Below are 56,286 nucleotides of genomic sequence, written 5' to 3'. Positions count from 1 at the left end.
GCGCATGTGGTCGAACAGCCCGGTGCGGTGCCCGATCGACAGGGTCAGGCACAGCGCGCCGTGGTTGAGCACGCTGACCAGATGCTCGCCGAAGTCCTCGGCGGCAGATGGGGGTGACAGGCATTCCGGGGCTGACGACATGCAGTGGACCTCCGCCAGGACAAGCCGGGCCGGGTGTCGGCGTTACTTCGAGCCTAGGCGGGGAAGCCCTTGCGGGCGGTCACGATCTTGCGGGGGTGGGGCGAATCTTGCGGTGGAGTTCAGGGGCGCATGGATCCGCTTTTAATGCAGGCGCCGGTACGCCGCGGGGGCGACACCCAGGGCCTGGCGGAAATGGCGGACCAGCTGTTGCGGGGAGTACCCGGTCGCGGCAGCGATCTCGGTGATGCTCAGTGATGTTCGGGTCAGCAGGTCGCGGGCGTGCTCCACGCGCAGGCGGGTGAGATAGCGATGCGGTGGCAGGCCGTGCGTATCGCGAAAGGCGCGCGCGAAGTGCCAGGGCGAGAGTCCGGTCAGGGCCGCCAGATCGCGCAGCGTGATGCGCTGATCCAGGTGGCATTGCATGTAGTCAATCACCCGTGCCGACTGGTGCGGTGCCAGGCCGCCACGGCGCCTGTCCAGGTCCCGGTCGTGTTCGGCCATGCGGGCCAGGCGCACAACCAGAACGGCGAGCATGCTCTCGACGAACAGTTGCGCGGCCGGGTCGTCGCGGTCCATCTCCTGCCACAGGGCATCCAGGGCCTGGGTGATCAGGGGGTCCCGGTGGTGGCGGGTATGCAGGTGGCCAAAGTCCAGCGGATCGCCGGGGGCGCGCTCCAGGCAGTCCCGGGCCAGCTCGGGCGGGATGCCGAAAAACCGCATGCGTGCCGGGTCCCGCATATGGCAGCGTCCCGCGACCTGCGGGGCGATCACCACGAATTCGCGCGGGCCGGCGCAACCGGAGAACGGACCGGCCCCGATGTCACAGTGGTAGCGAAAGGGGGTGCCCACGGACTGGCTCAGCATCAGTTCGCAGACTGGCGGGGTGCTCAGGTGGCCGGCCGGGTGCGCGTTCTCGATCATCGGCACCGGGAGATCGGGTCGCGCACGGGCCTCCTCCAGGAACGGCGCGTCACGTCCCCGGGCGAAGAAGTCGAGCATGCTGGATGAACGTTGCAGCATTCCGTGTACCCCGCAACTTTGTTATAGGCCATTTGGGAACCGCTTGCGGTGCAGGCGTCGCACGAACCTCGCGGACCGCGCCGGGTCGTATGTGACCGTGGCGTTGCATTCGGGTATGTTCGCCGGGTTTCGATGACCGCAGGGTTACCATCACGTGAGTACGGACGAGCGCAAGCTGCAGGATCTGACGCACCAGCTGGCCGAGGCGCTGGCGGGTGTCGGGTTGCACGGGCAGATCGGGCTGGAAAAGGAGACCCTGAGGGTCGGGCCGGAAGGCTCGCCGGCGCTTACGCCGCACCCGGCCGCGCTGGGATCCGCGCTGACGCATCCATACATCACCACGGATTACTCCGAGGCGCTGCTGGAACTGGTGACGCCGCCGTTCGAGGATGTACGCGAGACCCTCGGCTTCCTGCACGACCTGCAGGCCTTCGCCGCCGCCAACGTCGGCGACGAGACCCTGTGGTCGACCTCCATGCCCTGTGTGACGGCCGATGACAATGCGATTCCGGTCGCGCAGTACGGTGCCTCCAACGCCGGGCGCATGAAGACCGTCTACCGCATCGGTCTCGGGCATCGCTACGGACGCAAGATGCAGGTGATCGCCGGGGTCCACTTCAATTACTCCCCGCGCCCGGAATTCTGGCCGGCCCTGGCGGAGGTGCTCGGTGCGCCCGACGGCCGCGCCTTCCGCGACGAGCGCATGATGGGGATGATCCGCAACCTGCTGCGCTTTGGCTGGCTGGTGCCCTATCTGTTCGGGGCGTCGCCGGCCGTCTGCAACTCCTTTCTCGAAGGCCACGGCGCGGTGCTGGAGGACTTCGACGACGACACCTCCTATCTGCCGCATGCCACCAGCCTGCGCATGGGCGATATCGGCTATACCAACCGCAAGGAGGCGGACACCGGCATCAAGGCGGACTACAACTCGCTGGCCGGCTATGTCGACTCCCTGCGCTGTGCGATCAATACCCCCAGCCCCGAGTGGGAGCACATCGGGGTGAAGGTGGATGGCGAGTATCGCCAGCTGAATGCCAACATCCTGCAGATCGAGAACGAGTACTACTCCACCGTGCGGCCCAAGCAGCCGCTGGAGCGTTTCGAGAAGCCGACCGACGCCCTGGAGGCGCGGGGCATCGAATACGTCGAACTGCGCTCGGTGGACATCAACGCTCAGCACCCGCTGGGGGTGGACGAGACCCAGCTGCGTTTTCTCGAGGTGTTCGCGCTGGCCTGTCTGCTGCAGCCGAGCCCGCTGCTGGCCGACGGCGAGCTGGACGCGATCGACCGCAATCTGCTGGACGTCGCGCATTACGGGCGTCGCCCGGGCCTCGAGCTGCGTCGGGGGGGCGAGAGCGTTGCGCTCCAGGCCTGGGCGCGCGAGCTGCTGGCGCTGATGCGACCGGTGGCGGCCGTCCTGGATCAGGAATTGCCGGGTGACCCCTACCGCCGGGCGCTCAGTGAGCAGTGGGGCAAGGTCGAGCAGGCGGATCTGACCCCGTCCGCGCGCATGCTGGAAGACATGATGGCGCGCGAGGAGGGGTTCTACTCCTACGCACGCCGCCTGTCGGCCCAGCACCGCGAGGCCTTTCGCTTCAACGGGCCGCTGCCGCGTGCCGAGACGCTGGAGGCCCTGGCCCGCGAGAGCCTGGCCGATCAGGCGGCCATCGAGCAGGCGGACGAGCTGGACTTCGATACCTTCCTGACGCGCTATTTCGACGGCACCCTGCGGGCCTCCTGAATCGAGTTCGTTCGATTTTGTAGAACGGTCGACCGCATTTAACGCGATTTATCTTCGATAAAATCGATGGGATGATCGGGCTATAACATACATTCAGCCGTTGAGGCGTGCGCGCATTCGGTGCCGGGCACAGACGGCAGGAGCATGGCATGAGTCTTTTGATCAACGGTGAATTGCGCGAGGGCTGGCTGGAAGAAGAGTCGGACGAGAGCGGCGAGTTCGTGCGCCAGGACCAGCAGTACCGTAACTACGTCACCAGGGATGGTTCGCCGGGCCCGATGGGTGACGGCGGCTATCCGGCCGAGTCAGGGCGCTATCACCTGTATGTCTCCTACGCCTGCCCCTGGGCACACCGCACGCTGATCCTGCGCAAACTGAAGGGTCTGGAGCCGCATATCGGGGTTTCGGTGGTGCACCACTACATGGGTGACGCCGGCTGGTCGTTTGATGGCTGCGACGGTTGCACCGGGGACCGGGTGCACGGCTCGCGCTACATGCACGAGCTCTACACCCGTACCGATCCAAACTACACCGGCATCATCACCGTGCCGGCGCTGTTCGATACCCAGACCGACCGCATCGTGAACAACGAGTCGCTGGACATGGTGCGCATGTTCAACAGCGCGTTCGACGGCATTACCGGCAACACCCTGGATTTCTATCCGGAAGATCTGCGCGAGGAGATCCATGCGGTCAACGAGCGGGTCTACGAGAACGTGAACAACGGGGTGTATCGCAGCGGCTTCGCGACCAGCCAGAAGGCCTACGAGGCGGCCTTCGACCGTCTGTTCGACACCCTGGACTGGCTGGAGGAGCGCCTGGCACGCCAGCCGTTCCTGGTCGGCGAGCGACTGACCGAGGCCGACTGGCGGCTGTTCACCACGCTGCTGCGCTTCGATCCGGTGTATTACAGCCATTTCAAGTGCAATCGTCAGCGGTTGCTGGACTTCCCGAATCTCTCCGCCTACCTGCGCATGCTGTACCAGCGCCCGGGCGTAGCCGAGACCGTGCGCATGGATCACATCAAGGCGCATTACTACGGCAGCCACCCGATGCTGAACCCCTCGGGCATCGTGCCCAAGGGTCCGGTGATCGACTACAACGCGCCGCACCGGCGCCCGCTGGGTGCTCTGCCGGCGGCGCTTCGGAACGCGGGCGAGGCGTGACGGTCGTTACACTGTTGGCACAGAGAACCGTGGCCCGGCACTTTGCCGGGCCGCATTCGTGTCGGGGGGGAGGCAAGTGAAGGCGATAGGTGGGTTTCTGGGGCTGGTCCTGGTCGCGGCGCTGGTGGCCGCGGCCTGGTTGGCGTTCGGTCCCGAGGAGGGCGCCGGAGACGATGGGGCCGGTGCCCCGGCCGCGTCCGAACGTGACGAGCGCACGCCGGTGCGGGTCCGCGAGGTGGCCCCGCGCACCTTCGAAACCATGGTTGAATCCCTGGGCACGGTAGAGGCCAACGAGTCGGTCGTGGTGACCGCGAGTGTGACCGAGCGTGTGGTCGAGATCCTGTTCGACGACGGTGACACGGTCGAGGCCGGCGACGTGCTGGTGCGCCTGGACGCCGACGAAGAACGCGCGGCCCTGCGCGAGATCCGCGTGCAGGTGGACGACGCTCGACGCGAACTGGACCGCGTGCGCGGCCGGGTGGCCGATGGCGTGGTCACGCAACAGCAGGTGGATCAGCAGCGTTCACGGCTGAACGAGGCGGAGGCCCGGGTGGCGGCGGCAGAGGCCCGGGTGGCAAACCGGGTGATCCGGGCCCCGTTCGCCGGCCGTTTGGGCCTGCGCCAGGTCAGCCCCGGCTCGCTAGTCAGCCCGGGTACCGCGATTGTGGAGCTGGATGACGTATCGGTGGTCAAGGTGGATTTCGCCGTCCCCGAGCGCCACGCCTCAGCTATCGACCTGGGCATGGAGGTGGCGGGCCGCAGTGCGGGCGGCGAGTTCGCGGGGCAGGTTGCCGCGGTCAGCAATCGTCTGGACGTGGCTACCCGTACCCTGACCGTGCGCGCCCTGGTCGAGAATCCCGATCTATTGCTGCGCCCCGGCATGCTGGTAAACATCCGTCTGCCGCTGGACCCGGTCGAACGCCCGGGGGTGCCGGAGGGTGCCATCCAGCAGGTCGCCGATCAGCACTTCGTGTTCCGGCTGCGCGACGACGGCACGGTGGAGCGCATGCGCATCCGTATTGGCCGCCGCGACCCGGGCTACGCCGAGGTGCTGGATGGCCTGGAGCCGGGGGATACCGTGGTCTCCGAAGGGGTCTCGCGGGTTCGTGACGGGCGCGAAGTGCGTGTGCTCCCGCCGCGCGTACCGGATTCCGATAACGGCAACGGCGAGGCCGGGGCCGACACATGATTATCTCGGACGTCGCCAATCGCCGGCCGGTGCTGGCGATTGTCTTCAACCTGCTGCTGATCACCTTCGGCCTGATCGCCTACGACAGCCTTCCTCTGCGCGAGTATCCCGATGTCGATCCGCCGGTGGTGTCGGTGGACACCATCTATCCGGGCGCCAGTGGCGAGATCATCGAGCGCGAGGTGACCCAGCGGATCGAGGACCGCATCGCGGGGATCGAGGGGATCCGTTTCATGCAGTCCTCCAGCGAGGACGGGCGCTCGCGCATCACCATCGAGTTCAATCTGAGTCGCGACATCGACGCCGCCGCGAATGACGTGCGCGAGGCGGTCAGCCGGGTACTGGGCGATCTGCCCGACGAAGTCGACCCGCCCGAGGTGACCAAGGCGGATGCTGATTCCAACCCGATCCTGTGGCTGAACCTTGCCAGCACCACGATGGATGCGCTGGAGCTTGCGGACTACGCCGAGCGCAACCTGATCGACCGCCTCTCGGTAGTGGATGGCGTGGGGCTGGTGCGCCGGGGCGGCGCCCGCAGTTACGCGATGCGCATCTGGGTCGACCGCGAGGCCCTCGCCGCGCGCGAGCTGACCGTGACCGACATCGCTGACGCCTTGCAGCAGGAAAACGTGGAACTGCCCGCCGGGCGCCTGGATTCGCTGGAGCGCGAGTTCACCGTACGCGTGGAACGCCAGTACCGCACGCCCGAGGATTTCTCCGGTCTGGTGCTGAAGCGAGGCGAGGGCGGACAACTGGTGCGCCTGGGCGATGTCGCCGAGGTGAACGTGGGGGCGGATACCGAGCGCAGCGAGTTCCGCGGCAATGGCGAGGACATGATCGGGCTGGGGATCATCCGCCAGTCCAACGCCAACGTGCTGGAGGTGGCCAACGGCGTGAAGGCCATGGCGGCCAGCCTGCAGGGCTCCCTGCCGGAGGGTACCTCGCTGGTGACCACCTACGACGAATCGGTGTTCATCGAAGGCGCGATCCGCGAGGTCTACATCACCCTGGCGGTGGCGACCGCGGCCGTGGTGTTCGTGATCTACCTGTTCCTGGGCAGCTGGCGCGCGACCCTGATCCCGGCGGTCACCGTCCCGGTGGCGATCACCGCGGCCTTCATCGGCATCAGCCTGTTCGGATTCTCGGTCAACCTGCTCACCCTGCTGGCGCTGGTGCTGGCGGTCGGCCTGGTCGTGGATGACGCGATCGTGATGCTGGAGAACATCCACCGGCGCATCGAGCGCGGCGAGCCGGGGTTGCTGGCGGCCTATCGCGGCGCCGGGCAGGTGGGCTTCGCGATCGTCGCGACGACCTCCGTGTTGATCGCGGTATTCGTGCCGCTGGCCTTCCTCGACGGCACGGTGGGCCGGCTGTTCACCGAGTTCGCCATCGCCATGGCCATTGCCGTGTTTTTCTCCAGCATCGTGGCACTGACCCTGGCCCCCGTGCTGGCCGGGCGCCTCATGCACAAGGGCGACGACGAGACCGGCGTGGCGCGTTATATCGGCCGCGGCTTTGCCGCGCTGGAGGCCGGCTATGGTCGGATACTGGCGAAGGGGCTCAAGGGCTCCTGGCTGGTCTTGCCGCTCCTCGCCGCCGTGTTGGCGGGCGGCTGGTACCTGTTCGCGGAACTGCCCGAAGAATTTGCCCCGCAGGAGGACCGCGGATCTTTCTTCGTGCTGGTGGATGGCCCCGAGGGTGCCAACTTCGAGTACATGAGCCGGCAGATGGCCGAGGTCGAGGCACGCATCCAGCCGTTGATCGAGGATGGCCCGATTCGCCGTGCACTGGTGCGCACGCCGCGCGGTTTTGGTGGTTCGGAGCTGATGAACAACGGCTTCGTGATCGCGATCCTGGAGCACTGGGATGACCGTGACGTCTCGGGCCAGGAGGTCATCAACCAGATCCGCGGCGTCATCGACGAGATGCCGGGAGTCGAGGCGCGGGTGATCATGCGTCAGGGGCTCTCGAGTGGCCGTATCGGTCCGCCGGTGCAGTTTGTCATCTCCGGGCCGGACTACGATCAGCTCGAGGAATGGGGCGAGATCATGCGCGAGGCCGCCGAGGGCATCGACGGCCTGACCCGCGTGGACCTGGACTACGAACCCACCCAGCCGCAGCTCAACGTGCGTCTGGACCGGGATCGGGCCGGGGATCTGGGCGTTTCCATGCGCGATGTCGGGCGCACGCTGGACATCGTGCTGGGCGGTCGCGACGTGACCACCTTTGTCGATCGCGGCGAGGAATACGACGTCATCATCGAGGGTCTGGCCGACCAGCGCCGCACGCCCGGGGATATCGACAACCTCTACGTGCGCTCCAGCTCTGGCTCGATGGTGCCGTTGTCCAGCCTGGTGACCTACGAGGAGCAGGCCGGTCCGTCGTCGCTGGAGCGCTACAACCGTTCGCGCGCGGTGACCCTGACCGCCGGGTTGCGTGACGGCATGACCCTGGGCGAGGCCCTGGACGCCCTGGACGCGAAGGCGGCCGAGCTGCTGCCGGCCGAGGCGGGGATCGACTACAAGGGCGAGTCGCTGGACCTGCGCAGTGGCTCCGAGGCGATCCTGTTCGTGTTCGCGCTGGCCCTGCTGGTGGTATTCCTGGTCCTGGCGGCGCAGTTCGAGAGCTTCGTGCACCCGTTGGTGATCATGCTGACCGTACCGCTGGCGGTGGTCGGGGCGCTGATCGGGCTGACGGTCACCGGTCAGACACTGAACATCTACAGCCAGATCGGCATGGTCATGCTGATCGGGCTGGCAGCGAAGAACGGCATCCTGATCGTGGAGTTCGCCAACCAGCTGCGCGATCGCGGGCGCGATTTCGATACCGCGATCCTCGAGGCCTCGCGCATGCGTCTGCGGCCGGTACTGATGACCGCGTTGACCACTGTGGCCGGTTCGATCCCGTTGATCCTGGCCTCCGGTCCGGGTGAGGAGACGCGCTTCGTGATCGGGGTGGCGGTGTTCTCCGGCGTGCTGTTCGCCACGCTGTTCACGCTGTTCGTCATTCCGGCGGCCTATCGCCTGGTGGCCCGCGGCACGACCTCGCCGCTGACGACGACCCGCCGCCTGCATGACCTCGACGCCGAGGTCGATGACGTCGATGGCGAGCGTAGGGGCGCCCGCGCCTCGCCCTGATCGCTCAGGATTTCGGCAGACGGCTGCGGACTGCTGCCGTCGAGGATTGTGGCTAGGCCTGGTTCGTCATCTGGTGTTTACGGTGGTTTCGTCTGGCCGCCTGCCAGGCGCTCTCTCGCGAGCGCACCGCGAGGTACTTCTTTGCTCGTGCAAAGAAGTACCCAAGAAACACGCCCGACTGCCGCGACCCCGGCCCGCTGCGCGGGCCGGGGTTTCCCTCGCTCCGAGGCTTTTCGCGGGCGGCGCTGAACTCGCTACGCTGCGCTTCGCTCAGACATCCAGCGCCTTTTCTCCCGCGAAAAGCCTCTCCACTCGGCGCGACGACAACGGGGAGGCAGGTCCAAACAACGGCGATCCCAGCGTTCTTGCCAGCGGATAATGGCTAGGTCTTCATACATCTTCGGCACGCTCGGCCTGCGGCCATGGCGTGCCGCGCCCGCGTAGCGGGCGCCGGGGGTGTTCGAGCGGCTGTGCCTTTTGTTGTGCCACGGGGCCGGAATATCTGCTGTTTTGACGTTCCCCTCCCGTATGGAGCCCCTTGCGGAAGGGTCCTCGGGCCGGGAGAAGGCGCTGGATGTCTGAGCGAAGCGCAGCGCAGCGAGTTCAGCGCCGCCGGCCCGAGGGCCCTGGAGCAAGGTTCCCGGGCGGAATCCGGGTGCCCTTCTTTGGGTACTTTCTTGGGCAAGCAAGAAAGTACCTCGCGGCGCGCTGGCGAGTCAGCGCTCGGCAGGCGGCCGGACGAAGGCACGTAAACACCGATGACGAACCGGGGCCTGCCACAACATGGCAGGTGGCAGACCGAAGCCACCTTAAACACCCGATGATGCGCCATGATCGCGGACCGCACGGCGGGAGGACGAGCGTGGTCGGCGGGAATGGACCGGTCAGGCGCGTTCCGGGGCGTGGGCGTCGTCGCGCCAGAGCCAGAGGATGGCGACGGTCAGTACCGCGATCACCGGTAGCATCGCCAGGTTCAGGCCATCCCAGCCCAGCGGTCGCAGTAGCGCACCGGCCAGCAACGAACCGGCGGCGACCAGGGTGAACACCGTCAGGTCGTTCACGCCCTGGACCTTGCCCTTTTCGCCGGCCGTATGGGTCGTGGTGAGCAGGGTGCTACCGCCGATGAACAGAAAGTTCCAGCCGACCCCCAGCAGGAACAACGCCAGCCAGAAGTGCGCCAGCGTCTCGCCATGCGCGGCGATGGCGACACTGAAAAGCACCAGGGCGTTGCCCATTGCGAGCACGCGGGTAAGCCCGAATCGCGTGATCAGATGGCCGGTGACGAAGGATGGCGCGAACATCCCGAGCACGTGCCACTGCATCACCAGGGCGACCTGGCCCATGTCGAAGCCGGCCTGGCGCATGGCCAGCGGGGTTGCGGTCATCAGCAGGATCATCACCGCGTAGCCCAGGGCGGCCGTCGTCAGCGCAACGACGAAGCGGCCCCGGGGCATGATCTCGCGCAGGGGGCGGGATATGGCACGTTCTGCTGCCGGGGGTGCTGGTACGCGCAGCCAGGCCAGCAGCAGCATGGCCAGCAGGGCCAGTGCCCCGAGCAGAAGGTAGGGACCGGCTTCCGGCGTCTGTGGCAGCAGGGCCTGGGCATGGTGGGCGTTCCACGGGCCGAGGAAGGCCGCGGCCACGCCCCCGGCCATAACGAGCGAGATGGCGCGCGGGCGGAAGGCGTCGCTGGCCACATCCGCCGCGGCGAAACGGTAGTACATCGCGAAGGCCTGGTAGGCGCCCAGCAGGAGATTGCCGAGCACGAAGATCCAGAAGGCCTCGGCGAATACCCCGACCGCGGCGATTGCCGCCCCGCCGAAGCCGCCGACACCCGCCCCCAGCAGGAAGCCTGTGCGCCTTCCGAAGCGTTTCATGAACAGCGACGCCGGCAGGGTGATGACCAGGGTCCCGATCATCATCGCGGCGACCGGCAGGGTGGCCAGCGACGGGTCGCTGGCCAGGCGCTCGCCGACCACGCCGCTCAGGGTCATCACGGTGACCGCGGCGATCAGGAACAGGGCCTGGCCGAGGGCAAGGATCAGGACGTTCGCGCGCTCGCGCGGGGTGGTCTGGCCGGGCATGAGATTCCCTTCGGCATTGGGCCCGGGCCTCATGGCCCGGTTCGGGTAACTGGGTCAGCCGCGCGGATGGAACTCGAGCACCGCCGAGTTGATGCAGTAGCGCAACCCGGTGGGTTCCGGACCGTCCGGGAAGACGTGGCCCAGGTGGGAGTCGCAGGCGGCACAGCGTACCTCGGTGCGCTCCATTCCCAGAGTGCGGTCGCGGTGTTCGTCGACGGCAGCAGCGGACACGGGGGCCGTGTAGCTGGGCCAGCCGCTACCCGAGTCGAACTTGGCCGCGGAGTCGAACAGCGGCGCGCCACAGGCAGCGCAGTGATAGAGGCCGTCGGCCTTGTGGTTGTTGTAGGCGCCGGTAAATGGCCGCTCGGTCCCGCCCTCGCGGGCGATGTGATACTGCTCCGGTGTCAGGCGGTCACGCAGTTCGGCGTCGGTCGGGCGTGGGGATGAACTCATGTGATCTCCGGGTTGATGCTATTGTTTGCGAACCGAGAATGGGTCTTCCGGTGGACCGGGAAATTTATCCCCGGTTCTCGGCCGGGTGGCCAAAGACTGGACCGCTGGAGGTGGTCATGGGTTGTCCCGATTGCGAACGTATCGATCTGCTGCCGGCGGCCTCCGGCACTCTTTACCTGGCACCGGTGCTGGCGCACACCCGCGCGGCCCTGCGCCAACGCATGGTGGACGAGCAATTGCCCTGCGCAGAGCCGAGCTCGGGCATCCTGGCCCTGCCGGTCAAGGGTGCCGGCGGGCTGGGCGAGATGCTGGTAAGGCTGGAGCAGGCCCTGAGCAGCTCCGAGCAGGCCGGTTGCCGCGCGACCTTCGTGCCGGAAGGCGAGGACTTCGGGCTGGCGCATCTGCAGGACACCCATCTGCTGTCCACGCTGATTGCGCGGCACAACGCGCGCGATCTCTCGGCGATCCTGGCCAACGACACCCTGGACTTCCACTTCCAGCCGATTGTGCATGCCGCGAACCCCACCGAGGTCTTTGCCTACGAGGCCCTGGTGCGCGCCTCCACACCGGAGGGCGACATCATCCCGCCGCTGGACCTGTTCAAGACGGCGCGCAATGCCGAGCTGCTGTTCCATCTGGATCGTTCCGCCCGGATCAATGCCATCCGTCGTGCCAGTGAGCGCGGGGTCCGTAGCCATCTGTTCATCAACTTCAACCCGACCGCGATTTATGACCCGGCCTTCTGCCTGGAAACGACCGTGCGCGAGATCATGTCTCGCGTGCCGGGCCAGCCGGGGCCCGCCGGCTTCGTGTTCGAGGTGATCGAGAGCGACCAGGTCAACGACATGGAGCACCTGTCGCGGATCGTCGAGCGCTATCGCCGCGCCGGGTTCCAGGTCGCCCTGGACGACCTGGGGGCGGGGTACGCATCGCTCAACATGCTGTCGCAACTGCGCCCGGATTTCGTGAAGATCGACCGCGAACTGGTCAGCGGGATCGACCAGGACAGCTACCAGCAGAAGATCCTCGAAAAGATCATCGAGCTGGCCAAGGATCTGGATATCCGGGTGGTGGCCGAGGGCGTGGAGACTGTGGACGAGTGGCGCTGGCTCAAGGAACGCGTGGATCTATGTCAGGGCTACCTGTTCGCGCGCCCGGCCGCGGAGCCGCCGCTGCCGCGTCACCCCGAGCAGGCCTGATCGGAGTGATGCGACTCGAACCAGTGAAAGAGGAGGCGGTCGATGCGTGGCCGTATCCAGCGCGGCGGTGCGCTCATGTAGCATGGTTTCAACTCATTCGCCGAGCCGTGTCTGCAAACACAATCGACTCGCGCGCGAGTGAGTACATTATCAACTAGCGTTTCCCTGAACCCGGTGTTTATGAATCAGCTCCCGCCCGACGCCCGCAATCCGACGCTCGAATCCGCCTACCAGCTGTTGCACGATGCCGAGGTGCGCTATCGCGGGCGCACGGTGGGCACGGTGGCCAGCCTGGACGAGCGGGCGCCTGCGGAAAACTATGCCGACTGCTTCATCCGTGACTTTGTGCCCTCGGGGCTGGTCTATCTGCTGAACGACGAGCCCGAGGTGGTGCGCGACTTCCTCGCGCTGATCCTGCAGATCCGCGATACCCAGGAAGAGATCGAGGGCCATCGCCGCCTGCCGCGGGTGATGCCGGCGAGCTTCCGCGTGTTCACCGACGAGAACGGGCGCGAGTCCCTGGCGGCGGACTTCGGCGATCGCGCGATCGGGCGTGTGGCGCCGGTGGATTCGATGATGTGGTGGGTGCTGCTGCTGCGGGCCTACCAGAACCGCACGGGCGATACCGATTTCATCAAGAGTGCCGATGTACAGCGCGGCATCCGCTTAATCCTGAGCATCTGCCTGCAGGACCGTTTCGAGGTCTTCCCGACCCTGCTGGTGCCGGACGGCAGCTTCATGATCGATCGGCGCATGGGGGTGTTCGGCCACCCGCTGGAGATCCAGGCCCTGTTCTACGGGATGCTGAAGGCCTCGCTGGCGATGCTCGAACCCTGCGACAAGGACTCGGAGCTCTTGTGCGAGCAGTCCGCGATTCGTACGCGGCAGCTGTCCGATTACATTCGCAATTACTACTGGCTGGATCTCGAGCGGCTGAACGATATCCATCGCTATCGCACCGAGCACTTCGGCCACGAGTCCGAGAACTCGCTGAACATTTACCCCGAGAGCATCCCCGACTGGCTGGTGGACTGGATCCCCTCGGAGAGCGGCTACCTGGTCGGCAACCTCGGCCCCGGACGCATGGACTTTCGCTTCTTCAGTTTCGGCAACCTGCTGGCGGTGCTGTTCGGGCTGGCCGACGAGCACCAGTCGCGTTCGATCATGCAGACCTTCGAGCAGCGCTTCGAGGACCTGATCGGGACCATGCCGGTCAAGATCTGCTATCCGGCGATGGTGGGCGAGGAGTGGCGCCTGCTGACCGGGTCCGATCCCAAGAACACCCCGTGGTCCTACCACAACGGCGGCAACTGGCCGGCACTGTTGTGGGCGTTCACCGGCGCGGCCCTGCGCGTCGGGCGGCCGGATCTCGCGCGTAGCGTGCATGCGGTCGCGGCCGAGCGTCTGTATCGCGATAACTGGCCGGAGTACTACGACGGGCGCCATGGTCGTCTGGTCGGCCGGCGAGCCAACTATCGCCAGACCTGGTCGGCGACCGCGGTGCTTGTTTCGCAGGGCCTGATCGACAACCCCGAGACCCTCAGCCTGTTCGACAGCCCGGAACCCGAGGTGCCATGAAAAAGACCCAGAGCAAGTCACGCGACGGTGAAGGCCTTTATCTCGTCCTGATCAGTGTCCACGGCCTAGTCCGCGGACGGGAGCTGGAGCTGGGTCGCGACGCCGACACCGGCGGGCAGACGCTCTACGTGGTCGAACTCGCGCGCGCGCTGGCCCGCCACCCGCAGGTCGGCCGGGTTGACCTGCTGACCCGGCGGGTGGTCGACAGCAAGGTATCCGCCGACTACGCCGAACCGGAAGAAGACCTGGGCGACGGGGCCCATATCGTGCGCCTGGACTGCGGCCCGCGGCGCTACCTGCGCAAGGAGAAGCTCTGGCCCTATCTGGACTGCTTCGCCGACAACGCCTTGGGGCATATCCGGCGGGTGGGGCTGCGGCCGGACGTGATCCACGGGCATTACGCCGATGCCGGGCATGTCGCGGTGCAGCTGTCGAACCTGCTGGGCGCGCCGATGCTGCAGACCGGCCACTCGCTGGGGCGGGTCAAGCGCGAACGCCTGCGCGAGAGCGGGATGTCGGACGCCGACATCGAGGCGCGCTACAACATCTCCACCCGCATTCATGCGGAGGAGGAGGCGCTGGCCCATGCCCACCGCGTGATTGCCAGTACCCGCCAGGAGATTGGCGAACAGTACGCGACCTACGACAACTATCAGCCGGAGCGCATGGAGGTGATTCCGCCGGGCACCGACCTGACGCGCTTCCATCCGCCGAAACGGGGCCAGCGCAAGCCGCCGATCTGGGCCGCGGTCCGGCGCTTCCTGGAAACCCCCGATCGCCCGCTGATCATGGCCCTGTCGCGCGCCGACGAGCGCAAGAACATCCGCGGCCTGTTGGAGGCCTACGCCGGGAATGACTGGCTGCGCGAGAACGCGAACCTGCTGATCGTTGCCGGTAACCGTGACGACATCGCCGACCTCGACAAGGGCGCGCGCGATGTCATGACCGATCTGCTCCTGCGGATCGATCGCCACGACCTGCATGGCCTGGTGGCCTACCCAAAGCACCACGACTCCGACGACGTGCCGGATCTCTACCGCCTGGTGGCCTCCAGCAAGGGCGTGTTCGTGAACCCGGCGCTGACCGAGCCCTTCGGCCTGACCCTGATCGAGGCCGCGGCCAGCGGCGCCCCCATTGTGGCCACCAACGACGGCGGACCGGAGGAGATCATCTCGCGCTGCCACAACGGCCAGTTGATCGATCCGCTGGACCCGGAGGGCATCGCCGACGCGATCCAGGGCATCCTGGCGGATCGTCCGCGCTGGCAGCGTTACTCGCGCGCCGGGCTCAAGGGCGTGCGCCAGCACTATTCCTGGGACGGCCACGCCGAGAAATACGTCAAGCTGGTGAAGTCGCTGACCCGCGAGGTGCGCCAGGAGCGCCACCACGAGCGCCGGGTCTCCGGCCACCTGGCGCAGATGGATCGCGCCGTGATCACCGACATCGACAACACCCTGCTGGGCGATGACAAGGCCACTCGTGCCTTCGTCGCCTGGCTCAAGCGCAATCGCAAGCGGGTTGCCTTTGGTGTCGCCACCGGCCGGCGCATCGATTCGGCCGCGGCGATCCTCGAGGAGCATGGCGTGCCCACCCCGGACGTCTGGATCACCTCGGTGGGCAGCGAGATCCACTACGGCACCAAGCAGACCGAGGATCGCGGCTGGGCGCGACATATCAGTCATCGCTGGGAGCCGGACCGGCTGCGCGAATGTCTGCAGCAGGAGAAAAATCTGGTCCTTCAGCCGGATGTGGATCAGCGCGCATTCAAGGTCAGCTTTTTCGTCGAGCCGCCCGGCAGTCTGGATGCGAAGACGGTGGAGACCCGGCTGTACCGCGAGGACCTGCACGCCCGGGTGATCTACTCGCACGACCGGTTCCTCGACCTGCTGCCGGTGCGCGCCTCCAAGGGCCTGGCGGTGCGCTATCTCTCCGACAAGTGGGGCATCCCGCTGGAACACGTGCTGGTCGCCGGCGATTCCGGCAACGACGAGGACATGCTGCGCGGGCGCCTGCTGGGGACGGTGGTGGGCAACCACCAGCCAGAGCTGGAGAGCCTGCGCGGCTTCCAGCGCATCTTCTTCGCCGGGGCCACGCACGCGCGGGGTCTCCTCGAAGGGATCGAGCACTTCGACCTCCTCAACCGCTGCGAAAGCCCGGGCGACGCCGAGGCCGACGAATAGCCCGCGTTTGCTAGCGCCAAGCGCGTGAAGGCCCGAAGAAGGGCCAAGGCCGTTGCGCCACAGAGGACTCGAAGATCGCGGAGTGGGTGGATGTTGCCGCCAAACCCATTTCGCTCTGCGGATTTGCGGGGACGGCCAATCACTTCCAGGCCATGCCCTTCCTGCACGAAGCGCATGGTCGCCTTTCGTGCCTTCGTGTGCTTCATGGTGGATTACCCTGGTGAGGCAGGGCGTCAGGGCACGGGCAGCAGCAGGGCGATCCCGGTGAGGACGGTGACAACCTCGAAGGCGCGCTTGACCAGGCGGTTGCCGTAGTGCTGGGCCGCCCAGGCGCCCAGGTATCCGCCAACAAAACTGCCCACCAGCAGCGCCGGCAGCCAGTCCCACTGCACCGTGCCGAGCGTCCCGAGCATCAGGGCGCCCGCCCCGTTCCAGACTAGGCCGACCAGGACCATGGTGTAGGCGACCGCCTGGGTATAGTTCATGCCGTACCAGCGCACCAGCCACAGGGTGACCATCAGCCCCGTGCCCGAGGCCAGCGAGCCGTTCAGGATGCCGATCAGGAACAGACCGGCCGCGCCGATCAGGGCGTGGCTCCAGGAAAAGCCGATCTCGCGCACCACCTGCCCGAGCTGCGGGCGGCGCCAGGAGTACCAGCCGAGGCCGATGGTCAGCAGGCCCAGGGCGATTTCGCCGGCCCGCGGCGGGATCCCCAACACCAGCCAGGCACCGATTAACACCCCAGGCAGACCGGCCAGCAGGATAATGGCTAGGCGCGTGGGCTCGAATGTGCTTTTCTTGAAGTGGCGCAGGCCGGCACCGGCACCCAGAGCCACGGATGCGATCTTGTGGGTGGCCAGTGCCACGGGGTAGGGAAGGCCCAGAAAAATCAGGGCGGGCAATTGCAACAGGCCCGCCCCGCCACCGGCCAACGCGGAGAACCCGTTGGCCACGATGGCGATGAAGACGAGTCCGAGGTGTTCGAAAATGGTCATTTGGGGTGTGTGGAACGGGCAGCGGTCAGGGGTTTTTCGCCCGGCGCTGGCCGGTGCGTTGTTGCTGGGGCTCGCGGTCCCGGTCCAGGCGGATATCTACCGCTGGGTGGATGATAACGGGACCGTACACTATTCCAGCACTCCGCAGCCCGAGACCAGCCAGCGCGAACGCCGCATCTACGACTCCGAGGGGCGTATGCGCGAGATCCTGCCGGCCCCGATGAGCGCCGAGGAGCGGGCGCAGGCCGCGGCCGAGCGCGAGCAGGCGGAACGCAACCTGGAGGCGACGCAGCGCGCGCGACAGGATCGAGTTGCGCGCGAGCACCAGTTGCGTCGGGCTTACACCTCGCTGGAGGAGATCGAGGAGCTGCGCGAGCGCCGCGAGCGATCGATTGGCGGCAACGTCCTGCGCAGCGAGGCCCAGGAAAAGACCCTGTTGCGTGAACGCGAGCGCATCCGCCGGCAGCTGGACGGCGTCAATGAAAACTCCCCGCTGGCGGATCGTTACCGGGCGGAGCTGGACGAGCTGGATGCGCGCATTGCCCGCGAGCGCCAGTATCGTCGGGGTCAGCGTGAGCGCCTGTCCGCGATCCACGAGCGCCTGGATCTGGACCGCCGCGACTTTCAGCAACTGGTGCTGAACGGCCGCGTTAACGACTGATCAACGTCCCCACACCCTGGTCGGTCAGTAGCTCCAGCAGTACCGCGTGTTCCACTCGGCCGTCCACGATGTGGGTGGCGTTCACGCCACTGCGCACGGCATCCAGGGCGCAGCGGATCTTCGGGATCATGCCGCCGTGGATGGTGCCGTCGCGGATCATGGCATCCACCTCCGGCGCGGCCAGGCGCGGTAGCAGCGCCCCGCTGCCGTCGAGTACACCCGGGGTGTTGGTCAGCAGGAACAGCTTCTCCGCATCCAGCACCACGGCGAGCTTCTCGGCCGCGGTGTCGGCATTGATGTTGTAGGCCTTGCCGTCGCGGTCGAAGCCGATCGGGGCGATGACCGGGATGAAGTCACTCTGATCCAGGGTGTGGACGATGCTCGGGTCCACGCCTTCCACCTGGCCGACATGGCCCAGGTCGACGCTGGGTTCGCCCTCGGCCGCGCCGTAGTCGCGCAACGGGGTCGCGCGGATCATCTGCCCGTCCTTGCCGGTCAGGCCGACGGCCCGGCCGCCGAAGCGGTTGATCAGCGACACGATCTCCTGGTTCACCAGCCCGCCGAGCACCATCTGCACCACGTCCATGGTCTCGCGGTCGGTCACGCGCAGGCCGTTGACGAATTCCGTCTCCTTGCCCAGGCGTTTCAGCAGTTCACCGATCTGCGGCCCGCCGCCATGCACGACCACTGGATTCACGCCGACCTGCTTGAGCAGAACGATGTCACGCGCGAACGAGGCCTTCAGGTGGTCCTCGGTCATGGCGTTGCCGCCGTACTTGATCACGATGGTCTTGCCGGCGAAGCGCTGGATATAGGGCAGCGCTTCAATCAGTACGTGGGCAACGGAATGGGCCGTCTGGGTATCCATGGCGGGTCCGGTTGTCGGGTTTCGCAGCCGCGCAGTTTAGCACCCCGCCTTGTGGGTGCGTCGGGGCGGCCATGGGTCAGCGTCTCCTTGAAGGTCGATTCTATATGCATGGTTTGACCGGTGACGCCGTGGCGGGTATAAAGCTGCGCATCGCATACAGCAAATGAAGGTGTCCCATGCTCTCGACCGAACAGAAGGCGATCATCCAGCAAACCGTGCCGCTGCTGGAATCCGGCGGCGAAGCCCTTACCCGTCACTTCTACGAGATCATGCTGCGCGACTACCCGGAGGTGCAGCCGCTGTTCAATCAGGCGCATCAGGCCAGTGGCGAACAGGCACGGGCCCTTGCCAATGCGGTCCTGAATTACGCACGGCACATCGACCAACTGGAGGCCCTGGGCCCGCTGGTGGGCCAGATCGTCAACAAGCACGTGTTGTTGCAGGTGCAGCCCGAGCATTACCCGATTGTCGGCACCTGCCTGTTGCAGGCCATGCGTGAGGTGCTGGGCGAGGAGGTCGCGACCGATGCGGTGCTGGAGGCCTGGGGCGCGGCCTATCAGCAACTGGCCGACATCCTGATCGAGGCCGAAGAGGGCGTGTACACCGCGCACGAGCAGCAACCCGGCGGCTGGCGTGGTGCCCGCGCCTTTCATGTGGAGCGCAAGTCCCCCGAGAGCGAGGAGATCACCTCGTTCTATCTGCAGCCGGTGGACGGTCAGCCCGTCCCGCCGCACCAGCCAGGGCAATACCTCGGGCTGCGCCTGATGATCGACGGCAAGGAGGTACGGCGGAACTATTCCCTGTCGGCGGCGGCGAACGGCAAGAGCCTGCGCATCAGCGTCAAGCGCGAGCCGGGCGGTGTTGCCTCGACGTTCCTGCATGACCGGGTTCAGGAGGGCGACGTGCTGGATGTCTTCCCGCCGGCCGGCGATTTCGTGCTGCGGGCGTCGGATCGCCCCGTGGCCTTCGTGACCGCGGGGGTCGGGATTACGCCCGCGGTGGCGATGACCGAGGCGGCGCTGGCGGACGGTCGCGAGGTGCACTTTCTCCACTGTGCCCGACACGGTGGCGTGCATGCGTTCCATGACTGGGTGGAACGTCAGGCAGAACAGGTGTCCGCTCTGACGCGTCGTTATTGCTACAGCGAACCGCGTGCCGGCGACCAGCCGCATGCGGAAGGCTTCCTGACCCGGGAGCAGCTCGCCGAGTGGCTGCCCGACAGCCGCGAGGTGGATGTCTATTTCCTGGGACCGAAGCCCTTCATGCAGCAGGTGCGCGCCCACCTGCGCGGGCTGGGTATCCCGGACGACCGGGTGAACTACGAGTTCTTCGGGCCCGCCTCCGCGCTGGAGACCTGATGCGGTTGGGGTGCCGGGCCGGGGTCAGCCCCGGCCCGAAGACCCGAAGCCGCCCGCGCCGCGGACGGTTTCCTCGAAGTCCTCGACCACGCGGAACTTCGGCTGGATGACCGGGACGATGACGAGCTGGGCCAGGCGCTCGCCGATCTCGAGTGTGTAGGCGCTCGCGCCCCGGTTCCAGCAGGAGACCATCAGCGGGCCCTGGTAGTCGGCGTCGATCAGGCCCACGAGATTCCCCAGCACCAGGCCGTGCTTGTGCCCGAGCCCGGAGCGCGGAAGGATCATCCCGGCATAGCCCGGATCCTCGATGTGGATCGACAGCCCGGTCGGGATCAGCTCGGCCGTGCCCGGCTCCAGCGTCAGCGGGGCCTCGATCATTGCCCGCAGGTCCACGCCGGCAGAGCCGTCGGTGGCCGGGGCGGGCAGCGGGAAGTCCGCGCCCATGCGTGGGTCGAGGATCTTCAGGTCAATCTCGGGGACGGACATTCGGGGTTCCTTGGCAATGACTAATCTGTTTCGCGTGCGTTCAGGCGCTCGATGACCAGGTCGATCAGCGCCGGCGCCAGTTGGGCCTTGGGCTGGTTCGGCAGCGTGCGCTCGCCGCCCTCCCACAGACACAGCAGCTCGTTGTCGGAGGTGCCGAAGGCGAGGCCCTCACCGACGCGATTGGCCGCGATCAGGTCGAGCCCCTTGTTTCGGCGCTTGGCGTCGGCGTGCTCGCGCAGGTGCTCGGTCTCGGCGGCGAAGCCCACCAGGAATGGGCGCCGGGGGAGCGTGGCCGCCTGGCGCGCGGCGTCGGCGAGGATATCCTCGGTGCGTTCCAGGGCCAGGTTCATCGTGGGGTCGGACTTTTTGATCTTCTGGGCGTGTGGTGCGGCCGGGCGGTAGTCGGCCACGGCCGCCGCTGCAATCAGGATGTCGGTCGCGGGCAGGCGTTCCATGACCGCTGTATGCATGGCGGCGGCGGTTTCGGTGGCAACGCCCTCGACGCCAGCGGGCATGGCTTCCGCGGTCGGGCCATGCACCAGGGTCACGCGTGCCCCGGCATCACGCGCGGCCGCGGCCAGGGCGAAGCCCATGCGCCCGGAGCTGCGGTTGCCGATAAAGCGCACCGGATCGATCGGTTCGAAGGTGGGGCCGGCGGTGATCAGCACCTGGCGGCCCGCCAGCGGGGCGTCGGCCGGCTGTAGCAGCTCGCGCGCGATCGCGGCCGGCTCGCTCAGGCGGCCTTCGCCCTGCTCGCCGCAGGCCTGGTCGCCGCTGTCGGGTCCGATCAGGGTCACGCCGCGTTCGACCAGGGCCGCAATGTTGGCCTGCGTGGCCGGGTGTGCCCACATGCGGTGGTTCATCGCCGGCGCCAGGGTGACCGGCGCGGTGGTGGCCAGCAGCAGGGTGCTCAGCAGGTCGTCCGCCAGGCCCTGGGCGTAGCGGGCAATCAGGTTGGCACTCGCGGGGGCGACCACGATGCGATCGGCCCAGCGCGCCAGGGCGATATGGTCCATGCCGGATTCGGCCTCGGCATCCAGCAGTTCGGTGCGTACCGGCGCGCCGGACAGGGCCTGGAAGGTCAGCGGGGTCACGAAGGCGCGGGCACCCGCGGTCATCACCACGCGCACGGCGCAGCCGGCGCGCTTCAATTCGCGCACCAGCTCGCAGGCCTTGTAGGCGGCGATGCCGCCGCTGACGCCGACCAGTATCCGGGGCTGGGTGTCGTGTTCCGTCATGCGCCGGATTCTACCCGGTTCCTTTGTCCTGGCGCGCGGAGACGCCGGCGGTCAGGGCGTAGCGCATCGCATCCTCCAGAGGCAGGTCCAGCGGCTCGACCCGCTCGCGCGGCAGCATCAGGGTGTAGCCGCCGATCTGGTAGCTCATGGGCATGTAGACCGCGAGCGTCTCCGGCCCCCCCAGGTTGTCCGGCAGGCCCTCGAAATCCTCGCGGGTGACAAAGCCGACCAGTTTGAAGTCGGTGCCGGGGAACGTGACGAGCACGGCCTTCCCGAAGCGCTGATGGATGTCGCCGGAGAGCAGGTTGGTGACGTCGCGCACGGTGCCGTGGATCGTCTTGATCACCGGGATGCGCTGCATCAGGCCCTCCAGCCAGTCGAACAGCCAGCGCACGACATAGGCCTGCAGCAACACCCCGAGGCCGAAGATCAGGCCGATGCCGGCCAGGATCCCCATGCCCGGGAAGTAGAGCAGATCCGGCAGGACGGCCTGCAGCAGGCCCCCGAGGACATCCTCGGCGGTGCTGCCCAGCCACCACAGCAGGGCCAGCGTGATCGCGGCCGGGAGGATCGCGGCCAGGCCGGTCAGGAAGGTGCGGGAGATTCGGCGCACAAAAGGCTCCGTGCAGGGGAGATCTCCGGAATGCTAACGCATCCGCGTCCGCAGTACGGTCGGCTGCCGGTCCACGCTTGCTCGGGGCGGCACTTCCGTGATCGGGTGCAGTCTATGAATTGGGTTTGAGCGGCATTGTTGCCGGTAGAGGGAGTGAATCATGAGCAGATGGACCGGGTTGGGTGTGCTGGCGCTGGTAGTCTCGGCGGTTGCGCTACCGCAGGCCTCCATCGCGGGGGAGTCGGACGCGGCCGCGCCCGAGGACTACGCGATGACGCCCGAGGCGGTGGCGCCGGGCGTCTATGCGGTGATGACGCCGGCGCGGGATCTCCCCAGTCGCGAGAACCTCGGCTGGAACGCGAACATGGCGTTCGTGGTGACCGACGACGGGGTGCTGGTGTTCGACACGGGTTCCTCCGAGACCATGGGTGTGGCGCTGCGCGAGGCGATTGCCGAGGTCACCGATCAGCCGGTGCGCTGGATCGTGAACAGCCACAGCCACGGGGATCACTGGCTGGGCAACCACGCCTTCGCCGATTCCGACCCGGAGATCATGGCCGGTTCCGCCGCGACCGCGCGTATGGAGACGGAGGCCGAAGGCTGGGTCGAGAATTTCCGCGAGATGACCGAGGGCGCGACCGGTGACACCACGCCGCTGTTGCCGAATGTTGCGGTGGACGAGCGTATCACCCGTGACCTTGGTGGCACCGAGGTCGTGATCCTTCCCTCCGGGGGCGCCCATTCGCCGGGCGATCTGAGCATCTGGTTGCCGCAGACGCGGGTCCTGCTGGCCGGGGACGTGGTCTACAGCGATCGTGCGCCGTCGGTCTGGGATGGCGATGTCGCGCAATGGATCGACCTGCTGGACGAGCTGATCGCGCTGGAGCCGGCGGTGGTCGTACCCGGCCACGGCCGGCTGGAGGATGCGCAGACGCTGGATCGGCTGCAGCGTTATCTGGTCACGCTTTGGGAGGGGATCGAGGACGGTGTGGAACAGGGGCTGGCCGCTTTCGAGACCGTGCCGCTGGTGCGCGAGCGCATGGGTGACCTGATCGATTACTACCCCGGCTTCGACGACAAGATTGACCGCTCGGTGGCCACCACCTACCCGGATGTCGAGGCCGCGGTGTTCTGAATCCCCGTGTTCAGAACTGCCAGGTGGCGTGCAGCGAGCCGAACTCGGCCGCGCCCTTGGCCTGCCCGCTGAACTCGCGCGAGCGCCAGACATGGGTGTAGCCCAGGCGCACCCCGCCTACATGAAACACGACCCCGGCGGTGAGCTCGCCCACCACGGGGTGCTTGTCCACCGATGGCCCGTCACGAAAGACCGGGCCGTCCAGGAACAGGTCGTAGAGCATCAGCCGCGTATCGATACCGGCAAACGCATAGCCGCCGACGCGCGCGGTGGTCTCGAATGTGTGGGTGCCGGACAGGGCCGGGCGGATCCGGGGCGGGCCGTAATCGCCCGGCAGGTTGCGCCCCGCGCGCACGATGGCGCCGGCATTCGCGAAGGTGAAGGGGGTTCCGGCGGCCGCGCCCCAGTGCGGGGTCAGGTCGGCGCCCCAGCCGTTTGGCGTGCGGTGTGACCGGCCGCGCAGCTGGCGTTCGTAGGCCAGCATCAGCGTCGGTTCATTGCCGATCTGGTGATCCCATCCTTTTGGCTCCGGTGCGCTGGACCAGCTGTGGACCTCCCTCTGGGTGCGTTCGGCCAGGGAGGCCGGGCCGACCGTGCCCAGTGTGACTTGCAGGCGGTCCAGGCGGTTGTCGTGTTCCGCGGCCATGCTGAAATTCAGGTACAGCCAGCCGGCGTAGGGGCGATCATCCGGGTCCGGCGTCGTGCGCTCGATATCCTCCGGGGTGTACATGTTCTGACCTAGGTGGATCGCCGCCTTCAGGCGTTCGGGCTCCTCGCGACGGATGAAGAACGGTAGGCTGTCCGCCACAGTCCGCAGCCACGGTGGCACGCGTTCCTCGCTGCGCGTCCAGCCGATGCGAACCCCGTTGGTGTAGTAGCGATCCTCGCCCCCGAACAGGTCGTTCTCGAATTCGAAGTGCAAGGCATCGACGCCGCTACCGGCCAGGCTGGTTGGGCTGGCGACCGCCACGCACAGGAGTGCCGTGGCCAGCAGGCCAGCCTCTCTCCAGCGGGTGGAGCGCCGTCGGGATGCGGGGGTGTTCCGGTATGATTGGCGCATGGACCTCTCCAACCAGATCATCTTCCTGGCCGCGATCGTGCTGCTGGGGAGCATCCTTTCGAGCGTGATCACCTCGCGGCTGGGTGTGCCCCTGTTGCTGGTGTTCCTGGTCATCGGGATGCTGCTGGGCCCGGAAGGCCCGGGCGGTCTGGTGTTCGAGAATATCACCGTTGCCTATCTGATCGGCTCGGCGGCGCTGGCGATCATCCTGTTCGACGGCGGGATGCGCACACCGGCGCGCAATTTCCGCATCGGGCTGAAGCCGGCGCTGGGGCTGGCCACACTCGGGGTCATCGTCACCTCGGGGCTGACCGGGGCGTTCGCCGTGTGGTGGCTGGGACTGTCCTGGCTGGAGGGGCTGCTGCTCGGGGCGATTGTCGGGTCCACCGATGCTGCGGCGGTGTTCTCCCTGCTGCGCTCGCGCGGGCTGGAGCTGAAGAGCCGTGTCGGCGCCACGCTCGAGATCGAGTCCGGCTCCAACGACCCGATGGCGATCTTCCTGACCATTGTGCTGATCGAACTGCTGCTGATGCCGGAACAGCAGTTCGGCCTGGTGGTGCTGGTCGAGTTCATCCAGCAGATGGGCCTGGGCGCGTTGCTCGGGGTGGGTGGCGGCTTTGCCCTGCTCGCGCTGATCAACCGGGTGCCGATGGCGGCCGGGCTTTATCCGCTGTTCGCCATGGCCGGGGCACTGGCTATCTTCGGGCTCACCGGGCTGGTCGGCGGTTCCGGGTTCCTCGCCGTGTACCTGGCGGGGCTGCTGCTCGGCAACCGACCGCTGGAGGCCTCGCAGAACATCAAGCGCTTCCACGACGGCATCGCCTCGCTGGCGCAGATCGGCATGTTCCTGATGCTGGGCATGATCGTCGCCCCGTCCGAGCTCCCGCCGGTGGCGCTGGACGCCGGCCTGGTCGCCGCCGTGCTGATCCTGATCGCGCGGCCGCTGGCGGTGTGGATTTGCCTCTACCCATTCCGCTTTCCCTGGCGCGAGCAGGTGTTCATCTCCTGGGTCGGTCTGCGCGGGGCGGTGCCGATTATCCTCGCGCTGTTCCCCTTGCTGGCCGGGCTGGAACTGGCTGGCTACTTCTTCCACGTGGTGTTCTTCGTCGTGCTGATCTCGCTACTGGTGCAGGGCTGGACCGTCGCCACCTCGGCACGCTGGCTGGGGCTGGAGTTGCCCCCCGCCACCGCGCGGGTGCAGCGCACCGAGCTCGACATCCCGGGGCAGCAGGAGATGGAGCTGGTCGGCTACCGTCTGGCGGAGACCACCCCGGTGGTGCGCGAGGCCTGGTCGAACTTCCGCTTGCCGGGCAGCGCACGGGTGGTGGCGCATCTGCGCAAGGGCAAATTGCTGGAGACCCTGGAGCTGCTGGATCTGCACGCCGGCGACCATCTCTACATCATGGTCACGCCCGCGGATCTGCATGACCTCGACCGCCTGTTCGTGCCCAAGGACGAGGTGCCGGAACGCCTCACCGAGCGCAGCGTGTTCGGCGAATTTGCGCTCAACGGCGACGCCCAGCTCGGCGCAGTCGGCATGGCCTATGGCGCCCCGGTCCCGCCCGAACGCCAGGGTGAAACCCTGGAGGTCTATCTGCGTCGCGAGCTCCAGGCCGAACCGGTCGTCGGCGATGCCGTCGATCTCGGACCGATGCGCCTGGTCATCCGCGAGATGGACGGCGCCCGCATCACCCGCGTCGGCCTGAAGCTGCTGAAGCCTTCGTGATCATGTCCTGCCAGGTTAAAAGCAGGGGCATGTGGTCGCTGACTTTCAGCCAGTAATCGGTCGGGTAGCCAATTTCGATCGCGCTCTGTGCCAGCTGGTCGTGGGGTACGAAGGCGTAGTCAATGTGATAAGGCTTGTTCGCGTTTCGCTGGAGATAGAACGTGGCCTGGGACTCGCCGCCCTGTGATTCGTCGAACTGGTGGTGGTAAAGGCTTCGCAGCCCGATTGCCTCGAGTTCGGACACGACGTCGGTGTGATTCCACCATTGGTCGGGGCGATCCCAGACCGTGTTGCTGTTGAAGTCGCCAACGATGACCGCCTGATGCTGACGGATTTGTTCGCGGTGGATCTGGAGATATTTCCAGAATTGTCCGATGTACCGAAAGGCCTGCTGGTTGCTGCCCTTGGTCCAGACGGCGATGAAGACCTGATTCTCGTCCAGCACGAACGGCAGAAATAGTTTCAGATCGTTCGTGGCCCATTCGAGGGCCGGGCTGGTCCCGGAAAGCCCGGGAAGCTGAAAGTTTCCGGACCAGTGCAGGGCCCGAACCGAATGGCCATTTCGCGGAAATATTCCGATGCCTTTGTGCAGTGATTCGCCGGCCCAGAGGTAATTGCCGGCCCACTGGTGGAAGGCCGGAGTCGAGTGAGCGGGATCCTCGCATTCCTGAACGACGAGTACATCGGCATCCAGTCTGCTGATTGCATCGAGCTTGTTGCGCAACGCCCCGTTGCAGTTCCAGCTGACGAGCCTCATCCCTATTTTTCGAGCATGGCCTTCAGGCCGGCGAGGTGGGCGCGGGCGGTGAGCTGCTGGGTCTCGGGGTCCGGCGGCTTGGCGTCGGGCCAGTCGAGATGCTCCCCGGGGAGTTCGTCGAGAAAGCGCGAGGGCTCGCAATCGATGCTTTCGCCGTAGCGGCTTCGGCTTTGGGCGTAGGTGATCAGGAGGGTTTGCTGGGCGCGGGTCAGGCCGACATAGGCCAGCCGGCGCTCCTCCTCGATGGAGTCGTCTTCGACGCTGACGCGGTGTGGCAGCAGTTCCTCCTCGAAGCCGACCAGGCAGACATGCGGAAACTCCAGGCCCTTGGCGGTGTGCAGGGTCAGCAGCTGTACCGACTCGTTGCCGTCCTGGGAATCCCGGTTGCGGTCGAGGATGTCCATCAGGCTGATGCGATTGACGATGTCGGCAAGACCCATGCTGCGGGTGTCCTCGGCCTCGTCATCACCGTATTCGGCCGTGGTGTTCGCTCCGCCCATGCGCCCGACCCAGTCGATGAATTCGCGCACGTTGTCCATGCGCCGGGTCGCTGCGCGCGGGTTGGGGCTGTTCTCCAACAGCCAGGATTCGTAGTCGATGTCCTCGACCAGGGCGCGTAGCAGGACGTCCGGGGACTCTTCCGCGCCGCGGCGCTGAAAGCCGTCAATCCAGTCAGTAAAGCGCTCCAGCCGGGCCTGGGCGCGGGCATCCATGTATTCGGAAAGACCGGCGCCGCGCGCGGCCTGCAGCAGGGAGGTGCCGCGCTGGTTGGCGTAGTGGCCGAGCTTTTCCAGGGTGGCTGGCCCGATCTCGCGGCGCGGGACGTTGACCACGCGCAGGAACGCGGTGTTGTCGTCCGGGTTGGCGAGCAGGCGCAGGTAGGCAACCAGGTCCTTGATCTCGGCCTTCTCGAAGAACGACTGGCCGCCGCTCAGGCGGTAGGGGATACCCTGCTCGCGCAGGAGCTTCTCGAACAGCCTGGACTGGTGGTTGCTGCGGTAGAGGATCGCGAAATCCCCCCAGCCCGCGTTGAGACGGAAACGCCGGCGCATCAGCTCGGAGACCACGCGCGCCGCCTCGGTGTCGGCGTCGGAGCAGCCGATGACCTCGATCTTTTCGCCCTCGCCCAGCGCGCTCCACAAGCGCTTCTCGAACACGTGCGGGTTGTTCGCGATCAGCGCGTTCGCGGTGTGCAGGATGCGGTTGGTGGAGCGGTAGTTTTGCTCCAGCTTGATCACCTCCAGGCGCGGGAAATCGTCCTGCAGGCGCACGAGGTTTTCCGGGCGCGCGCCGCGCCAGGCGTAGATCGACTGGTCGTCGTCACCCACCACCGTCAGTCCATCACTGACGCCAACCAGCAGGCGCACCAGTTGGTACTGCGCGGAGTTGGTGTCCTGGTACTCGTCGACCAGCAGGTGGCGGATGCGGTCCTGCCAGCGGTTACGCAGCTCCGGATCATCGCGCAGGCAGTCCACCGGGCGCTTGATGAGGTCGTCGAAGTCCACCGCGTTGTAGGCGCGCAGGGCGTCCTCGTAGCGTGGGTAGAGGTTGGCGGCGGCGATGGCCTCCGGGGCATCGGTCATCTGACTCGCCTCGTGCAGCGCCTCCGCCGGCGTCATCAGGTCGTTCTTCCAGCGGCTGATGTGGCCAACCAGTGCGTCCACCTCGGAGCCGGTGTCGTCGCGGTAGGTGATCTCGCGCAGCAATTGCCGGCAGTCGCCCGGATCGAGGATCGAGAAGCCGGCACGCAGCCCGGCCGCCTGCAGTTCACGGCGCAGGAAATTGAGCCCGAAGGTATGAAAGGTGGAGACACTAAGCCCGCGTGCCTGCTCGCGCGCCAGGCGGCCCTGCACGCGCTCGCGCATCTCGCGCGCCGCCTTGTTGGTGAAGGTGATGGCAACAATGCGGCGCGCCTCGAGCCCGCGCTGCTCGATCAAGTGCGCGATCTTCTCGGTGATTACGCGCGTCTTGCCCGACCCCGCTCCGGCCAGCACCAGCAGTGGGTGGTCCGTGGTGGTCACGGCGGCCTGTTGTTGAGGATTCAGTTCAGACACCGGGGTGATCGATTCCTTCTCAGCGGGGCGCGTAAACTAACCCACGATCCAGCATTCATAAAGACAGTAACGGTGAGGGTAAGCCATTGACCGATGTGTCGGGCACTGCAGCCGCGGCCGGGACGGACGGGTCGCTCCCGCGTCTGACCCAGTTTGATTTTCATCAGCGCCTGATGGATGTGCCGGGCTCGGCGGTGATTCTGTTCACGCGCCAGGGCTGCGGCGCGTGCAAGGTGATGGGGCGGGTCCTGGCGGAGTGGCAGGCGGCCGCGGATGCGCCTGCCTTGTTCGTGGTGGACGCCGAGACGGATACCGCCCTGGTGCGCGAATTCGAGGTCTTCCATCTGCCGGCGCTGTTCGTGTTCCAGGCGGGCGCCTACCACGGTCGCCTGGAGGCCCCGCCCCGGTTGCCCCTGCTGCGCGAGGCGCTGACCGCCTGCCTCGCGCGCCCACCCGAGGAGGCACCATGACCTCGAACGACATCGACTGGTGGCCGCCCGCGCGCGTGGTGGAAAGCCCGAACCAGGATGCCCGCCCGCCGGGACAGGACCCGGAATTGATTGTGGTGCATGCGATCAGTCTTCCGCCCGGCGAGTTCGGCGGACCGCATATCGCCGAGCTCTTCCAGAACCGGCTGGATCCGCAGGCCCATCCCTACTTTGCCGAGATCGCGGCGTTGCATGTCTCCGCCCATGTGCTGATTAACCGCGACGGGTGGGCTACCCAGTTCGTGCCGTTCTCCCGCCGTGCCTGGCATGCAGGGGCGTCGCAGTGGTGCGGACGCGAGCGCTGCAACGATTTCTCCATCGGGATCGAACTCGAGGGGACCGACGAGGATCCGTTCACCCCGGCGCAGTACGCCGAACTGGCGCGGTTGGTGGGCTGGCTCCGGGCACGCTACCCCGGTATTGGCGCGGATGGGCTGGTGGGGCACAGCGACATCGCGCCGGGGCGCAAGACGGACCCCGGGCCCTGCTTCGACTGGACGCGCCTGCGGCGGCAATTGCAGGCGGTGACGGCATGATCGTGGATTTGTTGCGCCACGGGGAGCCGGAGGGCGGTCAGCGCTATCGCGGTCATGGCTGCGACGATCCGTTGAGCCCGCGCGGGTGGGCCCAGATGGAGCAGGCGGTGAAAGGCGAGGCCGGCTGGCAGTACGTGGTTAGTTCGCCGATGCAGCGTTGCCGCGCCTTCGCTGAACGCTTCGCCGCCGGACAGGATTTACCGCTGTCCCTGGCGCCGGATCTGCGCGAGGTGGGCTTCGGCGACTGGGAGGGGCGGACCCGGGTTGAGCTTCAGCGTGACCGGCCGGAGGAGTACCGCGCCTTCTACGCCGACCCAGTCCACGCGCGGCCGGCAGGGGCCGAGCCGCTGGCGGACTTTCGGCGGCGGGTGGAGACCGGCTTCGAGGCGGCGTTGCGGCCCCTGGAGGCCGAGCGCGTGCTGCTGGTCGTGCACGCCGGGGTGATCCGCGCCCTGGTGGGCTGGGTGATGGGGGTGCCGGACGTGCGGCTGTTCCAATTGGAATGCGACTATGCCAGCCGCACCCGCCTGCACCGGCATCCGACCCGGGGCTGGCGCCTGATCCACGCCAACCGGGTTTGAGTCGGACGCCGCTCCGGTTTACCCGGCCTGGTTGCTGCGTTTGGGGACGGCCTTCACCGACAGGTAGAAGTCGTTGTTCAGCACGTCGATCAGACGATCGATGTTCGGGTGCTTGCCGGGGTTGGCGCGGGCGTCATCGGCGTGGCTGCCGTACATCAGCAGCCCCGAGTTGGCCGCCTTCGGGCCGATGCCGCCGAAGTCCAGCGCCAGCTGGTAGTAGATCTGCAGCGACAGGCTCTGGCCTTCCACGTTTTCGATGGTCGCGGTGGGGTTGTAGTCTTCGCCAAACAATTCCAGGCGTTCGATATTGCTGACGTCGGGCAGCTTCTTGGACATGTCGGGCTCCTCGAAATAATGGCGGCATTATCGGGGCATGACCCGGTGGCGACAACCAACCCGCGAAGGCGGCAGGGTCGCGCCGGGTCAGCGACGAAGGCGCCACATGCTAAGATAGCGGCTTTTGTCGAGGGGACACGAACATGTCGCGAAGCGCGTTCATGGAGGCCGCCCAGGCCGCCGCCGATGCCGCCGAGAAGGTAATCCGCCACTATTACGAGGCGGGTGTCGACGTTGAAACCAAACCCGACGATACCCCGGTGACCCGGGCCGACGTGGAGAGCGAACAGGCGATCCGCCAGGTGATCCGCGAGCACTTCCCGGAGCACGGTTTCTACGGCGAGGAGACCGGGCAGTCGGACATGGATTCCGACTATGTCTGGCTGATTGACCCGATCGACGGCACTAAGAGCTTCGTGCGTCGCTACCCGTTCTTCTCCACCCAGATCGCGCTGATGTACAAGGGCGATCTGATCCTGGGGCTGTCCAATGGCATCCAGTTTGGTGAGCGGGCCTGGGCGGAAAAGGGCCAGGGCGCGTTCCTGAATGGCGACCCGATCGCGGTCGAGAAGACCACCGATCTGGGGCGGGCCTCCCTGTCCACCGGTAACCTCAAGTCCCTGGCGCAGAATGCTGAAGGCTGGAAGGCACTGGGCGGCATCACGGCCGAGGTGAACCGCACCCGTGGCTACGGCGACTTCTACCACTACCACCTGCTGGCGCGCGGCAGCATCGACCTGATCGTCGAGTCGGACGTGAATATCCTGGATATCGCCGCACTGGCGGTGATCGTGCGCGAGGCGGGGGGCGTGTTTACCAACCTCTCTGGCGGCGAACTGGACCTGCAGACCGCGAATGTCCTGGCCGCGGCCACCCCGGAACTGCATCGTACGGCCCTGACCCGCTTGGGCTGGAAGGGCTAGTCAGCGCCTTCCCATGCGCCTCGGTTGGGGCGCATGGGGTTGCCGGCGCCGGGGGTTATTCTCCGGAGCCGTTCCCGTTGGTTCCCACCAGTCCGTGGGTGCGCAGCTTCTTGCGCAGGGTGGCGCGGTTGAGCCCGAGCAGGGCCGCCGCGCGGCTCTGGTTGCCCCCGCAGCGCTCCAGCACGCTGGCCAGGAGGGGGCGCTCCACCTCGTTCATCACCAGCGCGTAGAGATCGTGGCTGCTCTGCCCATCCAGGGTCTCGAAGTACTGGTCCAGTGCATGGCGCACGGACTCGGCCAGCACGCAGTCGGACGGGAGGACGCCTGCAACCGGCGTCTCGTGGACCTCTGGGTCCTGTTCGAGTGGCATGTTCATGCTCATGCAGCCTCGCTTGCGATTCCCGTCAGGTGGGCCCGAAGGCGCCACAGTTGTTCGCTGGCCGTGGGGGCGGCGAGAAGGTCAGCCCGGGCCGCCCGGGTGCGGGCCTCGTCGAGACCCAGGCCCTGAAGATACCAGCCCAGGTGCTTGCGCGCGATGCGCACGCCCTGCGGTTCGCCGTATTGGGCGTGCAGTTCGCCAATGTGCTCCTCGATCAGGGCCAGGCGGGCGGCGCGCCCGGGTGCCGGCGGTATCGGTTCGCCCGCCAGCGCGGCCCGGATCTGGCCCGGGAGCCAGGGCTGGCCCTGGGCGGCGCGCCCGATCATCACGCCCGCCGCACGGGTCGTATCCAGTACCTGCAGGGCCTTTTCGGGGCCGGTGATGTCGCCATTGGCGAGCACGGGGATGGAAACGGCCCGGACGATGCGCGCGATGGCGGCGTAGTCCGTCTCTCCGCGATAGGCATCGGCCCGCGTGCGGCCATGCACGGTCAGCATCGCTATGCCGCAGTCCTCGGCAATGGCCGCGATGGTCTCGCCGTTGATCCGTTCGCGGTCGAGGCCCAGGCGCATCTTCAGGGTCACCGGGACCGTGACCGCGGTGGTGAGCGCCTGGAGCAGTTCGCGCACCCGTTCCGGCTCGCCCAGTAGCGCCGATCCGGCGGCCTTGCTGCAGACCTTCTTGGCCGGACAGCCGAGGTTCAGATCAATCACGTCGGCACCGCGGCGCACGTTCTCGCGTGCAGCCTCGGCCAGCGCCTCGGGTTCGTTACCCAGCAACTGTACGATGCGCGGGCGCGGCTCCTGGCGATGATCCAGGCGGTGGCGGCTCTTGTCGCTGGTCCATAGTCGGGTGTCGGAGGTCACCATCTCGGATACCGCCGCGCTGGCCCCCAGGCGGCGGGCCAGTAACCGAAACGGACGGTCGCTGACCCCGGCCATCGGCGCCAGAAACACGACAGGGTCGGGGAAGTGGTGAGTTCCGAGCTGCATCGGGGCTATCGGGTCGGGAGCAAGCGGGCCAGTCTAGCAGCTAACCTGCGCGGTTTCCGGTGCGGTCGATCGCGAAACCATGTGAATGCGCGCGAGCTTGGACCCGGGAATTACCGGGGCTGGATTTCGATGCCGGTGATGTGGCCATGAGGACTGGCAACGGCCAGACGCACCGAATGGGGGGAGTGGGCATTCATCGGTGCGTGGGTGTCGGTGTAGTCGTCGGGGGTCAGCCGGAGGGTGCCATGGGGCGTCCCAAGCTGGTCGGTCAGGCGAATATCGAGGATCGGCCAGGCCTGCCGGATCGGGCTCTCGAGCACGAATTGCAGGTGCAGAGTGCCGTCGCTGGTGGTGAAGAAATCGGGCGCCGAGGTGCGGACTTGGCCAGGGGCGCGCCGCGGGTGCCAGGTCGGGCAGGGGATGGCCCCGCACACTTGCGCCCGGGCCTGGTCCAGCTGGGGGCTCTGGTCCGGTGCCACGGGCGGGATTGCCAGTAGTTGCGCGCCCAGCAGCAGCATCAGGGCGGCAGCCAGCATGACCCCCGGCCAGGAGCGCCGGCGTATCGTGTCTGCCGAGCCCAGGGGGCTTGCGTGGCGTTCGATGTTGAGGGGTATTGCAGCGCCCGGGGCCCGCTCGATGGCGTGGAGGGGCGCCTGGCGTGCCGGGAGGAGCCCCTGGCCCAACACGCGTTCGCCCGCGCCGCCGATCTCCAGTGCCGGGAACAGATCGAACTCGGCATCGCAATTGGAGCAGTGCACTTGCCTCTGGCGGAGCTTGGCCCCGCGGGCGAGGGCGTGGGTGACGCCGCATTGGGGGCAGCGGGCCAGCATCCTACGGGCTGGGCGTCAGGTGTCGCGAGGATTCGCCCGATGGGGCCTGTTGATGGGCTTGCGGCGCGTTGCTGCAGCCGGGCGATCCTGTGCTTGCGGCGCCTTGCCGTTGAGAGCGATCGACTCGGCCGGGCGCGTCCATGACTCAGCGTCTCCCTAGCGCCGGCGGCCGCCGAGCAGGGCCCAGCCTTCGCGACAGTCCTCGACGCCGATATCGAAGGTGTCAGAGTAGGCCGCGATGACCTCGTCTGCCTGGCGTTCGAGCAGCCCGGCGAGCAGGATGCGTGCGCCCGGTTTCGCCGCCCGAGCCAACTCCGGTGCCAGATCGATCAGCGGCTTTGCGAGGATGTTGGCCAGCACCAGGTCATAGGCCGCGTCGGGCACAGGGTGATCGGTCAGCCCCGTCTCCAGCTGTGCGGGCGGGATGGCGTTGGAGTCGGCATTGCTGCGGGTGGCTTGCACGGCCTGTTCATCGATGTCGATGCCCAGTGCATGGCGTGCGCCCAGCTTCAGGGCGGCGATCGCGAGGATGCCCGAGCCGCAGCCGTAGTCGAGGACCTCTTGATCGCGCGGTGGCTGCTGGGCCAGGGCGGCCAGGCACATCGCGGTGGTCGGGTGATTGCCGGTCCCGAAGGCAAGACCGGGGTCCAGGCGCACGAAGGTGCCTTCCTCGATCGCCGGTTCGTCCTCCCAGGAGGGCACGATCCAGAGTGCGCCGCCGCAATGGATGGCGCCAAGACCGTCCAGCCCGGCGCGGACCCAGTCCTGGTCCTCGATCGCCTGGACCTGGATCGCCTCCGGGGCCTGCGCCTGGCGCGCCAGCGCGGCGGCGGCGAGGTCTGCCTGGGTGGTGTCCGGGAACACCGCCTTCAGGCGCACGGTGGACCACAGGGGATGGGTGCCCAGGGGCGGCTCGAAGAGGGGTTCGTCTGCGGCGTCGAACAGCTCGACGCTGACGGCACCCAGTTCGAACAGGGTGTCCTCCAGCGGCTCGGCTTGTTCCGGGCTGATCTGGCATTCAAGTTCGGCAAGGCTCATGGCATCAGGCTCGTGGCGCGAGGGGGAAGGGTCAGGCCTGTGCCTTGAGCTTCTTCTCGAGATAGTGAATATCGGTCTCGCCGCGCTGGAAGTTCGCGTCGATCATCAGGTCGTGGTGCAGCGCGACGTTGGTCTGGATGCCGTCCACCACGATCTCGCCCAGGGCGCCGCGCATGCGCGCCAGCGCGATCTCGCGGCTGTTGCCGTGGGCGATCAGCTTGCCGATCATGGAGTCGTAGTACGGCGGCACCATGTAGCCGTTGTAGATGTGGGTATCCATGCGGATGCCCGGTCCGCCCGGCGCGTGGTATTGCTGGATGGTCCCGGGGCTGGGCATGAAGGTACGGGGGTCTTCCGCATTGATGCGGCACTCGATCGCGTGACCGGTGATGCGCACGTCGTCCTGCGTGTAGCCCAGGGGTTCCCCGGCGGCGATGCGGATCTGTTCGCGCACCAGATCGATGCCGGTGACCTGCTCGGTGACGGTGTGCTCGACCTGCAGCCGGGTGTTCATCTCGATGAAATAGAACCCCCCGTTCTCGTACAGGAACTCGAAGGTCCCGGCGCCGCGGTAGCCGATCTCCTGACAGGCACGGATCAGCCGTTCGGCCATGGCCTGGCGCTGGTCATTGGTAATACCCGGGGCCGGTGCCTCCTCGATGACCTTCTGGTGGCGTCGCTGCATGGAGCAGTCACGTTCGCCCAGGCAGACGGCGTTGCCGTGGCTGTCGGCGAGGATCTGGAACTCCACGTGGCGCGGGTGTTCCAGGTACTTCTCCATGTACAGGGTGTCATTGCCGAACCCCTGCTGCGCCTCGTTGCGGGTCAGCGATATGGCGTTCAGCAGCGCGCCCTCGGTGTGCACCACACGCATGCCGCGGCCGCCCCCGCCGGCGGCGGCCTTGATGATGACCGGGTAACCGATCTCGCGCGCCAGCGCCAGGTTGGTGTCCGCGTCGTCGCCCAGGGCGCCGCCGGAACCGGGGACGCAGGGCACGTTGGCCTCCAGCATCGACTGCTTCGCGGAGACCTTGTCGCCCATCAGGCGGATGGTCTCGGCGCGCGGACCGATAAAGGCGAAGCCCGAAGACTCCACGCGTTCGGCGAAGTCCGCGTTTTCCGACAGGAAGCCGTAGCCCGGGTGGATCGCGCCGGCGTCGGTGACCTCGGCGGCCGCGATCAGCGCGGGAATGTTCAGGTAGCTCTCGCCCGAGGCCGCGGGGCCGATGCAGACCGACTCGTCCGCCAGGCGAACGTGCTTCAGGTCGCGGTCGGCGCTGGAGTGGGCGGCGACGGTGGCAATGCCCATTTCGCGGCAGGCACGCAGGACCCGCAGGGCGATCTCGCCGCGGTTGGCGATCAGAATTTTTTCAAACATGCTCGAACCTGTTTCCAGCGAAGCCGGGGGTGTGAGGCCCGGCGGATGGGTTCATCCGATGATGAACAGCGGCTGCCCGTATTCCACCGGGTTGCCGTTCTCGACCAGGATGTCGCGGATGGTGCCGCCCTGGTCGGCCTCGATCGGATTGAGCATCTTCATGGCCTCGATGATGCAGAGGGTCTCGCCGGCCTCCACCGTCTGGCCGACCTCGACGAATGGCTTGGAGCCCGGGCTCGGCGCCCGGTAGAAGGTGCCGACCATGGGTGCGGTGACCCGATGACCGTCCATTTCCGGTGCGGCCTCCGTCGCGCCCGCCGGGGCTGCGGTCGGGGCCGCCGCGGCGGCGGGCGCCGCTGGGGGCAATGGGGCCGGGGCGGCGGCCATGGGCGTCCCACTGGCGGAGCGGGTGATGCGCACCGACTCCTCGCCTTCGTGGATCTCGATCTCGTGGATGCCGCTCTCGTCGAGCAGGTCGATCAGTTTCTTGACCTTGCGAATGTCCATGGAAGCCTCTTAGTCCTTGATAGCTGCAAGCGCCGCATCCAGCGCCAGCCGGTAGCCAATGACGCCGAAGCCACTGACCAGGCCGGCGGCGACATCGCTCAGGCGCGAGGTCTGGCGGAAGGGCTCGCGGGCGTGGATGTTGCTGATATGGATCTCGTAGAACGGGATGGCGACGCCCAGCAGGGCATCGCGCAGGCTGACACTGGTGTGGGTCAGGCCGCCCGGATTGATCAGGATGTGCTCCACGCCCTCGCCGGCGGCGGCGTGGATGCGGTCGATCAGGTCGCCTTCGTGATTGCTCTGGAAGCAGTCGAGGGTTGCGCCGGCCTGTTCCGCCCGGGCTTTAAGGTCGGTCTCGATGTCGGCCAGGGTCTGTACGCCGTAGCGCTCCGGCTCCCGCTGTCCCAGCAGGTTCAGGTTGGGGCCGTTGAGCAGCAGTATGGACGCCATGGCAGGGGGAATCGGTAGCGATCCTGTCGAGAATGGACGCGATTGCACCGAAAAATCACGATGCAGCGAATGATCGGGATTCTGCCGCAGGAAGGGTAGGAGTGTCCAGCGCGAGGCGCTGGAGACGTCGCCAGAATGGGGTCGGCCCGGCGCCCCGGCGAGCGTCGGGGTGCCGGGCACGGAACGTGCAGGTTAGTCGGCGGTGAGCGGGAACAGGGTGAGTTCGACGCGGCGGTTCTGTTCGCGGCCCGCATCGGTGTCGTTGGTAGCGACCGGCTGGTGCGGCCCGAGGCCGATGGTGTGCACCCGCACCGGCTGTACGCCACGGCGGATCAGGGCCTGACCCACGCTCTCGGCACGGCGCTCGGAGAGGTCCATGTTGTATTCCACCCGGCCGGTGCTGTCGGTGTGCCCGGCGATCTCGATCCCGGTCTGGTCGAACTCCTCCAGCACCAGTGCGACCGAGTCGAGGACGTCATGGAATTGCGGCTTGATCTCGCTGCGATCGAAATCGAAGGTGATGTTGCTCGGCATGTTGAGGATGATGTTGTCGCCATCGCGGGTCACGCTCACGCCGGTGCCGCGCAGCTGTTCGCGCAGGGCATCCTCCTGGCGGTCCATGTAGTTGCCGATGGCGCCACCGGCCAGGGCCCCGATGCCGGCGCCAATCATGGCGCGTTGGGTGCGGTTGCGACTGCTGGTGACGCTACCGAGCACCGCACCGGTGGCGGCCCCGATGCCGGCCCCGATGGTGGCTCGGGAGACGCGTTCTTCCCCGGTGTACGGATCCGTGGTGGTGCAGCCCACCACCAGTACCAGGGCGCTGGTGACGGCCAGGGCGAGAATGCGTTGCATGATGAATCTCCCAGTATTCGCTGGCCCCGTGCGGATACGGGGCAATAGGTTCAGCTTGCGCTGTGGCGCGTGAACCGTCCATGAACCCGGGTTGTGGGTGGGCTATTCGGGAGCGATTTCGTGACGCAGTTGACGCAGAATGGGATCCGTCTCGGGGTGCACCCCGCGCCAGATGGAGAAGGCCTCGGCCGCCTGTTCCACCAGCATGCCGAGGCCGTCGCTGCCGCGTACACAGCCCGCGCCGGCGGCCCAGTCCAGGAAGCGCTTGGCGCCGGCGCCGTAGACCAGGTCATAGGCCAGGCTGTCCGCGTGGACGAGGTGCTCGGGGAGCGCCAGTGCATCGTCGCCGAGACCGGTGGCGGTGGCGTTGACCACCAGGTCGAACGGACCCTGCGGCAGGGCGTCCAGGCCGCAGGCGGAGAGCCGGGTGGCCGGGGCGATATCCCGGAAGGCATCCACCAGCCCCTCGGCGCGGGCCACGGTGCGGTTGGCGATGATCAGCACCTCCGGTGCGCCTTCCAGCAGGGGCTGCAGCAGGCCGCGGGTGGCGCCTCCGGCCCCCAGGATCAGGACCTGGCGATTGCGCACGTCGAAGCCGAGGCGGTCGAGATCGCGACAGAATCCGACGCCGTCGGTGTTGTCGCCGTGGATGCGGTGGTCGCCGTCCCGCCACAGGGTGTTGACTGCCCCGGCATGGCGCGCCCGGTCGCTCAGCACCCGGGCCAGGGCGAAGGCCTCCTCCTTGAATGGAACGGTCACGTTGAGGCCCTTGAGCCCCTCGGCGAACCAGGCGTTGACCTCCTCGGCGAACTGCCCGGGGGTGCCCTGTCGGGCTTCGTACACGAGGTGTTGCCCGGTCTGTTCGGCGAACAGGGTGTGGATGCGCGGGGACAGCGAGTGGTGGACGGGGTTGCCCACCACGGCGTAGCGATCCGGACGCGGCTCGCTCATCGCGCCGCGTCCTCCGCCAGCCATTCGGCCACGGTGCGCGCATAGTAGGTGAGGATGCCGTCGGCCCCGGCGCGCTTCATGCCGGTCAGGGCCTCCAGCACGCAGGCGCGCTCGTCCAGCCAGCCGCGCTCGGCGGCGGCCTTGAGCATCGCGTACTCGCCGGAGACGTGGTAGACGAAGGTCGGGCGCCGGAATTCGTCGCGGATGCGGCGCACCACGTCGAGGTACGGCATGCCCGGCTTGACCATCACCATGTCGGCCCCCTCGGCGAGATCCAGCGCGACTTCGTGCAGGGCCTCGTCGCCGTTGGCCGGGTCCATCTGGTAGGTCTCCTTGCCGCCCTTGCCGAGGTTGCCGGCCGAGCCCACCGCGTCGCGGAACGGACCGTAGAAGGCCGAGGCGTACTTGGCGGAGTAGGCGAGGATGCGCGTGTGCACGTGCCCGCCGTCCTCCAGGGCGCCGCGGATCGCGCCGATGCGCCCGTCCATCATGTCGGAGGGGGCCACCACGTCGGCGCCGGCGGCGGCATGCGACAGCGCCTGCTTCACCAGGGCCTTGGTGGTGATGTCGTTCACCACGTAGCCGTCGTCGTCGATGATGCCGTCCTGACCGTGGGTGGTGAACGGGTCCAGGGCCACGTCGGTGATCACGCCGAGATCCGGGTGCGCCGCCTTCAGTGCGCGCACCGCGCGCTGGGCGAGGCCCTCGGGGTTCCACGCCTCGGCCGCATCCAGGCTCTTCTTCTCGCCCGGCACCACCGGAAACAGCGCCAGCGCCGGGATGCCCAGGCGCACGGCGGCGGCCGCCTCTTCCTGCAGCTGGTCGATGGAGACGCGTTCCACGCCGGGCATCGACGGTACCGCCTCGCGCACGCCCTCGCCCTCGGTGACGAACACCGGCAGGATCAGGTCGTCCGCGCGCAGGTGGTGTTCGCGCATCAGGCGGCGGGAGAAGCCGTCGCGGCGCATTCGGCGCGGGCGGCCGGCGGGGTAGGGGGCGATCGGTGCGGTCATGCCAGGTCCTTGCGTGTTTGGAGTCAGCCGGCAGTCTCGGCGAGCCAGTCGCGCGGCTTCAGGTAGCGGTCGTAGAGTTCGGCCTCGGGCGTGCCGGGCGCCGGCTGGTAGTTGTACTCCCAGCGCACCAGCGGCGGCAGCGACATCAGGATCGACTCGGTGCGCCCGCCCGACTGCAGGCCGAACAGGGTACCGCGGTCATACACCAGGTTGAACTCGACATAGCGCCCGCGGCGGTAGAGCTGGAACTGGCGCTCGCGCTCGCCGAAGTCGGTGGCGTGGCGGCGCTCGACGATCGGGGCGTAGGCGTCGAGGTAGGCGTTGCCCACGCTCTGCATGTAGCCGAAGGCATGCTCGAAGCCGCCCTCGCTGAAGTCGTCGAAGAACAGCCCCCCCACGCCGCGCGGTTCGTCGCGGTGCTTGAGGTGGAAATACTCGTCGCACCACTTCTTGTGCGCCGGATAGAGGTGCTCGCCGAACGGGCGGCAGGCGGCCTCGGCGGTACGGTGCCAGTGGATGCAGTCCTCGTCGAAGCCGTAGTAGGGCGTGAGGTCGAAGCCGCCGCCGAACCACCAGATGGGGTCCTCGCCGGGCTTCTCGGCGATGAAGAAGCGCACGTTGGCATGCGAGGTCGGAACAAAGGGGTTGTGCGGGTGGATCACCAGGGAGACGCCGGTGGCCTGGAACGAGCGCCCGGCCATCTCCGGACGGTGGGCGGTGGCCGAGGCCGGGAGGTTGTCGCCCATCACGTGGGAGAAATTCACCCCGGCCTGCTCGAACACCGCGCCCTCGTGCAGCACGCGGGTGCGCCCGCCGCCGCCAGCGGGGCGCTCCCAGGCGTCCTCCTCGAAGCGGGCCCGGCCGTCCAGGCCCTCGAGGCCCTGGCAGATGCGGTCCTGCAGGCCCTGCAGGTAGTCGATTACGCGCTCGATGGAGACGTTGTCCTGGCTCATGCTGCGTCCCGGTTGTTCAGTGGTCGGTGTTCGCGTCGGGGTCCGGTCCACCCCGGAGCCAGGCCCCGGTGCGGGCGTCGCGGATCGCGCTGGGGGCGTCGCGCCCGCCACATTCTGCCTGCAGGATCGCATCGATGCCCGCCCCGAGTTGTGAGGTAACGCAATCCCAGGTGCGGCAGGGCTCCGCGCCGGCGCGGTTCGCGCTGGTCGAGACCAGCGCGCTGTCGACGGCGGCGCACAGCGCACGTGTGGCTGGATGGGCGGTTAGGCGCACGGCCAGGCTGTCGTGTTCGCCACACAGCAGGGTGGGGCAGTCAGGGGTTACGGGTAGCAGCCAGGTTGTGGGGCCGGGCCAGCTGGCGTCGATCTCGGCCTGGCGGTCGGCGGGCAGCGGGGCCAGCCAGGGGGCAAGGCGGTCGAGCCGGTCGCTGACCACGATCAGCCCCTTGGCTGCCGGTCGACCCTTCAGTGTCAGGATGCGTTCGATGGCCTCCGGCGCGTCCGGGCGGCAGCCAAGGCCGAAGACCGCCTCGGTGGGGTAGGCGATCACCCCGCCGTCGCGCACGTGGTGCGCGACGGGATCGATCTCGGCGGTCAGCAGCGGGGCGTTATTCCGATCCACGATCGCCGGAGGGCTCGGCACTCAGGCGGTTGTCGCCAGCGCTGGCGGACTTCGCAGTAGACGACTTCTTCGCCGGGGTCTTCTTGGCGGTGGTCTTCTTCGCGCCCGTCTTGCTGGCGGTGGCCTTCTTCTTGGTCGCCGGTTTCTTCGCGGATGTCGACTTGGCCGACGTCTTGCTGGCGGACTTGCCCTCGGCCTTGCTAGAGGACTTGGCAGCGGTCTTGCCCGTGGACTTGGCCGCCCCCTTGCGTCCGCGGCCCTTGCGTTCCGGGGCGGCGGCGATCAGCTCCTGGCACTGTTCCAGCGTCAGGGACTTGGGGTCGGTCTCTTTCGGGATCTTGGCGTTCTTGTTGCCGTCGGTCACGTAGGGGCCGTAGCGCCCGTTCAGGACCTGGATGCCTTCCGCGTCGAAGCTCTTGATGAAGCGTTCGGCGTCCTTTTTCTTCTTCTCGGCGACAACCTCCAGCGCGCGTGGCAGCTCGATGGTCCAGACATCGTCGTCCGGGCCCAGCGACGCGTACTTGGAGCCGTACTTCACGTACGGGCCAAAGCGGCCGATGTTGACCATCACCGGTTCGCCCTCGGGGGTCTCGCCGAGATCGCGCGGCAGCTTGAACAGCTCCAGCGCCTCCTCGAGGGTGACCTTGTCCATCTTCTGCCCGGGCAGCAGGCCGGCGAAGCGCGGCTTCTCCTCGTCGTCCTTGGTGCCGATCTGCACGATCGGTCCGAAGCGGCCCAGGCGCACGCTGACCGGGCGCCCGCTTTGCGGGTCGGGGCCCAGCTCGCGCGATTGCACGGCCTCGGCGCGGGTCACGTTCTCTTCTTTTTCCTTCACCCGGTCGCGGAAGTCGCCCCAGAACGCTTCCAGCACCGGGACCCAGTCCTTCTCGCCGCGCGAGATGGCATCCAGCTCGTCTTCCAGCTTCGCGGTGAAGTCGTAGTCCACGTAGCGGTCGAAGTGCTGGGTCAGGAAGCTGTTCACGATCCGGCCGGTGTCGGTCGGGATGAAGCGCTTGCCATCCATCTCCACGTACTCGCGCGACTGCAGGGTGGAGATGATGCTGGCGTAGGTGGAGGGGCGGCCGATCCCGTATTCCTCCAGCGTCTTCACCAGGCTGGCCTCGGTGTAGCGCGGCGGCGGCTCGGTGAAGTGCTGGTCGGCGGTGACTTCGTTCAGCTTGACGCTGTCGCCCTCGGCCATCTCCGGCAGGCGCTTGTCCTCGTCGTCGTCCTGCGTGTCATCGCGGCCCTCCTGGTAGACCGCGATGAAGCCGGGGTCGACCAGGGTGGAGCCGGTAGCGCGGAACTGGTGCCTGGTTTCGCCCGGGACCAGGTCGGCGGCGACGGTGTCGAAGGTTGCGTGGATCATCTGGCAGGCGACGGTGCGCTTCCAGATCAGGTCGTACAGGCGTGCCTGGTCGCTGCTCAGGCGATCGCGTATCTCGTTCGGCACGTGGCGCACGGAGGTCGGGCGGATGGCCTCGTGGGCCTCCTGCGCGTTCTTCGACTTGGTCTTGTACTGGCGCGGGCTGTCGGGGACATTGTTGGCCCCGTAGCGCTCCTCGATCAGACCGCGGATTTCGCCGATCGCCTCGCCGGCCAGGGCCACCGAGTCGGTACGCATGTAGGTGATCAGGCCGATCGCGCCGGAGCCCAGATCGATCCCTTCGTAGAGCTGCTGGGCGGTGCGCATGGTGCGGCTGGCGGTGAAGCCGAGCTTGCGCGAGGCCTCCTGCTGCAGGGTCGAGGTGGTGAACGGCGCGGCCGGGTTGCGGCGGCGCTGCTTCTTCTCGACCTTGGCGACCCGGAGCTCGCCGCTGGCGGCGTCGGTCAGGCGTTTCTGGGCGTCGTGCGCCAGTTCGGTGCTGTTGAGGTCGAACTGGTCCAGCTTGTTGCCGTCCAGGTGGGTCAGGCGCGCGGTGAATGACTGGCCCTGGCGTTCGGTCAGGGCGTCGAGCGTCCAGTACTCGCGGGCGACGAAGGCCTCGATCTCGTTCTCGCGCTCGGCAATCATGCGCAGTGCCGGGCTCTGCACGCGCCCGGCGGACAGGCCGCGCTTGATCTTGCGCCACAACAGCGGCGAGAGGTTGAAGCCGACCAGGTAGTCCAGCGCGCGGCGCGCCTGCTGGGCGTCGATCAGCGGCTGGGCCAGGTCGCGCGGGTGCTCGATCGCTTCCTGGATCGCCTTCTTGGTGATCTCGTGGAACACCACCCGGTGCACGTCGCGGTTTTCCAGCAGGCCGCGTTCGCGCAGGACCTCGTGGAGGTGCCAGGAGATCGCCTCGCCTTCACGGTCGGGGTCAGTCGCGAGGATCAGGTCGTCGGATTTCTTCAGCGCCTTGGCGATCGCCTCGATCTGTTTCTCGCTGCGCTCGATGATGTCGTACTTCATCCGGAAGCCGTCTTCCGGATCCACCGCGCCCTCCTTGGGTACGAGATCGCGTACGTGGCCATACGAGGCGAGGACCTGGTAGTCGGGACCCAGGTACTTCTCGATGGTCTTGCCCTTGGCGGGGGACTCTACAATGACGAGGTGCTTGCTCATGTGGCTCGGGACCGTCTCCGTGGCAGCGGGTTCCGTGTCGGGGCGGTGGCGGTTGCAAGCATGCAACCGGGTTCACGGGCGCTAAAGACTAGATGAGGAAAACGCCCGTGGCTACCGCGTAACCATCGAAAGACGGCGAAGTCAGTGCAGATAATCCACGGCACTGGGGCCCGAGTCGTCGCGCATGACCTCTTCCAGGCGGGAATAGGCGATCGCGTCGTCGGGCTGGTTGAACAGCACCATCAACACCACCCAGCGCAGCTGGTCGAGGTCGATCTCCTCGGCATCCAGCTCCATGACGCGATCCAGCACCAGCTCGCGGGTGCCGGCCGTCAGCAGGCCGTTCTGCTCCAGGTGCAAAAGGAAGCCGTGAGACTCGGTGTCCAGGCGCTTGCGCTCCTCGGGGGCGTAGATCCGCTGGGCGGCACCGTCCCCGCCGCGGCCTGCCAACGGGGCTTCGCTCATCAGGCGGTCCAGCCAGCCGAGGGCGCGATCGATCTCGCGCCGGGCGAAACCGGCCTCCACCAGGTGGCGTTCCAGTTCCGAGCGGTCCGGCTCCTGGTCGGATTCCTCGTCGATGGTGTGCTCAAAGAGATACATGAGCACATCCAGCACGTTCTCGTTCATGATTCGGGGGATCCTGCGTCGAGGCGCTGGTAACGCCCGTGGTCGAGAGCGGCCACGCGGCCATGAAGTTCAAGCAAAACCAGCATGGATGAAAGCTGTTCGATGGTCAATTTGGTGCGTTCGCGCAGGGTTTCCAGCGGGACCGGGTCGAAACCCATCGCGTTCAGCACGCGTTCCTGCTCCGGGTCCAGCGGTTCGCCGGCGGGCTCGGCCGGGGCTGTAGGGGCGTTGGGCGCCACGCCTAGCCAGTCCGCGAGGTCGTCAAGGATCTCGTCGGCCGACTCCACCAGCTGGGCGCCGTCGCGGATCAGTTGGTGGCAGCCGCGGCTGGCGGGGCTGAGCACCGAGCCGGGGACCGCATAGACCTGGCGCCCCTGCTCGGCGGCCAGCCGCGCGGTGATCAGCGACCCGCTCTTCAAGGCCGCTTCGACAACCAGGGTGGCCAGCGAAAGCCCGCTGATCACCCGGTTGCGCTGCGGGAAGTTCCGCGCCAGTGGCCGGGTACCGGTGGGCCATAACGAGACGACCAGGCCATGGTCGGCGATGCGATGGGCGAGCCGGCGATGCTGGGCGGGGTAGATGCGGTCGGGCCCGGTGGCGACCACCGCGATGGTGCGCCCGCCGGGTGCGGCCAGGGCGCCCTCGTGGGCCGCGCCGTCGATGCCGCGCGCCAGGCCGCTGGTGACCGTGAGCCCGGCCGTGGCCAGCTCGCGCGCGAATTCGCTGGCCAGGCGCTCGCCCTGCGGAGTCGCCTCGCGGCTGCCGACGATCCCCACTTGCGGGGCGCGCAGCAGTTCCGGGTTGCCGTTCAGGTACAGCACCGGCGGTGGGTCGGGGAGCTCGGCCAGCAGGGGCGGATAGGCGGGGTCGTCGAGACACAGGAGGTGATGCCGGGGATCGGCATCGAGCCAGGCCCGGTCGGCTTCGGCCCCTTTGTCGCGGGCCTGGCGCGCGGCATCGTCCAGCTTGAGGTCGATGCCCGCACGCTGCCATTCGGCGGCCGGGGCGCCGAGGGCGTGGCCCGGAGTGCCGAAGGCCTCGACCAGTTGCAGCATGCGCCGCGGGCCGAGGCCAGGGGTGTTGATCAGGCGTAGCCAGTCCTGGTGCGGAGCGGCCGCCGTTCCGGCATCACGCATGAAGCCGGGCCGCAAGTCCGGTCAGGGGGCGCGAACCTTGTCACCCTCGCGCAGGGTGCGTTCGGCCTCGGTTACCAGCACGTAGGAGACCTTCTCGAAGGTCTGGAAGACCATCACGGTGCCGACTTCTTCTTCCGGCAGGGTGACGACGTCGTTGGCGCGATCACTGATCGGGTCGCGGACCTCGCGTCCGGCGGTGAAGGCCGCAAAGACCTGACCGTTCTCGATGCCGTCGCGCTCGCCGCGGTTGATGATCGCGGCCTGCAACTGGCCGACCTGGCTGATGGCGTCGAACAGCGAGATGATCGTGCCCTCGGCGCCGGCCGGTGCGCGGCCAATGTCGAACAGCCGGTCCTGCTCTTCGGCGTAGGGCACCAGGCGGTCGCCACGGATGGCCTCGCGTTCGCCCTTGCGGATATCGGCGCGGGCGACGTTGCCCGGCTCGATGATCTCCGCCTCGCCCACCGGCAGGGTCGCGACGCCCAGCTCCTCGCCGGTATCCGGGTCGATCAGCATGCCGTCGTGGCGCACGATGTGGTAGAGCTCGTACTGTTCGGTGTCTTCGGCGTTGCGCACGTAGACGCGGTCACCGGGGCCGAAGATCACGCGCTCGTCCTGCGAGGCGAGGACATAGGGCGCATTCTCCAGGGTCTCTTCATCCAGCACCTGCGGCCGGAACATGAACGACTGCAGGGTGGAGATGGGGGAGATGTCCTCGTCGCGCTCCACCACCCGGGCCTCGGGCGACAGGCGATGGGTCGGGCGCACGCGCGGGCCGCCGTCGACCATGATGCGCGGCTGGCCATCCACGTAATGAATGCTCAGCACGTCACCCGGATAGATCAGGTGGGGGTTCTCGATCTCGGGGTTGACCAGCCAGATCTCCGGCCAGTACCAGGGGTCCTGCAGGAACATCGCGGAGATATCCCAGAGCGTGTCGCCCTTCTTGACGACGTAGCGTTCCGGCGCGGATTCGCGGATTTCCGGCTCGGCCTCGGCGGAGCTGCGTTGTTCCAGTGCGTTGCGCGACTCGCGGGCGGCAGCTTGCGTTTCGCTGGTGCCGGATGCGGCCGTTTCGGCGCTGCCATTCTCTGGCGTGGCCGCGCAGGCGCTCAGCAACAGCGTTACACTGAAGAGAATGCCCGGCAGAACGAAGGTCGTGGTGGCCCTGGTCTTGTACATTTTGGTGTCCCCTGTCAGGTCCGCGCGCTCCCCGAGCCTTCCTGTGGCCCGGCCCCATTCGGATGACGCAACTCCGCGGATATTGCGGTCCAACGTTAGCAGAATTGCGACGTCTGTACAGTACAAAGTTTGAGGTTTTTTCATGGCCAAGCGTGAAATCCTGCACTTCCCCGATCCCCGGCTGCGCCTGAAGGCCGAGCCGGTCGCCGAGGTGGATGACGAGATTCGTACCCTGGTGGACGACATGTTCGAGACCATGTACGAGGCCCCGGGCATCGGCCTGGCGGCCACCCAGATCAACGTGCAAAAGCGTGTGCTGGTGGCGGATATCTCCGATGATCAGAGCGCGCCGCATGCCCTGATCAACCCCGAGATCCTGGAAACCTCCGGCGAGGAGGAGATGGACGAGGGTTGCCTGTCCGTGCCCGGTTTCTACGAAAAGGTGCAGCGTGCCGACCGCATCCGCGTGCGCGCCCTGGGGCGCGATGGCCAGCCCTTCGAGCTGGAAATCGACGGGCTGCTCGCGGTGTGCATCCAGCACGAGATCGACCACCTCGACGGCAAGCTGTTCGTCGATTACCTGTCCAGCCTGAAGCGCAGCCGCATTCGCAAGAAGCTGGAGAAGCAGGGCGTCCGCACCGGGGCGGGTGACAAGGCCGCGGTCCCCGCGGTCTGATGGGGGTGGCGGACACGGACGTCGACTCCCTGCGCATCGTCTATGCCGGGACGCCCGATTTTGCAGTCCCGGCGCTGCAGGCCCTGATCGAGAGCGGGCATGCGCCGGTCGCGGTCTACACCCAGCCGGACCGCCCGGCGGGGCGCGGACGCAAGCTGCGCCCCGGGCCGGTCAAGCAGGTCGCCGAGGCCGCGGGGCTGCCGGTGGTGCAGCCGGAGAGTCTCAAAACCCCTGAGGCCCAGGCGGCGCTCGCGGCCTGGCGCCCGGATATCCTGATCGTGGCGGCCTACGGGCTGATCCTGCCGCGCGCGGTGCTCGCGATCCCGCCGCTGGGGGGGCTCAATATCCACGCCTCGTTGCTGCCGCGCTGGCGCGGCGCGGCGCCGATTCATCGTGCCATCCTCGCGGGGGATGCCGAGACCGGGGTCTGCCTGATGCAGATGGCCCCGGGGCTGGATACCGGCCCGGTGCATGCCTGCCGGGGTGTGACGATTACACCGGAGACCACCACTGGAAGCCTGCACGACGTTCTCGCCCGTGAAGGCGCCGAACTGCTGGTCGAGCAGCTCCCGGCGATTGCCGCGGGCGAGTCCGCGCCCTGGCCACAAGATGACGAGCAGGCCACGTATGCCCGCAAGCTGGAGAAACAGGAGGCCTGGATGGACTGGTCGCAACCGGCCGTCGCCCTGGATCGCCAGGTACGTGCCTTCAACCCCTGGCCGGTGGCCCAGACCGGCTGGCAGGGGCAGGTGGTGCGGGTGTTTAACGCGACCCCTCTTGCCGAACCGGCCGATGCGGCGCCGGGGACGATTCGAAATACTGGGGTGGACGGCGTCGACGTGGCCACGGGCGACGGCATCCTGCGGCTGCAAACGGTGCAGCTGCCGGGACGTCGCCCGGTCGCGGCGGCCGACTGGGCTCGTAATGCCGATCTGGTTGGCCAGACCCTGACGGGGGCGGTCTGATGGCAGGCAAGCAAAAGCGTGTGGTGCCCTCGCGGGTGGATTCGCGTTCGCCGCGTCAGCGTGCGCTGGAGGCGGTCGAGCGCGTGGTGCTGCAGGGGCAGTCGCTGACCCGGGCGGTGGAGCTGGTGACCGAGGGGCTCGCGTCGCGCGATGCCGCCTGGGTGCAGGCCCTGGCCTACACCACCCTGCGCTGGTATCCGCAGCTGGAGGGGCTGGTCGGCGGGTTTCTCGAGCGACCGCTGCGCAAGAAGGATGCCGTGATCGGCGTGCTGCTGGCGCAGGGCCTGGCCGAGGTGCTGCATTTCGGTACGCGGGATCATGCGGCGGTGCGCGAGACGGCCGAGCTGGCGCGCGAGATCCATCGACCCGGCGCGGTGGGGCTGATCAACGCGGTTCTGCGCCGTGCCCTGCGCGAGCAGGATGCGCTGGCCGCCCGGATCGAGGCGGAGCCGGGCCTGCGCTATGCGGTTCCGGCGTGGCTGCTGGAGGCGATTCGCGACGCCTGGCCCGAGGACTGGGAGGCGTTGCTGGAGGCCTCGACGCTGCCGGCGCCGATGACCCTGCGGGTGAACCTGCAGCGCGGCAGCCGCGAGGCGGCGCTGGAGGCGCTGGCCGCTGCGGGGACGCCGGCGCGGCCGCACCCGGTGCTCGCCAGCGCGCTGACCCTGGAGAATCCGGTCGACGTCGGGGCGCTGCCGGGGTTTGCCGACGGGGCGCTGTCGGTCCAGGACGCCTCGGCGCAATGGGCCGGGCAACTGCTGGATCCGCAGCCGGGCGCGCGGGTGCTGGATGCCTGTGCGGCCCCGGGCGGCAAGACCGGGCACCTTCTGGAGCGCGCCGGTGGCCAACTGGACCTCACCGCGCTGGACAACGACCCGGAACGCCTGGAGCAGGTGCGCGAGAATCTCGACCGGCTGGGCTTCGACGCCCGGCTGGTCGCCGCCGACCTGGAGGCCGCCGACGACTGGTGGGACGGCCAGGCCTTCGACGCGATCCTGCTGGACGTGCCTTGTTCTGCCACCGGCGTGATCCGGCGTCATCCGGATATCAAGACCCTGCGTCGAGCCGAGGACATCCCGCGCCTGGCGGCGGAGCAGGCCCGCCTGCTGGCCGGCGCCTGGCAGCTGCTGCGCCCGGGCGGGCGGCTGCTGTATGCCACCTGCTCGTTGCTGTCGCCGGAAAACGAGGCCGTTGTGGCCCCGTTCGTGGCCGCGACCGCGGATGCGCGGGTGCTTCCCGTGAACGGCGATGCGGGGATCCCCGGAGGCCGGCCGCGCGAGGTCGGCGTGTCGCTGCCGCTGGGTCTCGAGGGCGGTGATGGCTTCTACTATGCGCTCCTGGAGAAGCAGGCCCCCTGATGCCGAGCGGCGCCTCCCCGTGGCGCGGGCCCTTCGTGGCGCTGTGCTGCCTGTTTGCTCTGCTGGCGCTGCCTGTGCCGGCCGCGGCGGTGGAGATCCGCGGCGCCAATCACCTGTGGCTGGACGACACCACCGTGCTGGTGCGTCTCGATATCGACATGCGTCTGCCCGCCGTGCTGGAAGATGCCCTGGCCAACGGAGTGACCCTGGAGTTCGAGGCGGAAACCCGTCTGGAGCGCGGTCGCCGGGTGGGGCGCGACACCCTGGCGAGCGAGACCCGCCGGGTCCAGCTGCAATACTTTGCGCTGAACCGGCATTACCTGGTAACCGCGGTGACCGACGAGCGCATGGATCTGAAACCGACCCTGGGGGATGCCCTGGACCAGGTCGCCCGGCGGCTGGGCCGGCTGCGCCTGGATGGCATTCCCGCTTCGGCGCGCCCGAATCCCGGGGAGTTCGACCTGGCGGCACGCCTGATGCTGGTGTACTCGGCGCTGCCTCTGCCCCTGCAGCTGGATGCCGGGTTGCGCGGTGATCTGACGACACGACAGGAGTGGCGGCGATGGTCGCTGGATTAGGGAAACGCTGGTCAACGTACGCGCTCGCTGCTTCGTCGCTTTTGCGTGCGAACAAGGCGCGGCGACCGCCGTGCAGTCATTCTGCACAAGGGTGCCGCAACGCCGTGCGCAGGCCCGTTTTTGATCACAACGGGCGGCCGAGCCCCTGCTTTCAATGGTTCGTGGGGTTGGTAACCCAGGTTCCCCGATCCGGCGTTGCGGCCCTTGCCGATAGAATGGCTACCGGCTGCGGACCGCGCCTTGTTTCGGAAAACCTGGGTTACCAACGCGAGGGTGTACGTTGATCAGCGTTTCCCTAAGGGGCTTCCCGTGGGGGCTGTTCGGCATCGGGCTCCTGTTCGTGCTGCTGCTGACCTCGCTGGTGGTGATGGGCGATGCCGCGCAGAACCAGGCGCGCTTCGAGCAGCTGTTCCTGTGGCTGCTGGTGTTCCACGTCGCCGTGCTGGTGGCGCTGGGCGGGCTAATCATCTATCAGGTCGCGCGCATGGCGATCCAGTATCGCCGCGGGGTCCCCGGCAGCCGGCTGACCCTGCGCCTGGTCGCGGTGTTCATGCTGGTGGCGGTGCTGCCGGTGTCCGTTGTCTATTACTTCTCCTTCAAGTTCCTGAACGAGGGCGTGGATTCCTGGTTCGACGTGCGCGTGGAGTCGGCGCTGGAGGATGCGCTGGAGCTGTCGCGCTCGTCGCTGGATCTGCGGGTGCGCCAGCTGGCGAACGAGACCCAGGAACTGATGAGCGATCTCGAGGGGGTCTCGGAGGGGCTGGTGCCGCTGGCCCTGAACGACTATCGCCGCCAGGTCGGGGCGCAGGAGCTGACCCTGGTCGGCTCCAACAACCGCATCATCGCCTCCAGCACCGACAGCCCAATCCGTCGTCTGCCGACCCCGCCCGGGTCCGACATTCTGATGCGGGTACGCCCGGAACAGCCGTATTCGCGGCTGGAGCCGCAGCCCGACGGCTCGCTGATCATCCGCGTGGTGGCCACCACCAGCAGCCGCCGCCCGGGCTCGGAGAACCGTATCCTGCAGGGTATCTATCCCGTGGACCCGCGCATGAGCGCGTTGTCGCTACGGGTGCAGGACGCCTTCGCCGACTATCGCGAATTCGCCTACCTGCGCGGGCCGATGATCCAGGGCTTTGTGTTCACCCTGTCACTGGCGCTGGCGATCTCGCTGATGGCGGCACTCTGGGCCGGGCTGCTGGTGGCGCGGCGCATGGTGCGCCCGATCTCCGACCTGGTGCAGGGCACACGCATGGTCGCCCAGGGCGACTACAGCACCCGCCTGGCGGTGCAGCGCGCCGACGAGCTGGGTTTCCTGGTGCAGTCGTTCAATACCATGACGCGCACCCTGAACGAGGCGCGCGACGAGGCGGAACGCAACCGCCGCCTGCTGGACGCCGAGCGCGCCTATCTGGAGAGCGTGCTGCAACACTTGCGCTCCGGCGTGCTGGCGCTGGATGGCAGCCTGCGCCTGCGTACCGCGAACGCCGCGGCCAGCGAGATCCTGGAGTGCGACCTGCAGCGGGCGCGCACCCGGGTGATGTCGGAGGTGGGCGCCGAGTGCCCGCTGGTGGCGCAGTTTTTCGAGGCGATCAGCGATGCCCTGGTGCGCCAGGAAGAAGAATGGTCGCGCCAGGTGGTGGTGTTTACCCGTAGCGGGCGCAAGGTGCTGATGACCCGTGCCGTGTGGCTGCCGACCTCGGGGTCCAGCCGCGGTCTGCACGCGATCGTGTTCGACGACATGACCGAGTTCCTGAAGGCCCAGCGTGACGCCGCCTGGGGCGAGGTGGCGCGCCGCCTGGCGCACGAGATCAAGAACCCGCTGACCCCGATCCAGCTGTCCGCCGAGCGCCTGTCGCGGCGTCTGGGCAAGGTGCTGGAGGGGGCGGATCGCGAGGTGCTGGATCGCGCCACCGGTACCATCGTGCAGCAGGTGGAGGCGATGAAGACCCTGGTCAACGCCTTCCGCGACTATGCCCAGGCCCCGCAGCTGGAGCGCGCGTCGGTGGATCTGAACCAGCTGATCCGGGACGTCTGCGAGTTGTACCTGGACCAGGACGGGCGCTCGCGGGTCGATGTCACGCTGGATGCGTCCCTGCCGCGAATCCATGGCGACGCCGGGCGTCTGCGCCAGTTGCTGCACAACCTGATCAAGAACGCCCTGGAGGCGGGCGAGGGCCACGAGGACATGGAGGTGCATGTCGCCACGGCGTATCTCGACGACTCGGCCGGGCCGCATATCGAATTGCGCGTGATCGACACCGGCCCGGGCATCAAGCCGGAGTTCCTCGAGCGTATCTTCGAGCCCTACACCACCGACAAGCCGCGTGGAACCGGTCTCGGTCTGGCCGTCGCGCAGAAGATCGTGGAGGAGCATGGCGGCATGATTGAGTGCCATAATGCAGAGTCCGGGCCGGGCGGGGCGGTCTTCCGCATCCGCATCCCGGTGGAGCATGGTCCGGTGGTTCACGAGGAGCCCGAATGAGCGAAGCCTACATACTCGTAGTCGACGACGAGCCGGACATCCGCATGCTGCTGCAGGATGTGCTGGAGGACGAGGGCTATCAGGTAGCACTCGCCGGCTCCGTGGCCGAGGCCAAGGCACAGCGTCGCAGTCGCCGCCCGGACCTGATCCTGCTGGATGTCTGGATGCCGGACGGTGACGGGATCTCCCTGCTCAAGGAGTGGGGCGATGACGAGGGGCTGCCCTGCCCGGTGGTGATGATCTCCGGTCACGGCAACGTCGAGACCGCTGTGGATGCCACGCGCCTGGGCGCCTACGACTTCATCGAGAAGCCGTTGTCCATCGACAAGCTGCTGATCACCCTGAACAATGCCCTGGAGGCCGCACGCCTGCAGCGCGAGAACGTGGGCCTGAAGCGCCACGCCGGTACGGTGGCCGACCCGGTGGGCGACAGCGCCACCATGGTGAACCTGCGCGACCAGGTGCAGCGCATGGCGCAGCACGATACCTGGGTGCTGATCACCGGCGAGCCAGGCGTTGGCAAGCAGACCTTCGCGCGGCTGCTGCATGCGCGCAGCGCGCGCCGCGAGAGCCCGTTCATCGTGGTCTCGGTGGGGTCGCTCTCGGGCGAGGAGGCGATCGCCGAGCTGTTCGGCAGCGAGCAGGGAGAACATGTGCGCTATGGCCTGCTGGAGCAGGCGGCGGGTGGCGTGCTGTTCCTGGACGAGGTCGCGGAGATGGATCTGCAGACCCAGGGGCGGTTGCTGCATGCGCTGGATACCCAGCGCATCACCCGCATCGGCGGCAACCAGCCCATCAGCGTGAACGTGCGCGTGATCGCAGGGAGTCAGTACGACCTGGCCGAGGCGGTCAAGCAGGGCCACTTCCGCGAGGACCTGTACTACCGGTTGAATGTCCTGCCACTGACCATCCCGCCCCTGCGCGAGCACCCCGAAGACATCCCGGAACTGCTGGAGTGTCATATGCGCCACCTGCACCAGCAGGAGGGGCTGCCGCCGCGCGCCTTCCAGCGTCCGGCCCTGGAACGGCTGCAGCAGTACCACTGGCCGGGCAACGTGCGCGAACTGCGCAACCTGGTGCAGCGGCTGATGATTTTGGGCTCCGGCGACGAGATCACCCGCGACGAGGTGGAACGTACCCTTAGCGGGCAGCCGCAGCGCGCCGAGGAGGGCGGCGAGGGGACGGTCGCCATCCCCGATCTGCCGCTGCGCGAGGCGCGCGAACAGTTCGAGCGCGAATACCTGCAGCAACAGCTGGAGCGCTCCGAGGGCAACATGACGCGCCTGGCGGAACGGGTGGGGCTGGAGCGCACGCACCTGTACCGCAAGTTCAAGGCGCTGGGGATCGACCCCAAGCGCGTGAAAACCGATAGCTGAACCTGCTCCGGGACGGGAGACGCATGAAGCACATCATCATCCTCGGGGCCGGGCAGGTCGGTCAGTCGCTGGCGGAGGCGCTGAGCGCCGACGGGATCGACATTACGGTGGTCGATTACCGCGCCGAGATGCTGGCGGAGCTGGAGGATCGTTTCGACATCAAGACCGTGCACGGCTTTGCCGCGCACCCCTCGGTGCTGGAGGCAGCCGGTGCGCAGGACGCGTCCATGCTGATCGCGGTCACCAACTCGGACGAGACCAACATGGTTGCCTGCCAGGTGGCCTCCACGCTGTTCAATATCGAGACCAAGATCGCCCGGGTGCGGGCCCGTGACTACCACGAGACCCCGGCGCTGTTTGCCCAGGACGCGATGCCGGTGGACATGCTGATCTCGCCCGAGGCGATCGTGACCAGCCACATCCAGCGCCTGATCGAGCACCCCGGTTCGCTCCAGGTGCTGGAATTCGCCGAGGGCCGAGTTTCGCTGGTGGGGGTGCGCGCCTACTACGGGGGCCCGCTGGTCGGGCACGAGCTGAAGAATCTGCAAAACGACATGCCGGGCATCCAGACCCGGGTGGCCGCGATCTTCCGCAAGGATCGCTCGATCCAGCCGGATGGTTCCACGGTGATCGAGGCCGATGACGAGGTGTTCTTCGTCGCGGCGAAGAAGAACATCCGCGCGGTGACCTCGGAGCTGCGCAAGCTGGAAAAGCCCTACAAGCGAATCATGGTGGCCGGTGGCGGCAACATCGGCGAGCGCCTGGCCGAGACGCTCAGCAAGCGCTACCGGGTCAAGGTGATCGAACGCGATTCCGAACGGGCCGATCATCTGGCGCGGACGCTACCCAGCAATGTCCTGGTGCTGCACGGGGACAGCTCGGATGACCGCTTCCTCGAATCCATCAACGTCGAGCACAGCGACGTGTTCTGCGCGGTCACCAACGACGACCAGGCGAACATCTTCGCCGGGATGCTGGCCAAGCGCTGGGGCGTGCGCAAGGTGATGTCGCTGATCAATCGGCCGAGCTACGTGGACCTGCTGCAAAGCGGGACCATCGATGTCGCGATCTCGCCACAGCAGGCGACCATCGGTGCGCTGCTGGCGCGGGTGCGCGAGGGCGGAACCGCCACCGTGCATGCCCTGCGCCGCGGTGCGGCCGAGGCGATCGAGACCGTGGTCAACGGCGATGCCCGGACGTCGCAGGTGGTCAGCCGCCGGATCGACGAGATCGACTTTCCCGAGGGCACTCGCGTCGGAGCGGTGGTGCGGGGCGAGGAGGTCATCATCCCCCATCGCGACACGGTCATCGAGGCCGGCGACCACGTGATTCTATTCGTGACCGATCGGCGCAAGGTGAAGCAGGTGCAGCGCCTGTTCCAGCCCACGGCGCTGTTCTTTTAGGGAAACACTGATCAATGTACACACTCGCGTTGGTATCCCAGGTTTTCCGATCCTGCGTTGCGGCCCTTGCCGGTAGAACCACTACCGGCTGCGCACCGCGCCTTGTCTCGGGGAACCTGGGTTACCAACCCCGCGGGGCTCGGCCGCCCGTGCTTATCCAAAACGGGCGCGCGCACGGCGTTGCGGTTCCCTTGTGCAGAATGACTGTACGGCAGTCACCGCGCCTTGTTCGCACGCAAAAGCGACTCGAGCGCGAGTGCGTACATTCATCAGTGTTTCCCTAG

At 67.5% G+C, this 56,286-nt stretch carries 51 protein-coding genes and 1 pseudogene (1 of these 52 only partly in view); 23 read left to right on the top strand and 29 right to left on the bottom strand.

All coding sequences use genetic code 11. The features are described from left to right. Positions 1-141, bottom strand: the start of a protein-coding gene (locus tag D579_RS0109380) for a class I SAM-dependent methyltransferase (protein ID WP_018951835.1). The gene continues 948 nt to the left of window position 1, outside the view; 141 of the gene's 1,089 nt are visible here — the first part of the coding sequence; its start codon is at positions 139-141; the stop codon falls past the left edge of the window. A 141-nt stretch (positions 142-282) separates the two neighbouring features. Further along, positions 283-1,140 (bottom strand): helix-turn-helix domain-containing protein, encoded by an 858-nt coding sequence (locus tag D579_RS0109375; protein ID WP_018951834.1) that lies wholly within the window; start codon positions 1,138-1,140, stop codon positions 283-285. A 175-nt stretch (positions 1,141-1,315) separates the two neighbouring features. On the opposite strand from D579_RS0109375, the gene gshA reads away from it, so the two are divergent. The 5 genes and pseudogenes from gshA (at position 1,316) to D579_RS15340 (ending at position 8,976) form a co-directional block, all read left to right on the top strand. After that, positions 1,316-2,902: a glutamate--cysteine ligase gene (gene gshA / locus D579_RS0109370; RefSeq protein WP_018169182.1), complete on the top strand. Its 1,587-nt coding sequence runs from the start codon at positions 1,316-1,318 to the stop codon at positions 2,900-2,902. A 149-nt stretch (positions 2,903-3,051) separates the two neighbouring features. After that, positions 3,052-4,068: a glutathione S-transferase family protein gene (locus D579_RS0109365; protein WP_018951833.1), complete on the top strand. Its 1,017-nt coding sequence runs from the start codon at positions 3,052-3,054 to the stop codon at positions 4,066-4,068. A 76-nt stretch (positions 4,069-4,144) separates the two neighbouring features. Beyond that, complete coding sequence (locus tag D579_RS0109360; RefSeq protein WP_018951832.1) at positions 4,145-5,257, top strand: efflux RND transporter periplasmic adaptor subunit; 1,113 nt, start codon at positions 4,145-4,147, stop codon at positions 5,255-5,257. After that, on the top strand, positions 5,254-8,394 hold the full coding sequence (locus tag D579_RS0109355; RefSeq protein WP_018951831.1) for an efflux RND transporter permease subunit: 3,141 nt from the start codon (positions 5,254-5,256) through the stop codon (positions 8,392-8,394). Before D579_RS0109360 ends, D579_RS0109355 begins: the two co-directional genes overlap by 4 nt. Positions 8,395-8,769: 375 nt before the next feature. Further along, positions 8,770-8,976 (top strand): annotated as a pseudogene (locus D579_RS15340) (hypothetical protein). A 302-nt stretch (positions 8,977-9,278) separates the two neighbouring features. Here D579_RS15340 and D579_RS0109350 read toward each other — a convergent pair. Together D579_RS0109350 and msrB are read right to left on the bottom strand one after the other, a co-directional pair. Beyond that, entirely contained in the window at positions 9,279-10,478 is a 1,200-nt protein-coding gene (locus D579_RS0109350; RefSeq protein ID WP_018951830.1) for an MFS transporter, read from the bottom strand. 54 nt (positions 10,479-10,532) lie between these two features. Continuing rightward, positions 10,533-10,931, bottom strand: a complete 399-nt coding sequence (msrB, locus tag D579_RS0109345) for a peptide-methionine (R)-S-oxide reductase MsrB (RefSeq protein ID WP_018938891.1) — start codon at positions 10,929-10,931, stop codon at positions 10,533-10,535. A gap of 116 nt (positions 10,932-11,047) precedes the next feature. Here msrB and D579_RS0109340 point away from each other — a divergent pair, with 116 nt between their 5' ends. The 3 genes from D579_RS0109340 to D579_RS0109330 all read left to right on the top strand — a co-directional run bounded on the left by D579_RS0109340 (position 11,048) and on the right by D579_RS0109330 (position 15,888). After that, positions 11,048-12,130, top strand: a complete 1,083-nt coding sequence (locus tag D579_RS0109340; protein WP_018951829.1) for an EAL domain-containing protein — start codon at positions 11,048-11,050, stop codon at positions 12,128-12,130. A 180-nt stretch (positions 12,131-12,310) separates the two neighbouring features. Next, the gene (locus D579_RS0109335) at positions 12,311-13,708 is read left to right on the top strand and encodes a glycoside hydrolase 100 family protein (RefSeq protein WP_018168395.1); all 1,398 of its coding nucleotides are present in this window, start codon (positions 12,311-12,313) and stop codon (positions 13,706-13,708) included. Then, positions 13,705-15,888, top strand: coding sequence for an HAD-IIB family hydrolase (locus D579_RS0109330; RefSeq protein ID WP_018938893.1), 2,184 nt, complete (start codon positions 13,705-13,707; stop codon positions 15,886-15,888). Before D579_RS0109335 ends, D579_RS0109330 begins: the two co-directional genes overlap by 4 nt. Before the next feature lie 233 nt (positions 15,889-16,121). On the opposite strand, the gene D579_RS0109325 is transcribed toward D579_RS0109330, so the two are convergent. Further along, positions 16,122-16,883, bottom strand: a complete 762-nt coding sequence (locus D579_RS0109325; protein ID WP_018938894.1) for a sulfite exporter TauE/SafE family protein — start codon at positions 16,881-16,883, stop codon at positions 16,122-16,124. Here D579_RS0109325 and D579_RS0109320 point away from each other — a divergent pair. Next, positions 16,876-17,544, top strand: coding sequence for a DUF4124 domain-containing protein (locus tag D579_RS0109320; RefSeq protein ID WP_018951828.1), 669 nt, complete (start codon positions 16,876-16,878; stop codon positions 17,542-17,544). The genes D579_RS0109325 and D579_RS0109320 overlap by 8 nt on opposite strands. Here D579_RS0109320 and argB read toward each other — a convergent pair. After that, entirely contained in the window at positions 17,534-18,412 is an 879-nt protein-coding gene (argB, locus tag D579_RS0109315; RefSeq protein ID WP_018168391.1) for an acetylglutamate kinase, read from the bottom strand. The two genes, D579_RS0109320 and argB, sit on opposite strands and share 11 nt — an antisense overlap. Positions 18,413-18,588: 176 nt before the next feature. Between argB and hmpA the strand changes: the two genes are divergently transcribed. Continuing rightward, positions 18,589-19,770, top strand: a complete 1,182-nt coding sequence (hmpA, locus tag D579_RS0109310) for an NO-inducible flavohemoprotein (protein ID WP_018951827.1) — start codon at positions 18,589-18,591, stop codon at positions 19,768-19,770. Between the two features lie 24 nt (positions 19,771-19,794). Here the strand turns inward: hmpA and dut are convergent, their stop codons facing one another. From dut to D579_RS0109295, 3 genes are read right to left on the bottom strand one after another with little or no spacing between them, the layout of a single operon-like run. Beyond that, positions 19,795-20,256 carry a dUTP diphosphatase gene (dut, locus tag D579_RS0109305; protein WP_018951826.1) on the bottom strand — a complete coding sequence of 154 codons (462 nt, stop codon included), beginning with the start codon at positions 20,254-20,256 and terminating at the stop codon, positions 19,795-19,797. A gap of 20 nt (positions 20,257-20,276) precedes the next feature. Beyond that, entirely contained in the window at positions 20,277-21,494 is a 1,218-nt protein-coding gene (coaBC, locus tag D579_RS0109300; RefSeq protein ID WP_018951825.1) for a bifunctional phosphopantothenoylcysteine decarboxylase/phosphopantothenate--cysteine ligase CoaBC, read from the bottom strand. A gap of 10 nt (positions 21,495-21,504) precedes the next feature. Further along, a complete protein-coding gene (locus tag D579_RS0109295; protein ID WP_018144675.1) occupies positions 21,505-22,107 on the bottom strand; it encodes a DUF502 domain-containing protein in 603 nt (200 codons plus the stop codon). 160 nt (positions 22,108-22,267) lie between these two features. Here D579_RS0109295 and D579_RS0109290 point away from each other — a divergent pair, with 160 nt between their 5' ends. After that, the gene (locus tag D579_RS0109290; RefSeq protein ID WP_018951824.1) at positions 22,268-23,242 is read left to right on the top strand and encodes an MBL fold metallo-hydrolase; all 975 of its coding nucleotides are present in this window, start codon (positions 22,268-22,270) and stop codon (positions 23,240-23,242) included. A gap of 10 nt (positions 23,243-23,252) precedes the next feature. On the opposite strand, the gene D579_RS0109285 is transcribed toward D579_RS0109290, so the two are convergent. Then, positions 23,253-24,212, bottom strand: coding sequence for a lipid A deacylase LpxR family protein (locus D579_RS0109285; RefSeq protein ID WP_018168382.1), 960 nt, complete (start codon positions 24,210-24,212; stop codon positions 23,253-23,255). A gap of 88 nt (positions 24,213-24,300) precedes the next feature. Between D579_RS0109285 and D579_RS0109280 the strand changes: the two genes are divergently transcribed. Continuing rightward, positions 24,301-26,028 (top strand): potassium/proton antiporter, encoded by a 1,728-nt coding sequence (locus D579_RS0109280; RefSeq protein ID WP_026289491.1) that lies wholly within the window; start codon positions 24,301-24,303, stop codon positions 26,026-26,028. Here the strand turns inward: D579_RS0109280 and D579_RS0109275 are convergent. Together D579_RS0109275 and D579_RS0109270 are read right to left on the bottom strand one after the other, a co-directional pair. Then, positions 25,991-26,785, bottom strand: coding sequence for an endonuclease/exonuclease/phosphatase family protein (locus D579_RS0109275; RefSeq protein WP_081621713.1), 795 nt, complete (start codon positions 26,783-26,785; stop codon positions 25,991-25,993). The genes D579_RS0109280 and D579_RS0109275 overlap by 38 nt on opposite strands. 2 nt (positions 26,786-26,787) lie before the next feature. Then, positions 26,788-28,839 (bottom strand): UvrD-helicase domain-containing protein, encoded by a 2,052-nt coding sequence (locus D579_RS0109270; RefSeq protein WP_018176258.1) that lies wholly within the window; start codon positions 28,837-28,839, stop codon positions 26,788-26,790. A gap of 86 nt (positions 28,840-28,925) precedes the next feature. Between D579_RS0109270 and D579_RS0109265 the strand changes: the two genes are divergently transcribed. The 3 genes from D579_RS0109265 to D579_RS0109255 are packed head-to-tail and all read left to right on the top strand — an operon-like array spanning position 28,926 to position 30,444. Then, positions 28,926-29,309 carry a thioredoxin family protein gene (locus tag D579_RS0109265; RefSeq protein WP_018168378.1) on the top strand — a complete coding sequence of 128 codons (384 nt, stop codon included), beginning with the start codon at positions 28,926-28,928 and terminating at the stop codon, positions 29,307-29,309. Further along, the gene (ampD, locus tag D579_RS0109260; protein ID WP_018951821.1) at positions 29,306-29,863 is read left to right on the top strand and encodes a 1,6-anhydro-N-acetylmuramyl-L-alanine amidase AmpD; all 558 of its coding nucleotides are present in this window, start codon (positions 29,306-29,308) and stop codon (positions 29,861-29,863) included. Before D579_RS0109265 ends, ampD begins: the two co-directional genes overlap by 4 nt. Further along, entirely contained in the window at positions 29,860-30,444 is a 585-nt protein-coding gene (locus tag D579_RS0109255; RefSeq protein ID WP_018951820.1) for a histidine phosphatase family protein, read from the top strand. The genes ampD and D579_RS0109255 overlap by 4 nt, the downstream gene beginning before the upstream one ends. A gap of 18 nt (positions 30,445-30,462) precedes the next feature. On the opposite strand, the gene D579_RS0109250 is transcribed toward D579_RS0109255, so the two are convergent. Continuing rightward, entirely contained in the window at positions 30,463-30,780 is a 318-nt protein-coding gene (locus D579_RS0109250; protein ID WP_018938908.1) for a DUF2322 family protein, read from the bottom strand. 161 nt (positions 30,781-30,941) lie between these two features. On the opposite strand from D579_RS0109250, the gene D579_RS0109245 reads away from it, so the two are divergent. Beyond that, positions 30,942-31,703: an inositol monophosphatase family protein gene (locus D579_RS0109245; protein WP_018951819.1), complete on the top strand. Its 762-nt coding sequence runs from the start codon at positions 30,942-30,944 to the stop codon at positions 31,701-31,703. A 55-nt stretch (positions 31,704-31,758) separates the two neighbouring features. Here the strand turns inward: D579_RS0109245 and D579_RS0109240 are convergent, their stop codons facing one another. The 16 genes from D579_RS0109240 to D579_RS0109165 form a co-directional block, all read right to left on the bottom strand. Continuing rightward, positions 31,759-32,085 carry a helix-turn-helix domain-containing protein gene (locus D579_RS0109240; RefSeq protein ID WP_018951818.1) on the bottom strand — a complete coding sequence of 109 codons (327 nt, stop codon included), beginning with the start codon at positions 32,083-32,085 and terminating at the stop codon, positions 31,759-31,761. Then, positions 32,082-33,074: a tRNA dihydrouridine synthase DusB gene (gene dusB, locus D579_RS0109235; protein WP_018176256.1), complete on the bottom strand. Its 993-nt coding sequence runs from the start codon at positions 33,072-33,074 to the stop codon at positions 32,082-32,084. Before dusB ends, D579_RS0109240 begins: the two co-directional genes overlap by 4 nt. A gap of 110 nt (positions 33,075-33,184) precedes the next feature. Further along, entirely contained in the window at positions 33,185-33,832 is a 648-nt protein-coding gene (locus D579_RS0109230) for a DUF3426 domain-containing protein (protein ID WP_018951817.1), read from the bottom strand. Between the two features lie 228 nt (positions 33,833-34,060). Then, the gene (prmA, locus tag D579_RS0109225; protein WP_018168372.1) at positions 34,061-34,942 is read right to left on the bottom strand and encodes a 50S ribosomal protein L11 methyltransferase; all 882 of its coding nucleotides are present in this window, start codon (positions 34,940-34,942) and stop codon (positions 34,061-34,063) included. A gap of 31 nt (positions 34,943-34,973) precedes the next feature. Beyond that, positions 34,974-36,320, bottom strand: a complete 1,347-nt coding sequence (gene accC / locus D579_RS0109220) for an acetyl-CoA carboxylase biotin carboxylase subunit (RefSeq protein ID WP_018951816.1) — start codon at positions 36,318-36,320, stop codon at positions 34,974-34,976. A 51-nt stretch (positions 36,321-36,371) separates the two neighbouring features. After that, on the bottom strand, positions 36,372-36,827 hold the full coding sequence (accB, locus tag D579_RS0109215) for an acetyl-CoA carboxylase biotin carboxyl carrier protein (protein ID WP_018951815.1): 456 nt from the start codon (positions 36,825-36,827) through the stop codon (positions 36,372-36,374). A 9-nt stretch (positions 36,828-36,836) separates the two neighbouring features. Then, on the bottom strand, positions 36,837-37,277 hold the full coding sequence (gene aroQ, locus D579_RS0109210; protein ID WP_018176254.1) for a type II 3-dehydroquinate dehydratase: 441 nt from the start codon (positions 37,275-37,277) through the stop codon (positions 36,837-36,839). Between the two features lie 192 nt (positions 37,278-37,469). After that, the gene (locus D579_RS0109205) at positions 37,470-38,132 is read right to left on the bottom strand and encodes an OmpA family protein (RefSeq protein ID WP_018650581.1); all 663 of its coding nucleotides are present in this window, start codon (positions 38,130-38,132) and stop codon (positions 37,470-37,472) included. Positions 38,133-38,234: 102 nt separating this feature from the next. Continuing rightward, complete coding sequence (gene aroE / locus D579_RS0109200; protein WP_018951814.1) at positions 38,235-39,083, bottom strand: shikimate dehydrogenase; 849 nt, start codon at positions 39,081-39,083, stop codon at positions 38,235-38,237. After that, positions 39,080-40,096, bottom strand: coding sequence for a porphobilinogen synthase (hemB, locus tag D579_RS0109195; RefSeq protein WP_018951813.1), 1,017 nt, complete (start codon positions 40,094-40,096; stop codon positions 39,080-39,082). The genes aroE and hemB overlap by 4 nt, the downstream gene beginning before the upstream one ends. Positions 40,097-40,119: 23 nt before the next feature. After that, the gene (gene hemF, locus D579_RS0109190; RefSeq protein WP_018951812.1) at positions 40,120-41,049 is read right to left on the bottom strand and encodes an oxygen-dependent coproporphyrinogen oxidase; all 930 of its coding nucleotides are present in this window, start codon (positions 41,047-41,049) and stop codon (positions 40,120-40,122) included. A gap of 16 nt (positions 41,050-41,065) precedes the next feature. Continuing rightward, positions 41,066-41,671 (bottom strand): L-threonylcarbamoyladenylate synthase, encoded by a 606-nt coding sequence (locus D579_RS0109185; RefSeq protein ID WP_018951811.1) that lies wholly within the window; start codon positions 41,669-41,671, stop codon positions 41,066-41,068. Continuing rightward, a complete protein-coding gene (locus tag D579_RS0109180; protein WP_018951810.1) occupies positions 41,658-44,216 on the bottom strand; it encodes a DNA topoisomerase I in 2,559 nt (852 codons plus the stop codon). Before D579_RS0109180 ends, D579_RS0109185 begins: the two co-directional genes overlap by 14 nt. A gap of 141 nt (positions 44,217-44,357) precedes the next feature. Then, positions 44,358-44,843: a DUF494 family protein gene (locus D579_RS0109175; RefSeq protein WP_018938919.1), complete on the bottom strand. Its 486-nt coding sequence runs from the start codon at positions 44,841-44,843 to the stop codon at positions 44,358-44,360. Then, positions 44,840-45,979 (bottom strand): DNA-processing protein DprA, encoded by a 1,140-nt coding sequence (gene dprA, locus D579_RS0109170; protein ID WP_018951809.1) that lies wholly within the window; start codon positions 45,977-45,979, stop codon positions 44,840-44,842. Before dprA ends, D579_RS0109175 begins: the two co-directional genes overlap by 4 nt. Positions 45,980-46,000: 21 nt before the next feature. Beyond that, positions 46,001-47,161 (bottom strand): LysM peptidoglycan-binding domain-containing protein, encoded by a 1,161-nt coding sequence (locus D579_RS0109165; RefSeq protein ID WP_018951808.1) that lies wholly within the window; start codon positions 47,159-47,161, stop codon positions 46,001-46,003. Between the two features lie 142 nt (positions 47,162-47,303). Between D579_RS0109165 and def the strand changes: the two genes are divergently transcribed. The 7 genes from def to trkA all read left to right on the top strand — a co-directional run bounded on the left by def (position 47,304) and on the right by trkA (position 56,002). Beyond that, entirely contained in the window at positions 47,304-47,837 is a 534-nt protein-coding gene (def, locus tag D579_RS0109160; RefSeq protein ID WP_018951807.1) for a peptide deformylase, read from the top strand. Beyond that, positions 47,837-48,802, top strand: coding sequence for a methionyl-tRNA formyltransferase (gene fmt, locus D579_RS0109155; protein ID WP_018951806.1), 966 nt, complete (start codon positions 47,837-47,839; stop codon positions 48,800-48,802). The genes def and fmt overlap by 1 nt, the downstream gene beginning before the upstream one ends. Further along, positions 48,802-50,160: a 16S rRNA (cytosine(967)-C(5))-methyltransferase RsmB gene (rsmB, locus tag D579_RS0109150; protein ID WP_018951805.1), complete on the top strand. Its 1,359-nt coding sequence runs from the start codon at positions 48,802-48,804 to the stop codon at positions 50,158-50,160. Before fmt ends, rsmB begins: the two co-directional genes overlap by 1 nt. Beyond that, positions 50,160-50,738, top strand: a complete 579-nt coding sequence (locus D579_RS0109145) for a DUF4390 domain-containing protein (RefSeq protein WP_018951804.1) — start codon at positions 50,160-50,162, stop codon at positions 50,736-50,738. Before rsmB ends, D579_RS0109145 begins: the two co-directional genes overlap by 1 nt. Before the next feature lie 280 nt (positions 50,739-51,018). Beyond that, positions 51,019-53,223 (top strand): ATP-binding protein, encoded by a 2,205-nt coding sequence (locus tag D579_RS0109140; protein ID WP_018176246.1) that lies wholly within the window; start codon positions 51,019-51,021, stop codon positions 53,221-53,223. Continuing rightward, positions 53,220-54,599 (top strand): sigma-54 dependent transcriptional regulator, encoded by a 1,380-nt coding sequence (locus tag D579_RS0109135; protein ID WP_018144643.1) that lies wholly within the window; start codon positions 53,220-53,222, stop codon positions 54,597-54,599. Before D579_RS0109140 ends, D579_RS0109135 begins: the two co-directional genes overlap by 4 nt. 23 nt (positions 54,600-54,622) lie before the next feature. After that, complete coding sequence (gene trkA, locus D579_RS0109130; RefSeq protein WP_018144642.1) at positions 54,623-56,002, top strand: Trk system potassium transporter TrkA; 1,380 nt, start codon at positions 54,623-54,625, stop codon at positions 56,000-56,002. Positions 56,003-56,286: the final 284 nt, after the last annotated feature.

Source organism: Thioalkalivibrio sp. AKL12 (assembly GCF_000377925.1).
In the GTDB taxonomy this organism is placed as follows: domain Bacteria; phylum Pseudomonadota; class Gammaproteobacteria; order Ectothiorhodospirales; family Ectothiorhodospiraceae; genus Thioalkalivibrio; species Thioalkalivibrio versutus.
This window is presented reverse-complemented; position numbering and strand designations above follow the sequence as displayed.

Bases quoted from the DNA above. Each gene is read 5' to 3' on its own strand.
- D579_RS0109245 (WP_018951819.1), top strand. From the start codon at position 30,942: ATGGAGGCCGCCCAGGCCGCCGCCGATGCCGCCGAGAAGGTAATCCGC.
- D579_RS0109325 (WP_018938894.1), bottom strand. From the start codon at position 16,883: ATGACCATTTTCGAACACCTCGGACTCGTCTTCATCGCCATCGTGGCC.
- accC (WP_018951816.1), bottom strand. From the start codon at position 36,320: ATGTTTGAAAAAATTCTGATCGCCAACCGCGGCGAGATCGCCCTGCGG.
- D579_RS0109275 (WP_081621713.1), bottom strand. From the start codon at position 26,785: ATGAGGCTCGTCAGCTGGAACTGCAACGGGGCGTTGCGCAACAAGCTC.
- D579_RS0109365 (WP_018951833.1), top strand. From the start codon at position 3,052: ATGAGTCTTTTGATCAACGGTGAATTGCGCGAGGGCTGGCTGGAAGAA.
- D579_RS0109375 (WP_018951834.1), bottom strand. From the start codon at position 1,140: ATGCTCGACTTCTTCGCCCGGGGACGTGACGCGCCGTTCCTGGAGGAG.
- hemF (WP_018951812.1), bottom strand. From the start codon at position 41,049: ATGAGCCAGGACAACGTCTCCATCGAGCGCGTAATCGACTACCTGCAG.
- accB (WP_018951815.1), bottom strand. From the start codon at position 36,827: ATGGACATTCGCAAGGTCAAGAAACTGATCGACCTGCTCGACGAGAGC.
- D579_RS0109355 (WP_018951831.1), top strand. From the start codon at position 5,254: ATGATTATCTCGGACGTCGCCAATCGCCGGCCGGTGCTGGCGATTGTC.
- D579_RS0109320 (WP_018951828.1), top strand. From the start codon at position 16,876: ATGGTCATTTGGGGTGTGTGGAACGGGCAGCGGTCAGGGGTTTTTCGC.
- D579_RS0109135 (WP_018144643.1), top strand. From the start codon at position 53,220: ATGAGCGAAGCCTACATACTCGTAGTCGACGACGAGCCGGACATCCGC.
- trkA (WP_018144642.1), top strand. From the start codon at position 54,623: ATGAAGCACATCATCATCCTCGGGGCCGGGCAGGTCGGTCAGTCGCTG.
- dut (WP_018951826.1), bottom strand. From the start codon at position 20,256: ATGTCCGTCCCCGAGATTGACCTGAAGATCCTCGACCCACGCATGGGC.
- hemB (WP_018951813.1), bottom strand. From the start codon at position 40,096: ATGACCGCACCGATCGCCCCCTACCCCGCCGGCCGCCCGCGCCGAATG.
- D579_RS0109280 (WP_026289491.1), top strand. From the start codon at position 24,301: ATGGACCTCTCCAACCAGATCATCTTCCTGGCCGCGATCGTGCTGCTG.
- D579_RS0109145 (WP_018951804.1), top strand. From the start codon at position 50,160: ATGCCGAGCGGCGCCTCCCCGTGGCGCGGGCCCTTCGTGGCGCTGTGC.
- def (WP_018951807.1), top strand. From the start codon at position 47,304: ATGGCCAAGCGTGAAATCCTGCACTTCCCCGATCCCCGGCTGCGCCTG.
- coaBC (WP_018951825.1), bottom strand. From the start codon at position 21,494: ATGACGGAACACGACACCCAGCCCCGGATACTGGTCGGCGTCAGCGGC.
- rsmB (WP_018951805.1), top strand. From the start codon at position 48,802: ATGGCAGGCAAGCAAAAGCGTGTGGTGCCCTCGCGGGTGGATTCGCGT.
- dusB (WP_018176256.1), bottom strand. From the start codon at position 33,074: ATGCAGCTCGGAACTCACCACTTCCCCGACCCTGTCGTGTTTCTGGCG.
- prmA (WP_018168372.1), bottom strand. From the start codon at position 34,942: ATGAGCCTTGCCGAACTTGAATGCCAGATCAGCCCGGAACAAGCCGAG.
- D579_RS0109255 (WP_018951820.1), top strand. From the start codon at position 29,860: ATGATCGTGGATTTGTTGCGCCACGGGGAGCCGGAGGGCGGTCAGCGC.
- dprA (WP_018951809.1), bottom strand. From the start codon at position 45,979: ATGCGTGATGCCGGAACGGCGGCCGCTCCGCACCAGGACTGGCTACGC.
- D579_RS0109165 (WP_018951808.1), bottom strand. From the start codon at position 47,161: ATGTACAAGACCAGGGCCACCACGACCTTCGTTCTGCCGGGCATTCTC.
- ampD (WP_018951821.1), top strand. From the start codon at position 29,306: ATGACCTCGAACGACATCGACTGGTGGCCGCCCGCGCGCGTGGTGGAA.
- D579_RS0109340 (WP_018951829.1), top strand. From the start codon at position 11,048: ATGGGTTGTCCCGATTGCGAACGTATCGATCTGCTGCCGGCGGCCTCC.
- D579_RS0109205 (WP_018650581.1), bottom strand. From the start codon at position 38,132: ATGCAACGCATTCTCGCCCTGGCCGTCACCAGCGCCCTGGTACTGGTG.
- D579_RS0109330 (WP_018938893.1), top strand. From the start codon at position 13,705: ATGAAAAAGACCCAGAGCAAGTCACGCGACGGTGAAGGCCTTTATCTC.
- D579_RS0109175 (WP_018938919.1), bottom strand. From the start codon at position 44,843: ATGAACGAGAACGTGCTGGATGTGCTCATGTATCTCTTTGAGCACACC.
- D579_RS0109180 (WP_018951810.1), bottom strand. From the start codon at position 44,216: ATGAGCAAGCACCTCGTCATTGTAGAGTCCCCCGCCAAGGGCAAGACC.
- D579_RS0109335 (WP_018168395.1), top strand. From the start codon at position 12,311: ATGAATCAGCTCCCGCCCGACGCCCGCAATCCGACGCTCGAATCCGCC.
- D579_RS0109250 (WP_018938908.1), bottom strand. From the start codon at position 30,780: ATGTCCAAGAAGCTGCCCGACGTCAGCAATATCGAACGCCTGGAATTG.
- argB (WP_018168391.1), bottom strand. From the start codon at position 18,412: ATGGATACCCAGACGGCCCATTCCGTTGCCCACGTACTGATTGAAGCG.
- D579_RS0109350 (WP_018951830.1), bottom strand. From the start codon at position 10,478: ATGCCCGGCCAGACCACCCCGCGCGAGCGCGCGAACGTCCTGATCCTT.
- D579_RS0109290 (WP_018951824.1), top strand. From the start codon at position 22,268: ATGAGCAGATGGACCGGGTTGGGTGTGCTGGCGCTGGTAGTCTCGGCG.
- aroE (WP_018951814.1), bottom strand. From the start codon at position 39,083: ATGAGCGAGCCGCGTCCGGATCGCTACGCCGTGGTGGGCAACCCCGTC.
- D579_RS0109240 (WP_018951818.1), bottom strand. From the start codon at position 32,085: ATGAGCATGAACATGCCACTCGAACAGGACCCAGAGGTCCACGAGACG.
- hmpA (WP_018951827.1), top strand. From the start codon at position 18,589: ATGCTCTCGACCGAACAGAAGGCGATCATCCAGCAAACCGTGCCGCTG.
- fmt (WP_018951806.1), top strand. From the start codon at position 47,837: ATGGGGGTGGCGGACACGGACGTCGACTCCCTGCGCATCGTCTATGCC.
- aroQ (WP_018176254.1), bottom strand. From the start codon at position 37,277: ATGGCGTCCATACTGCTGCTCAACGGCCCCAACCTGAACCTGCTGGGA.
- msrB (WP_018938891.1), bottom strand. From the start codon at position 10,931: ATGAGTTCATCCCCACGCCCGACCGACGCCGAACTGCGTGACCGCCTG.